Below are 57671 nucleotides of genomic sequence, written 5' to 3'. Positions count from 1 at the left end.
GCGCGAGGGGCTTGAAGCCACCGAAGAGCACTTCGGGCCCACCGGGCCGGGCGGGCGCGGGGCCGATCGGGCCGACACCGTCGCCGTACGGCTCGCCGGACCACAGCCGCCGCATCACCGCCATCTGCTCATCGAGGCGTCGGCCTCGCGTGCGCTTGTCCACGCCCGCGACCTGGTGGTCGTCGTCCCGGCCACCGATGCCGAGACCGAGGACCAAGCGACCACCGGTCATCCGGTCCAGGGTGGCGGCCTGCTTGGCGAGGAGGGCACTGTCGCGCAGCGGGGCCAGCAGCACCTCGGTCTGGACCCGGATGCGGGAGGTCGCGCCGGCGAGAACGGCAAGCGCGACCATGGGTTCAGGGTTGTCGTAGACGAGCCGGTCGAGCAGGCCGAGCGTACTGAAAGGCCCGGCGTCTGCGTGTCGGGCCCAGGTGAGCAAGGTGGCCGGGTCGCCGATGGGCAGACCGATACCGACGTTCATGAAGGAGACCTCCGAGAGGAAGGGTCGACAAAGACTGCTGCCGCCCCTCCGGCACCTCGGCGAGGTGGGACGCTCCCGTTCTGCGGCGTACTCCTGGGGAACGTCTCTTCGAAGTGATCTCACCCTAAAGCGAGCCGACATGGCGGGACAACTCGATTTCGGGGCCTGCCCTTTGTGATGGATTGCGCGCTCAGCGCGGGCTGGACGGCGCTCAGCGAGAGCTGGACGAGACGAGCGCGGTCAGCGCTCACCCGCCCGCCCCACCCACCAGGTGACGCACCGCATGCCGGCCGGGGCGACCTGGCTTCACCGCGGGCAGGGACACGTGCGAGGTCGGCGGCGCGCGGAGGAGTTACGGGAGGTCGGGTGGGAGCTGTCGTCGGGAGAGGGACAGCCTGCGTCGCTCTTGGTCGATTTCAGTCACGACGACCGTTACCGCGTCGCCGACCTGGACGGCATCCTCGGGAGCTTCGACGGGTGTCCGGGTGAGCTCCCGAAGGTGGACCAGGCCCTCGATTCCGTCGGCGACCTGGACGAAGGCACCGAACGGGACCAGCTTGGTGACCTGTCCGCGCAGTGTGCGGCCCACCGCGGTGCGGTCGGCGAACGCCTGGAATGGGTCCGGCTGCGTGGCTCGCAGGGACAGTCTGGCCTCTCCGTTCCATGTGTCGAACTGCAGGAACTCGCACGAAACGCGCTGACCGGTCCGGACGACGTCATCAGCCGCTTCGATGCGCCGCCAGGACAGTTCGGGGATGGTGATGAAGCCGACGCCGGGGAAGACGGGGTGCGCGGGGCCGTCGTCCAGCGCGACGAACACACCGAACCGTTCGATCGCCGTGACGGTCCCGGAAAGGAGCTCGCCGCGGCGCAGTGCGCTCAGGAACTCCCACAGTTCCGGGTACTCGGACGGCTCGACCATGATGGCCAGCCTTTCACCTCAGCGCCGCCGGTGCCGCCCGGGCCCGGGACACCGACGGCGCGGAAGACTTCCGTGTCAGTCGATGTGGTAACTGTCGCCGTAGACCTTCCAGTCGAGCGGCGGGTCGAGGTCGAGGTTCCCTTCGCGCAGGAAGACACGCTGCGCGGTGTCGACACGACTGGTGTCGCTGTGCGCCTCCTCCTGCTTCATCGCCCACACCCGCGCGTCGAGGAAGGCGTCCAGGTACCGCTCTTCGTCGCCGCCCGCAGCGGGCGGCTGCGCCTGGCGCAGGGCGCGCTTGCGGATGTTGCGGAAACTGGTGGCGTCGCTTCCGTCGCCGTGCATGACGAGGGCGTCGTAGTAGGCGAACTGCCCCAACACCCGCAGGCCGTCGGCCTTGCCCTGTTCGACCGCGGGGTCGAAGTACACGCGGTCACGCTCGTCGTTCTGCGCCCGCTGGAAGACCTGGTCGCGGGCTGCCGTACGCCAGTCGTCGGTGAAGTGCGGGTCGAGACCTTCGTGCGAGTCGGAGCCGTTCACCTTACGGAGTGCGGGCAGGTACGGGGCCAGAACATTGTCCGGCTTGCGGTCCGTGTACAGCTCGACGAGGTCGAGCATGTCCCCGGTGCCGGAGCAGAAGCCGATGATGCCCGCGGTGTACCCGCGCCCGTCACCTATGTCCTCGATGTACTTGTACTGCGCCTTCCAGTCGAGGGAGGAGTTCTCCGCGCTGGAGACCAGCTGCATGGCGATCTCTTTCTTCGCGGGGTCGTCCAGCCCCGTCCCGCTGCCGGCAGCTTCAGCGGCCGGAGACGGGGCGGCGCTCATCAGGGGGACCGTCGAGAGGGAGACTCCCAGCAGTGCCAGGGCGGCACGGCGTGAGACGTTTCCGGGGGAGGACGCGTCGCCGGACGATGACATATGAAGGCTCCAAGTGGGGGTGGGGGATGAGCGATCGGTGGTGCCGACGTAACGTTAGGAAGGTTTCCTACCAGAAGACCGCAGTGCGGGGTACCCGGAGAGCCCGAGAGGCGCAGCGGAGAACTGATTCGTGACCGGGCCCAGGGCCTCGGCCGAGCACGGTGCGACGGTCAGCGTGCCGTCGTCGCCCACCGTGATGTCCTTGTCCGGCGCGAAGCGGCCCGGCGTGATGTGCGCCGGCCCATCGAGCTGAGCACGGGGCGCAGCGCGTAGTCGATGGCCAGGCGCGGGCCGTGTGGCTCGTTTTCTCTCCCTTTGGTTCCCGAACGACTGCTAAGGTCCCAGCGCATATTCGGTAGGCGTTCGAGGATGCATACGAGAATGAGGGAGACCGGAACGGTGGAAAAGGAAAGTCGCGTCGCGCTGGTCACTGGATCCTCCTCCGGAATCGGCGCCGGAACCGCCCGCTTGCTGGCGGAACGCGGCATGCGCGTCGTCGTCAATTCGAGCCGTTCGGCCGAGGCGGGCGAGGCATTGGCGGCGGAGCTTCCCGACGCCGTTTACATCGGAGCGGACGTGGCCGACGAGAATGCCGCGCGCCGCCTGGTGACGGAGACGGAGCAGGCATTCGGCAGGCTGGATGTCCTGGTGAACTGTGCGGGGATCACCGCACATATTCCGATGGACAATCTGCAGGCCGCCGATCCGGAGGTGTGGCGGCGCCTGTTCGACGTCAACGTCCTCGGAGTGTGGAACATGGTGACCGCTGCCGAAAAGCATCTCCGTCAGGCGGGCGGCGGAGGATGCGTCATCAACATCTCCTCGATTTCCGGCATACTCCCGGGCGGGAGTTCCGTCCCGTACGCGGTGAGCAAAGCGGCGGTCAATCACATGACCCGTATTCTCGCCAAGGCGCTGGCCCCCGAGGTGCGTGTGAACGCCGTCGCTCCCGGTATGACGGACACGCCGTGGTTCGACGCCTTCGAGGACAAGCAGGAGCGGATCGACCGGGCCTCGGAGGTGATTCCGCTGCGGCGCGTCGGACAGCCGGAGGACGTGGCCAGGGCGTGCCTGGACCTTGTGAACTCCCCCTACATCACCGGTCAGATCCTCTCTGTCGACGGCGGCACGCAGCTGCTCTAGGCCGCCGCGGGTCTCAGGGGGAGCAGTTCCCCGCGCCCCTTCGGGGCGGTCCCCCTGAGGCGCCGGGCAAGCACTAGGTGACCACGCGGGGCTGCTCGTCCTCCCCGTCCGACGCGGCGGTGGGAGCGTCGTCCGTCTGTCGCGCCAGGCGGACGCCACGTACCGACGGCAGGCACAGGATGAAGGCGTTGGCCGCCACCTGCCAGCACACGCCGAAGGACAGCACCGCGGAGATGCTGGTCCGCTCGGCCAGCGGTCCGGCCAGCGCCAGCCCGATCGGTCCGATGGAGTAGGCACCGAACGAGACGTAGGACATGACGCGGGAGAGGGCCTCGTGCGGCACGTGCTGCTGAATGGTGGTCATCCACAGCGCGTTGAACACCGAGTTGGCCACGCCCGCGGCAAGTGCTCCGGCACAGACCACGAGCAGCGGTGCCTGGCCGGCCAGCGCGGCTGACGGCGCCGCCCACAGCACCGTGACCAGCGTGGTGACCAGCAGCGGGCGCGTGGGACGCCTGCCGAGCAGCAGCAGCGCGCCGACGATGGAGCCGAGGCCGTAGATCGACACGATCGTGCCCCATGAACTGGCCCCGTTGTAGGTCTCCTTGGCCGCTGCCGGTCCGAGCACCAGATACGGCGCCCACACCACGAAGTTGAACATGGTGAACTGGAGCGTGACCGTCCACAACCACCGGTACTTGGTGAACATGCCCCAGCCGTCGCGGAGTTCGCGCAGCACTCCCGGGGCGGCGGCGGCCCGCGTTTCCGGTACGCGCAGGCGCAGCAGGAAGATTCCGCACAGCGCGTAGGTGCCCGCGTCGACCAGCAGCAGCGCGGCCGGCGAGACGAAGGTCACCAGCAGGCCGGCGAGCGCCGGTCCGGCGACTCCGGCCACCGAGTTGCCGAGCCCGATCATGGTGTTGGCGTCCGGCAGTCGGGCGGGCGAGACGACGTGCGGCACCAGCCCGTCGAAGGAGGGCTTGAAGAACGCCTCGCCGATCCCGCCCAACGCGGCCAGTACGAGAAGTTGCCACAGCCGTGCCGAGTCGGTCATCAGCAGAACCGCCAGCGCACCCTGGGTCAGCGCCCGCAGCCAGTCCGAGCACAGCATGATCAGGCGGCGTGGCAGCCGGTCCCCCAGGACGCCGCCGCCCAGCAGGAAGACGACGAGCGGCACGATGCGCGCCGCCATGACGAAGCTGAGGTCGGAGAGGGAGCCGGTGGCCTCCAGCACGGCGAAGGAGAGCGCGACCGTCGCCATGGCGGTGCCGAGCATCGAGGTGGTGTAGCCGGCGAAGAAGGTACGGAAGTTGCGTTCCCGCAGTACAGCCAGATTTTGCAGGGCGCCGCGCAAGGCGTGGTTCGGGCGGCTCACCATGTGTGCGGTCGCTCCTTCGATGGGGGGTGCCGCGCGAGATGTGTCGAGAAGTGTGCAGACCGAATGTTCTTATATCACGCGACTCGTGGCCTTCGCGAGAGTGCCGCGGTGACACCTTCACAGGGGTCGACGAGGAAACCTCGACAGGGTCCGACGGTGAAACCTCGGCAGCGTCCGTGACGGGATGAGTACGGGCCCCGGGACGGTGCCCGGCGGGCCTCGAACCGGACGCGGATATTCCTGGTTTGGGGGCCGTAGCGGTTGGGCACGACTTCCGATCGGGCACCGGCTCGCATATGACAGCGGGAACGACCGCTTGACAGGGCCGCCGAGGTCGCGGTTTTCTGATGCAGTTCCGGTCTAGACCGCAACCGAGGATCCGAGCCGGGGGAGTTCGCATCTCGAACTCCCCGAATTCCACGCCATTTCAGCTGTGTATTCCACTTGCTCTACCGCGGGATAGCGGACAGGCATCTCACAAAGATGAAGTCCTCATTCCCACGGCGTCGTGGAGGTATGACATGAATCCCCCGGAAGGCGAGCGGCACGACGATGTCTGGCAGGCGGTCGTGGACACCGCCGCAAAGTATCCGGACCGCGTCGCGCTCTGCGACGGGGTCGAGGAGATCAGCTATGCGCGGCTCGTCGCCGAGGCCGAGTGCAGCGCCTCCGCAATGCGCGCACGCGGGCTGGCAGAAGGAGACGTCGTCGCCTTGTGCTCGGGCCGCTCGGTGCAGCAGGTACTCGCCGTTGCGGGGATCCTCGCAGCCGGGGCCGCGGTCGCGCCGTTCCCCGCCCAACAGGCCGTCGACACCACCCGGGAGGCGATAGCCAGGTTGGCGCCCCGGCTGGTGCTCGGGGACAAGGACGCCTGCTCCTTCCTTCCCGAAGCGTTACCCCTGGCCCCGCCCGGCACCCCGCCGCTCGACGAGTCGGGACCCGCAGGTCACGCTGCCCGGCAGCCCCGCAGCACCGGGACGCCGCCCGCCGACCGCCTCGCGTATGTGCTGCACACCTCCGGTTCCTCCGGCCGGCCGAAGGCCGTCCATGTGCCGCACTCGGCGGTGCGCAATCGTTTCTCCTGGGGCCAGTCCCTGTACCCCGTCGGCCCGGAGGACACGGTGCTCTACGCCGGGTCGCTCGTGTTCGACTGCCAGATGTGGGTCGTCCTCGCGCCGCTGTGTTACGGCGCGACCCTGCTGGTGGCCCCCGAGGGCGCGGAGTCCGAACCGCACAGCCTGGCCGAGCTGGCCCGGGCGCACCGGGTCACGGTGATGCACTTCGTCCCCTCCCTGTTGCGCGAGTTCCTCGCCGCCGGTGCCGGAGCGGGCTTGGCCGGTCTCACCTATCTGCTTGTCGCGGGCGAACGGCTGCCCGGGGAGCTGGCCGCCCAGATCTTCGCCGCGACCCGGGCCCGCGTCATCAACCAGTACGGACCCACCGAAACCTGCATCGACGTCCTCAACCACGAGCTGACACCCCAGGACGCGACGGCCGAAGCGGTACCCGTCGGACGGCCCATCGCCGGGGTCCGCGCCGTGGTGCACGACGAGCGGGGCCGCCCGGTACCGAGCGGCGGGACCGGGGAACTCCTCCTCGGCGGCCGGTGCCTGGCCTGGGGCTACGGCGACCCGGCCCACACCGCGGAGCGGTTCGTACCGGACGACGACCCGGCGCGGCCGGGTGAGCGCCTCTACCGCACCGGGGACCTGGTCCGCGATCGCGGTGACGGTGTCTATGAGTTCCTCGGCCGGGTGGACCACCAGGTGAAGATCCGCGGGGTGCGGGTGGAGCCCTCGGAGACCGAGCATGCCCTGCTGCGGCATCCGGCGGTCGCGCAGGCCGCGGTGGTGAGCGTGACCGGGGAGGGAGGCGAAGCGCGGCTGGTGGCCCATGTGGTGGCTGCCGACACCGCACAGGGCCTGCCCTCCGAGGCCGAGTTACGCGGCTTCCTGCTGGACCGGCTGCCGCCGGCGGCCCTGCCGAGCAGCTGGCACCAGCACCGCGTCCTGCCCCGGCTGCAGAGCGGCAAGGTCGACCGGCTCGCCCTCGCCGACCGCCGCTACGCACACGCGCCCCAGGCGCCGTCCGCACCCGGAGCACCGGTTACGGCCCCCCCTCGGACCGCCACCGAGCGGACCGTCGCCGAGCTGTGGCAGGACCTGCTGGGAACCGGGCCGCTCGGCCGGGCCGCCGACTACTTCGAGCTGGGCGGCCAGTCGCTGCTCACCATGCGGATGATCGCGCGCGTCCGGCGCCGGTTCGGGGTGCGTCTCCCGGCCAGAACGGTGTTCTCGGCACCCACGGTCGCGCTGTTCGCCGCGGCGATCGACGAGGCGGTCGACCGGGCCCCGCAGCGGGCCGGAACCACGCCGGAGCCGGTGGCCACGGACAGCGTTCCCCGTCCGGGAACCGCCGGGGGCGGTAGCGATGCCGGGCGGTGACCGGAGTGACACCTCGCGGCTGGTCGTGCCGAGCCGGTACAACGGGCCTGCCCACTCCGCGCAGGGCGGTCTGGTGTGCGGTCTGCTCGCGGGCCTGGCCGAGCCGCGGCTGGGGCCGGACGTGGTGGTGACGCTCCATGCGCCGCCGCCACTTGAGACCGCGTTGGAGCTGCGCCCGGCTGGTCGCCGATACGCGCTCTACGAGCGGGAGCGGCTGGTCGCCGTCGTGGCCGCGGCTCGGCGGCCACCGCCACCCCCGCCGGCCTGGGTGCCGTACGCCCGGGCCCAGGAAGCGGCGGAGCACTTCGAGGGGGTGCGGGGGCATCCGTTCCCGGACTGCTTCGTGTGCGGTCCCGACCGGCCCGACGGTCTCGGCCTGCGACCCGGGCGCGTTCCGGGAGAGACCGGCACGGTCGCCTCTCCCTGGCATCCCCGGCCCGAACCGGCCGCGGGGCCCGGGCAGTCCGTGCCTGCCGAACTCGTCTGGGCGGCGCTCGACTGCCCGGGCGGCTGGGCCGACGACCCGGTGGGCCGGCCGATGGTGCTGCACCGGATCGCCGCCCGTATCGAGGCACGGCCCAGGGCCGGGGACGTCTGCGTGCTGGTCGGACGCGTCACCCGGCGCCAAGAGCGTACGAGCGAGAACGTCACCGCCCTCTACGACGTCTCCGGCGCCCTCCTGGCCCGGGCCGCCGCCACCTGGGTCGCGGTCGGAACCGGGACAGGAACCGGGACGGAGCAGCGGACCGGGAGGGAGACGGAAGCCGGGAGGGAGACGGCGACGAGGACCGGGACGGGGAGTACATCCGGCGTCGGAGCCAGGACCGCAACCGCTCGCCATCAATTGGGGAAGCACCAGACCGCTGTGGAAGGGACGCCATCGTGACCGAGCACCAGCACGTGCACCAAGGCGCCGGTGAGGGCACGGAATCGGTGCACAGCCTCTTCGCGCGGCAGGCGGCGGCCACCCCCGCAGCCCCGGCGGTCGGTACCCGTGATGCCTCCGTCAGCTACCAGGAGCTGGACCGGGCCTCCGGCCGGCTCGCCCACCAGCTGCGTGACCGCGGCGTACGGCCCGGCGATGCGGTTGCCGTCACCATGGCCCGCGGCACCGCGCTGATCACCGCGCTGCTCGCCGTCCTCAAGTGCGGTGCCCAGTACGTCGCGATCGAACAGGGCGAGCCCGCCGGGCGGGCCGCGGCGATGCTCGGGGCGGCCGGTGCGCGGCTGGTGCTGGCCGGGCCCGCGGAGCAGCGGCACTTCCCCGGTGCTGAGGTCGCAGTGCTCGTCCCTGACGGGGAGAGCTACGCCGGGCTGCCGGTCGCCGAGCCGCGGCCCGTGCCACCCCAGGCGCCCGCCTACACCGCGTTCACCTCGGGTTCCACCGGGTCCCCCAAGGGCGTGACCGTGCCGCACGCCGCGGTGGTGCGGATCGCCCGCGCCAACGGCTTCCTCCCGCTGGGCGGTGAGGACACCGTCCTCCAGCTCGCACCCGTCGCCTTCGACGCCTCGACGCTGGAGATCTGGGCACCGCTGCTCAACGGGGCCCGCCTGGTGCCGTATCCGGATCCGCGTCCCGAGCCGGAGGGCGTCGTCGAGTTCGCCACGGCGCAGGGCGTGACGGCGATGTGGCTCACTGCCGGTCTCTTCCACCAGGTCGCCGAGCGCCGGCCGGATGACCTGCGCGGGCTGCGCCACCTCCTGGCGGGCGGGGACGTGCTCTCCCCCACGCATGTCAACGGGGTGCTGGCCGCGCTTCCCGGGCTGCGTCTGGTCAACGGCTACGGTCCGACCGAGAACACCACCTTCACCTGCTGCCATGTGATGACGGCACCCGTCGAGGGCACCCGCGTCCCCATCGGCAGCCCGGTGCGGGGCACTCAGGTGCACCTGCTGGACGCCGCGCTCGCGCCCGTGCCGGACGGCGAGCCGGGAGAGGTGTACGCCGGAGGGCTCGGGCTCGCACACGGTTACGCCCAGGACCCCGCGCTCACAGCGGAGCGGTTCGTACCCGACCCGTTCTCGGGCGTCCCCGGCGCGCGCCTGTACCGCACCGGAGACCTGGCCAGGAAACTGCCCGGCGGGGAGCTGGAGTTCCTCGGACGGTCCGACGCACAAGTCAAGATCCGCGGCTTCCGGGTGGAACCCGGCGAGGTGGAGACGGTGCTGCGCCGCAACGACGAGGTCGCCGACTGCGCCGTCGTGGTGCAGGGCGACAGCGGCGCCACCAGACGGCTGGCGGCCTTCATGGTCGGCGACGAACGCATCCGGGTGCCCCGGCTGCGCAGATGGCTCGCCGAGCGGCTGCCCGGCTATCTCGTACCGGCCGTGCTCCAGCAGGTGGAGGCCCTGCCGTTGACCGGAACCGGCAAGGTCGACCGGGGCACCCTCGCCAAGCGGCGCAGCCGCCGCAGGCCGGAGTGCGACGCCGACTTCCGTGCGCCGGGCACCGGGCTGGAGCGCTGGCTGACCCGGGTGTGGGCCGACACCCTCCAGTACGAGGAGATAGGCGTGGACGACGACTTCTTCGAGCTGGGCGGCCATTCCCTGATGGCCACCCAGATCACGGCGGAGATCGCCGACACCCACGATGTGCTGGTCACGGCGCGTGCCTTCTACGAGCACCCCACTGTCGCCGAACTGGCCGGCTATCTGGAGGACCGCCTCCCCGCCGAGCAGCTCGCTGCCGGAGAGCACGCCGCCGACGGGCGCGAGGGAGCCGGCCGATGAGGATCACCCGGCCCCAGGCCGTCCCCGACCTCGATCCGGCGGCCGTCGACCTCGCCGACCCCCAGCTGTATGCGACCGGTGATCCGCACGCGGTATGGCTCGCCCTCCGCGAACGGCACCCGGTATGGCGGCAGACGCTTCCGGACAGCCGCTCCTTCTGGTCGGTCACCCGCTACCACGACGTCAACGATGTGCTGCGGGACCACACCCGCTTCACCTCCGAACGCGGCACTCTGCTGTCCACCCTTGCCGTCGACGATCCGGCGGGCGGCAAGATGATGGCCGCCAGTGACCCGCCGACCCACACGGCGATGCGGGAGCCGCTGTCCAAAGTGCTGTCGGCGCGCGCCCTGCGCCGCTGGGAGCCGCGTATCCGGCAGATGGTGTGCCGGCTCATCGCCCCGCTGGCCGACGGCGATGCGTGGGACATCGCGGAGGCGGCTGCCGACTTCCCGATGGCGTTCACCGGCACGCTGATGGGCCTGCCCGAGCAGGACTGGCCCCGGCTCACCAGGCTGACGACGATGGCGATCGCACCCGAGGACGGCGAGTTCAGCGAGGGTCGCGGCACCCTCGTCGCCGCGCATCACGAACTGTTCGAGTACTTCGCCGACCATCTGCACGCGACCCGGGATGCGGCCGACGACTCCCTCGTCGGCTTTCTGCGCGGGATGACGCTCGACGGCGGACGGCGACTGCGTCAGGACGAGATCGTCTACAACTGCTACAGCCTGCTGCTGGGCGCCAATGTCACGACCCCGCATGCGGTGGCCGGCACCGTGCTGGCCTTCGTCGAGGAGCCCGCACAGTACGCGCGGCTCACCCTCGATCCCGGCGTGGTCTCCCGCGCCGTCGAGGAGGGGCTGCGCTGGTCCTCACCGGCCAACCACTTCATGCGGTACACCAGGCGGGAGACGGAGCTGAGCGGGGTGCGCCTCGGCGCCGGGGAGGCCGTGGTCGCCTGGCTGGGATCGGCCAACCGCGACCGGCGGGTCTTCGCCGACCCGTTCACCTTCGACGTCGCCCGCTCGCCGAACCGGCATGTGGCCTTCGGCTTCGGACCGCACTACTGCGTGGGCGCACCTCTCGCCCGTATCGCGCTGCGCATCCTCTTCGAGGAAATCGTCCGGCACGTGGACGAGTTCGAGCAGGCCGGACCCGTCGAGCATCTGGCCTCCAACTTCGTCGCCGGGATCAAGCACCTGCCGGTCACGGCACGACTGCGGCCGGGCGCTGCCGAACGGCTCGCCGCCGCAGGGGCCGCAGCGCCCCGCCGGGAGGCCGTGCCGTGACCGTTCTTCGTGGTTCTCCGCGCCATGTTCCTTCGTTCGGAGGTGTGCGATGGCTGAGGTGAAAGGCGTCGGCCGCTGGCTGCTGCGCCGGCCCGGCGGCGAGGCCGGGGCGCGGCTGTTCCTGCTGCCCTACTCCGGGGTCGGTGCCTCCATGTACAACCGCTGGCCCCAGCAGATCGGCCCGGCCGAGGTGTGCCGTATCCAGCTCCCCGGCCGGGAGAACCGGATACGGGAGCCGCACTACGGCACCTACCCGGAGCTGGCCGAGCGGCTGGCGGAGGCGCTGCTGCCGTATCTGGACCGGCCGTTCGGCTTCTTCGGGCACTGCGGCGGTGCCCTGCCCGGCTTCGCCACGGCGCTGTTCCTGGCCGAGCACGGGCTGCCCACGCCGGCGTGGCTGTTCGTCTCCTCCCAGGTCGCCCCGCATCTGGGACCGTACGGACGGTTTCTGGACCTGCCGCAGGACCAGCTACGCGAGGAGCTGCGGGAGATGGCGGTCGCGATGGGCGGCCGGCCGCAGCCCGACATGATCGACCTGGGCATGCGGGTGCTGGAAGCAGATCTGGCCGCCAACCGTGCCTACCGGCTGCCCCGCCCTGTGCGACTGCCCTGCACCGTGCACGCCCTCTCCTGGCAGGACGACCACGAGATCCGGCCCGGCCAGATGACCGGCTGGGACGCGTACGCGGAACCGGGCCGCTACCGCGAAAGCCTGTTGCCCGGCGGGCACTTCGCGTTCCTGGAAGCGCCGGAGCCGTTGTGCGCGGCGCTCTCCGGAACCATGTCGGCCGCCGACTCGCCGGTGCCCTCGCCGGTGACCGAGATCGAGGAGCACGCATGACCGAGGCCGGCACCAGCGCCTATGTATCGGGCGCGCTCAAGGAGGGCGGCGACCCCGATCCGTACGCCAACTATGCCTGGCTGCGCGAGAACGCCCCTGTCAGCGAGGTCTACACCCCGCACCGCAAGGGCCGTACCTGGCTGGTCACCTCGTACGCGCTGGTCAGGGCCGGGCTGGCGGATCCGCGGCTGAGCAACGACGACCGCAACTCCGCCGCGCCGCCCGCGCCGTTCGGCAGCGGCGAGTGGGACCCGGCCCGCGGCCTGCTCGACCTCGACCGGCCCGAGCACACCCGGCTGCGCAGGCTGGTGGCCGGCGCGTTCAGTGCCGGGGCGGTGGACGGTATGCGGCCGATGATGGCGCGGATCACCGAAGCGGCCATCGACGCGTTCGCCGACGCGGGCCGCTGCGACCTGGTGGAGTCGTTCTCGCTGCCGGTGCCCGTCGCGATCATCCACGAGGTGCTGGGCATACCCGAGGAACAGCGCGAACCCCCGGCGCGGTGCATGGAGATGTTCTACAAGGCGGGCCTGACCGACCCCCTGGACCTGGATGCCCTGCACGGGCTGCTGGAGTACACCCGGCGGCTGGCCGCCTACAAGCGCGCCCACCCGGGCGACGATGTCGCCGCCGCCCTGCTGAAGGGCTTCGAGACGGGCCAGCTGCGCGACGAGAACGAACTGGCCGCCATGATCCTCTCCGTGCTCGGTGCGGGCCATGTGACAACCGTGCAGTTCCTGGGCGCGGCAGTGCACCGGCTGCTGCAACACCCCGACCAGCTGCGGGCCGTGCTGTCGGGCGAGATCGGCTGGGCGAACGTCGTCAACGAGATCCTGCGCTACGACTCCCCCGTCCAGGCATCGGTCTACCGGTACGCCACCGAGGATCTGACCCTCGGCGACGTCCACATCAGCAAGGGCGACGCGGTGCTGCTGTGCGTGGCCGCCGCCAACCGGGACCCCGAGTACGTGTCCGACCCCGAGGAGTTCCGGGCGGACCGTTCGCTGCGCGGCAACCTGGCCTTCGGCCACGGCGCCCATCTGTGCCTGGGCGCCCATCTGGCCCGCCTGGAGGGGGAGATCGCACTGGACGCGCTGTTCACCCGGCTTCAGGACCTCGCCCTCGCCGTCCCCGCCGACCGCGTCGTATGGACCTACGGCCCGATGCTGCGCGGCCCCCGTGCGCTGCCCGTCACCTTCCGGCCGGCCCCGGCCCGGTGACCGGCGGCCTGTTCCGCCCCACCCACTCCCCTGCCCCTCCCCCAATTCGCCCCGTACGGCCTTCGCGGAGACCACTGATGACACCAGCGCATGACACAGCAGTCGCCCCGTCCCGCCCGGCGGCCACCTCGCTCGACGGCTTCGCCGAGTGGGTCGCGAGAACCCCCGAAGCCCCCGCGGTCGTCTGCGGGCCGCAGAGCCTCAGTTACCGACGGCTGGATCGCGCGGCCGAGCAGCTCGGCCGCCGGTTGCGGGCAGCCGGTGCAGGGCCGGAAACCCTGGTGGCCGTGGCCCTGCGCCGCTCTGCGGCCCAGTCGGTCGCGGTGCTCGGCGTGCTCAAGGCCGGCGCTGCCTGTCTGCCGGTCGACCCCGACCAGCCGCCGGACCGTACGCGGGCGCAGCTTGCCGACGCCGGGGTCCGGCTGGTGGTGACCGAGAAGTCCGTCGAGGACACCCGCGCCGAGGGCGGCTGGGGGCCGCAGGTTGTCTCGCTGCCCGTCGAGACCGACCTGACGGACGACGGCCCCGGCGACGGCGAGCAGCCGCTGTCCGGAAGCGGTCCTGAAAACCTGATGTACGTGCTGTACACCTCGGGTTCCACCGGCCGGCCCAAGGGCATCGCGATGCACGCGGCCCCGCAGATCACCCTGCTGGACTGGTGCCGTCGCCGGTACGCGGAACGGCCCGTGGCGCTCCAGTTCTTCCCCCTCACCTCCGATGTCGGCTTCCTGGAACTGCTGTCGACCTGGTGGCTGGGCGGCTGCGTCGTCGTGGCGACCGAGCACGAGCGCCACGACATCGCCGCTCTGGCCGACGTCATCGACCGGCACCGGGTCACCAAGGTGCTGCTGCCGGTGCTGGCCCTGGACCGGCTCGCGGCCCACGCGGCCGACGACCCGGACCGCTGCGGCTCCCTGCGCGAGCTGATCACCACCGGGGAGCAGCTGGTGATCTCCCCCACCGTCCGGCAGTTGTGCGACCGCCTGCCGAACGTCTTGCTGGACAACCACTACGGCTCGACGGAACTCAACGTCGTCACTGCGCCTCGGCTGACAGCGCCCGCCGACGCCTGGCCGGAGCGCCCCGCGGTGGGCCGGCCCATCGTGGACTCCCGCATCTATGTGCTCGACGCCGATCTGCGGCCGGTCCCGCCCGGTGTGCCCGGCGAGATCTACGTCGGCGGTGGTCCGCCAGCGCGCGGCTATCTCGGCAGCCCCGCGCAGACCGCTGTGGCCTTCCTGCCCGACCCCTACAGCAAGAGCCCGGGCAGCCGTATGTACCGCACCGGGGACCGGGGGCGCTGGCAGCCCGGCGGAGTGCTGGAGTATCTGGGACGCGCCGACTTCCAGATCAAACTGCACGGCTACCGCATCGAGCCGGGGGAGATCGAGACGCTGCTGCGGGACCATTCGGCCGTCTCTCAGGCCGTGGTGATCAAGACAGGTGAGGGCGAGGACGCTCTGCTCGCGGCGTACACCAGCAGCGAGGGCCCTCCCCCGCACGCCGATGAGCTGCGCGACCATCTGGCCCGTCTGCTGCCCTCGTACATGGTGCCCCAGGCGTACATCTCCCTGCCGGCGCTGCCGCTGACCGGCACGGGGAAGGTGGACCGCAACCGGCTGCCCGCGGTGGACACCGCCCGCCCGTCGTTCGTCGCGCCCCGGGACGAGGACGAGGCAGCCATCGCCCGGATCTTCTCCGACATTCTCGGCAAGGAGCAGGTCAGCGTCGAGGAGAGCTTCTTCCGCCTCGGCGGCCACTCCCTGCTGATCACTCAGCTCGTGCACCGGGTCGGCAAAGCCTGCGGTGTCGAACTGCCGCTGCGCGCCGTCTTCGAACGGGCCACCCCGGCCCAACTGGCCCGCGACGTACGGCGGCTGCGCTCCGGGGAGGGGGCGGCGGAGGAGGGGGCGGAGGCTTCGGAGACCGGCACCTCGGCCGCCCCGGTGGACTCCGGGCGGGCCAGGCCGTGACCGGGCGGCGACTCGGACAGCCGCTGTCGTTCGGCCAGGAGCGGCTGTGGTTCCTCGACCAGCTGCTGCCCGGCCAGGTCAGTTACCTCACTCCGCTCACCTACCGCGTAGCGGGCCGGCTGGACGGGGCGGCGCTGGAGGGCGCGCTGCGCGATGTGGCGACGCGGCACCCGGTTCTCCGGTGCCGGTTCACCGCCGACGGCGGAGAGTCCCGCGCGGTGGTGGAACCGGCCACCGTGCTGCACCTCGAACGGCGCGACCTGTCCGCCGACGCGGCGCCCGCGCAGGCGGCGGAGCAGCTCGTACGGCAGCGGCTGTCGCACCCGCTCGACCTGCGGTCGGGTCCCCCGCTGCGGGCCGTGCTGCTGCGCCTGGCGGACGACGACTGGCTCTTCCACGTCCATGTCCATCACATCGCTTTCGACGGTCTCTCCCGCCCCGTCTTCGAGCGCGACTTGTCCACGGCGTACGCGGCCCGGACAGACCCGGGGGCCGCGCCGCTGCCCGCCGAGCCGCCGTTCGACTACTTCGCCCACGCGCGCGCACAGCGCCGCACCCTCGACGGGGCGGAGCGTGAGCGGCTGTTGGGCTACTGGCGGGCGCAGCTGGCCGAGGCCCCCACGGTGCTGGACCTGCCCGCCGACCGGCCGCGTCCCACCCAGCCGACCGGCCGTGGTGCGCAGCTCGACTTCACCGTGCCCGCGGACAGCACCCAGGCGCTACGCCGTATGGCCCGGGAGCACCACGCCTCGCTGTTCGCCGTGTCACTCGCGGCGTATCAGGAGCTGCTAGGGCGGTACGCCGATGCCCGGCAGGTGCTGTGCGGCGTACCGTTCGCGGGACGCGGCGAGCCGGAAGCCGAGGAAGCCATCGGTTTCTTCACCCATACCGTGCCCCTCTGCGGCGATCTGCGCGGCACGCCCTCGCTCGGCACCCTCACCGAGCGGGTGCGGGACAGCGTCTGGGACGCGATGGACCACCAGGAGCTTCCCTTCGACATGCTCGTCGACGACCTGGGAGCGGCCCGCGGCCTGGAGCGCAACCCACTGGTTCAGCACTGGTTCGACGTCACCGACGAGATGCTCGTCCGGCACCTGCTGGAGCTGCCGGGCGCGCATACCAGGAGGGTGGAGTACCCGGAGACGGTCACCCGGTTCGACACCGAACTGCACCTGAGCCCTGCCGGCTCCGAACTGCGCGGGCGGCTGCTGTACTCCACCGATCTGTTCGACGCATCCCGGATGCGTGTCTTTGCCGACCACTACCGGGAGTTGCTCCGCGCCGCCGCCGTCCGCCCGGAACTCCCGCTGTCCTGCCTGCCGTTGCTCTCCGCTCGGGAGCAGGCCGCCATGGTGGCCCGTGGCACCGGCCCCGCACAGGAGGCGGGTCAGGGCGCGGCGGGGCAGACCGTCGCCGCGCAGTTCGCACGCCGGGCGGCGGAGCACCCGGCGGCCGTCGCCGTCGCGGACGGGACCCGCACCTGGGACTACGCCACGCTGCATGCAAGGGCCACCGCCCTGGCGGCTCGGGTGACCGCGCACGGCTGCGGTCCCGAGGACGTGGTGGCGGTGTGTCTGCCGCGCGGTGCTGAGCTGGTCTGCGCGGCGCTGGGCGCCATGCTGGCCGGGTGCGGATATCTGCTGGTCGACCCGGGCCAGCCGCCGGAGCGCATCGGCTACCTGCTCGGCGACTCGGGTGCCCGCCTGGTGCTGACGGACGCCGCCACCGGCGGACGGCTTCCGGCTGACGGCGACACCGCCTTGGGTGCGTGGGCGGCGGATGAGGGTGCGAGCCGCCCGGCCGGCGCACTGCGCGTGCTCGATGTGACCGGGATGCCCTCCCCGGCTCCCGGCGGTCGGCCTCGCCCGGAGCCGCCCGCCTCCGGGCCGGCACCGCACAATCTGGCCTATCTCGTCTACACCTCCGGCTCCACGGGCCGTCCCAAGCCGGTGGCCGTCACGCACGCGGGGCTGTCCCACTTGGTGGCCTGGCATCTGGAGCGGTATCCGGTGCGGCCCGGGGTCTCGGTCGTGGCGCAGGTCGCCGGTGTCTCCTTCGACGCCGCCGCCTGGGAGATGTGGCCGGCGCTGGCCGGCGGAGCCCGCCTGGAGATCTGTCCGGAGGAGGTGGTGCGCGACCCGGAAGCCCTCGTCCGGCAGCTGGCCGCCACCCGTACCGAGAGCGTCTTCGCGCCCACGCCGCTGGCCGAACAGCTGATCCGGCTTCCGCTCGGCGAGAAGACGGCACTCACCCGGCTGCTGACCGGCGGCGATCTGTTCCGCCCGCGCGAGTGCGACGACCCGGGCCTCCCCGTCCTCAACCACTACGGCCCCACCGAGAACACGGTGGTGGCGACCGCAACCGACGGGCTGCACGCGCCTTGGGCCGACAACTCCATCGGCCGCCCCATCGCGGGGGTCAGGGCCTATGTGGTCGACGAGAACCTGCAGTTGGCGCCGCCGGGCGCGCCGGGTGAGCTGTGCCTGGGCGGTGCGGGGCTCGCCCGCGGATATCCGGGCAGGGCCGCGCTCACCGCTGAACGCTTCGTGCCGGACCCGTTCGCCGGCGTCCCCGGCGCCCGCATGTACCGCACCGGTGACGTGGTGTGCTGGCGGCCCGACGGGACGCTCGACTTCCTCGGCCGGCGCGACGCTCAGCTGAAGGTGAGCGGCTACCGCATCGAGCCCGGGGAGATCGAGCAGGCCCTGCTGCGGTGTTCCGGGGTCCGGGAGGCCGTGGTCACGGCGGCTCCCGGGCCCGCCGGGAACACCCTGCTGGCCGCGTATGTGGTGCCCGAGGCGGAGCCGCCGGACAGCGCCGGACTGCGGGCGCAGCTGCGCGCCTGGTTGCCGCCGTATCTGGTGCCGGAGGTCTGGCTGACGCTCGACGCCCTGCCGCTCACCCCGAGCGGCAAGGTGGACCGGGCGCGTCTCCCGGCCCCGCAGGAGGGGACGGCTGAACTCACGGAGCCGCGAAGTCCGCTGGAGGAGGAGGTGCTGCGGCTGTGGCGGGAGGTCTTCCCGCACGCCCGGCTCGGCGTCACCTCGGACTTCTTCCTGGCGGGCGGCACCTCCATGGCGGCCTCCCGGCTCGCATCCCGGCTCCGGGAGTCCTTCGGGCCGGCGTTCCCGGTCCGCTCGGTTTTCGACCACCGGACGGTGGCCGAACAGTGCGCGGTCATCGAGCGGCGCGTCGCCGAGGAGATCTCTCAGATGACGGAGGAGGAAATCGAGCGAGAGCTGAACCGGTAGCCGCGCGGCACCTTTCCCGGAAGCCGAAAGCGGCCCGAAATCGGGGCAGTCGTGAAAACGCAGCAACCCGGCGAGTGCATTGCTGAGGGAACTCGCCGGGAATCCCGCCGGAGTTCTCCGGCGGGATTCCCGGCATGCTCAATTCCTGTTCCCGGAAAGATCGCGACGCACGCTCAGCGGTGTTATGTCGGTCCATACGCGCTCGATGTGCGCCAAGCAGGAAGCCTTGTCCCCTTCGACGCCGACACCGCTCCAACCTGCGGGAATGTCACGCTCCTTGGGCCAGATCGAGTACTGCTCCTCGTCGTTGACCACGACCTGGAAGGACGGTGTTCCCTGGTTTTCCTGCTCTTCCTGAAAAGTCATTCCGTTCACCTCCGAGGTGTGGAGCATAGTCACTCGCGGGTCGGTGGTCGAGCCCCCGATGATTCCCTCTTGCCCGGGCGTCTGGCAGCGTAGTAGCTTTTTCATCGAACGTGCCGCACCGAAACATTGACGCGCTCTTTCGGCGCGGTCCCAGGTCCTCTCCCGGAGGTTTTCTGCTGTGGTGGACGGAGCCGGGCAAAACCTGTCCGATGCCGGAAGGGAACTTCTCAGAAAGCGCCTCGCCGCCCGCCTGGCGGCGGCCCCGGACTCCTTACCGGAGCCTGCCGAAAAGCCCGAGCCTGCCGACGAGCCCGAGCCGGCCGACGAGGCGGTTCCGCTGGCTCCGGCCCAGCACCGGCTGTGGTTCATCGACCGGCTCACCAAGGGCAGCCTGGCGTACAACGTCTCGGCCGCCTACCGCCTCCGGGGCCCACTGGACGTGCCCGCACTGGAGCGGGCCCTGGCGTACGTCCTGCACCGGCACGAGGTGCTGCGTACCGAGGTGACCGTCACCGAGGAGGGCGAACCCCGACTGCGGACGGCGTTCCGCGCGGAGGACATCCGGCTGACGGTGCACGAGGTGACGGAGCCCCAGGACCCGGCGGCAGAGGCTCACCGACTCGCCGGGCAGTACTCCGACACATCGTTCGACCTGGAGCGTGGGCCGCTGCTGCGGCTGTGGCTGGCGAAGCTGGCGGAGGAGGACCACGTGCTGGGCCTCACCGTCCACCACATCCTCTTCGACCGCGACTCGCTCGACATCCTCAGCCGCGAGGTCTCGGCCGCCTACCGCGCCTTCACGACCGGAACCGACCCCGGCCTCGCGCCGCCGGCCGCGCAGTACGCGGACTTCGCGCGGGAGCAGGCGCGTACGGCCCGGTCGGCGGATCTGGACCGGCGGGCCGAGGTGTGGCGGGAGCGGCTGCGGGGCGTCCCGCCGGTGCTGGAACTGCCCGCCGACCACGAACGGCCGGGGCAGCCCAGCTACCGCGCCGGGCAGGCGCTGGTGCGGGTGCCCTCCGACGTGTGCGGAAAGCTTCGCGCGCTCAGCAGTGAGCGCGGCACCACGCCCTTCGTGGTGTTCCTCGCCGCATTCCACGGGCTGCTGGGCCGGCTGGCCGCACAGGAAGCAGTGGCTGTCGGCTGTCCGTTCAACGGCCGCAGCCAGGTCGCACAGGAGGGGCTGATCGGATTCTTCGTCAACTCCCTGCCCATCCCGGGCGATCTGCGCGACGACCCTCCGTTCACCGAGCTCGTCGACCGCGTACGGGAACAGGTCCTGGCCGCCTACGACGACCAGCACATCCCCTTCGACCGCATCGTCAAGGCCGTCGATCCGCCGCGTGACATGAGCCGTAATCCGCTCGTGCAGGTGTGGTTCGACCTGGCGGACGGTGGCCCCGGTGGCACCGCGCCCCCGCTGGCCCTGCCCGGGGTGACGGTCTCCTACTTCACCGAGGGCCGCGCCCGCACCCGCTTCGACGCCGAACTGCACCTGGGCTCGGCACCGGACGGCGCCGTCACCGGACGGCTGCTGTACGCACGGGACCTTTTCGAGCAGCAGACCGCCGAGTCGTTCTGCGGCTACTACACACACTTCCTGGAAGCCGTCGCGGCGCAGCCCGGCACGCGGGTGTCACAGGTCCCCATCCTGTCGCCGGACCAGTTGAGCGGTCTGCTCGACAGCTGGGCGGTGGCCGGCGAATGACCACGAACCGCGCAGCCGCCGCAGCGCCCCGCGGCACGGCTCAACCCCGCGCGTCAGCGGGCCGGCGCCGTGGCGCCGACCGGTACACAGAAGAGGAGCGAGCGTGAAACCGACGCACGGCACAGCCTCCGCGGTGCACGACCTGGTCGGGGTCGGCTTCGGGCCGGCCAATCTGGCGCTCGCCGTCGCGCTGGAGGAGTTCGAGGGGCCGAAGCCGACCGCGCTGTTCCTGGAGAAGCGCCCGGGACCGGCCTGGCATCCCGGGATGCTGCTCGAGGACGCCACCATGCAGGTCAGCTTTCTCAAGGACCTGGCGACCATCCGCAACCCCCGCAGCAGCTTCAGCTTCCTGTCGTATCTGCACGACAGGGGGCGGCTGGTCGACTTCGTCAACCACAAGGAGTTCTTCCCCTCCCGGGTCGAGTTCCACGACTACCTGGAGTGGGCAGCCGCCCGGGTGGCCCACCAGGTGCGCTACGGCACCGAGGTGGTGGGCGTCCATCCGGTCACCGAGCACCAGACCGTGACCGCCTTCGACCTCGTCGCCCGCCGCGCCGACGGCACCGAACACACCACACGGACCCGCAACATCGTCATCGGCACCGGCCTGGTGCCGCGCCTGCCGACGGGCGTGACCTCCTCACAACGGGTCTGGCACAGCGCGGAGTTGCTGCCACGGCTGGCGGAGCTCGGGCAGCGGACCGTCGGCACCTTCGCGGTCGTGGGCGCCGGACAGAGCGCCGCCGAGGTCACAGCCCATCTGCACAGCCGCTTCCCGGAAAGCCGCATCCACGCCCTGCTGCCCCGCTACGGGTACAGCCCCTCCGACGATTCGCCCTTCGCCAACCGCGTCTTCGACCCCGTCGCGGTCGACCACTTCTACGACGCCGTGCCCGCCGTCCGGGAACGCTTCTACGAACAGCACAGCAACACCAACTACGCCGTCGTCGATCTCGACCTGATCAACGAGCTGTACCGGCGCTCCTACCAGGAGTCGGTGCGCGGCGGGCGGCGGCTGCACTTCGAGCCGATGTGCCGTGTGGTGGCCGCCGACTCCGGCCCCGACCGGGTGCAGCTGCACGTCGACCGGCTGCTGGAGGACACCAGGGACCAACTGGAGGCCGATATCGCGGTGTTCGCCACCGGCTACCACCCCATGGACCCCGCAGCGCTGCTGGGCGCGGCCGCCGACCTGTGCAAACGCGACAGCGCCGGCCGGCTGCGGGTCAGCCGCGAGTACCGGGTGGAGACCTCGGCCGATGTCACGGCGGGCGTCTACCTCCAAGGCGGCGTCGAGCACACCCACGGCATCTCCGCCTCGCTGCTGTCGAACGTCGCCGTCCGTGCCGGCGAGATCCTCACCTCGATCGCCACCGGCCCCCGCGCCGCCCGCTGACCAGGAGCCAGTCACCATGTACGTACCCGCCGACTACCGCCCGGCAGACCCCTGTTGGGCCCGCGACGCCGTCCGCGCCCAGGGCCTGGCCCTGCTCCTCACCGACGGCCCGCAGCAGCAGGAGCCGCTGGCCACGCACTGTCCCGTCATCCCCTGGGGGGACACCCTGCGGACCGGCACCGGCGAGACCGGGCTGGTCGGCGCGGTCCTGGCCGGGCATCTCAACCGCCGCAATCCGCACTGGGCGGCGCTGCGCGAAGGACAGCGGGCACTGCTGGTCTTCTTCGGCCCCAACTCCTACATCAGCCCCACCCACTACGGCGTCAGCCCGGCGGCGCCCACCTGGAACTTCGTCTCCGTCCATGTGCACGGCACCATCCATCCGCTGGAGCGCGGGGAACCGACCCTGGAGGTGATCCGCGCCACGGTGCGGACGTACGAGGAACATCTGGGCACCGGCTGGGACATGACCGACTCCCTCCCGTACTTCGAGCAGATCGTGCCCGCCGTCGGCGCCTTCACCTTCCACGTCACCCAGGCGGAGGGCATGTTCAAGCTGAGCCAGGAGAAGCCGGACCCGATCCGGGAGCGGGTCGGCTCGGCACTCGCCGACAGCGCGGAGGCGGGCGCCCGCCAGGTGGCGGCCACGATGCGCAGGTACGGCTGAACCCGTGGCCGCGGCTCCCGGATTTCTGCCGTACTGGACCGGCAGGCAGCACAGCGCCGAGTCGACCGTCTTCTGCCTGCCGCATGCCGGTGGGGGCGCCTCCGCCTATCACCACTGGGTGGGCGCCGACCCCGCGCTGGACGTGCAGCCCGTTCAGCTCCCGGGCCGTGAGGACCTGATCGGGACGGCGCCCTTACCCGATGCCGCCCGCCTCGTGGCGCTGCTCGGGCCGCAGATCGCCGACGTCTCGTCCGGGCGCACCGTGCTGTTCGGCCACAGCATGGGTGCGATCCTCGCCGCGGAGCTGACCGCCTGGCTCCACCGCCAGGGCGCGCACGTGCCCGCGCTGCTGGTCGTCTCCTCGCGGCGCGGCGGCCCCGGTCGCCGGCCGACGGCGGACCAGCTCACCGCGCACAGCAGCGACGAGGAGATCGTCGCCGGGCTGCTGCGGATGGGCGGCACTCACCGGGAAGTCCTCGACGATCCGCAACTCCGCGCCCTGCTCCTCCCGACGGTACGCAACGACCTGCTGCTCCTCGACCGCTACCGGCGCGGATACGGCGACCGGGGGCTGCCCGTGCCACTGCTGGTCTGCGCCGGGCGGGAGGACACCGTCACGGCCGACGAACTCGGCGACTGGTCCACGCACACCGCGCTGGAGTGCCAGGTGCGCAGGTTCCCGGGCGGCCACTTCTACCTTCGCCACCAGCGGCATGCCCTCTTCCAGGCCGTCCGTGAGGCGCTTGCAGCAACCGGCCTGCCGTCCGCTGCCCCACCCCGAAAGGAGCACCATGCCGCAGACGCCGCAGACGCCGCCCTGTGACGGCGCTTCGCGCGACGCGGAGGAGACCTGCCGCATCCTCCTCGCGCTCATGCGGGAGGAGTTGGACGACGAGTCCGTCACGGAGGACGACGATTTCTACGCCGTCGGCGGCGACTCGCTCATCGCGGTACGGATCGTCGTGCGGGCCAACGAACGCGGCGTCGGCATCCGGCTGCTGGACCTGCTCATGCACCCCTCGGCGCGGGAACTGGCCGCCAACGCGGGCGAGTCGGCAGCTGAGGAGCCGGCCGGCACCGCCGAGCCGTCCCCCTCCGGGCTGCCCGGCACCGCCGAAGCCGCCAACTCCCCCGCAGCTCCGGGCGTTCCCGCACGACGCCCGGCCTCGGCCCTCCAGATCGGACTGGTCTACCAGTGCGAGATGAGCGAGGACCCCGGCCTGTACAACGACCTCATCGGCGTACGCGTACGCGGTCCCTTCGACGAGGCCCTCTTCCGTACGGCGCTGACCGCGCTGCTGGCCCGGCACCCGGCGCTGCGCAGCTCCTTCGATCTGGCGGCCGATCCCGAACCGGTGCAGCTGGTGCATCCGGATCCGGCGCTGCCGCTGGAGGTCGAGTATCCCGCTCCCCCACAGACCGGCACCGGCGCGGCGAACGCCGCCTGCGCCGCCGCGGCCGAATCCTGGCGGGCCCGGCAGCTCGGCACGGCCTTCGACTGGGAGACCCCTCCGCTGTTCCGCTGTCACGTCGCAGCCGCTGCCCCGGCGGCCGAGGGGTTCCGGCTCACCGTCGCCATGCACCACGCCCTGATGGACGGCTGGAGCTTCGCGACCGTCGTCACCGACCTGATCCGGCTCTACGACGCCGCCGTCACCGGCACCGACCCCGGACTGCCGATGCCGCCTCCCGGCGTGCACGAGCTGTTCGTCGCGGCGGAACGGGAAGCCGCCTCCTCCGCCGAAGCGGCGCGCTTCTGGCAGCAGCACGCCGAAGGCCCGCAGGTGTTGCCGGACCGGGCCCGGGACACGCCGCCGGGCGACGCCTCGGCCCGCCTGAGCCTGCCGTTCGACGACGCGCTGAGCGCCGGGCTGCGGAGCGCAGCCGCGCAGGCGGCCACGCCGCTCAAGAGCCTGCTGCTGGCCGTCCACTCCTGGGCACTGGCCCACTGGTCCGGGCACCCGGACGGCATGGTCACCGGAGTGGTGCTCAACGGCCGCCCCGAGCAGCAGGGGGCCGAGCTGTCGGTCGGGCTGTTCCTCAACACGGTGCCGCTCCGGCTGCCGACCGCCGCCGGGACCTGGACGGAACGCGCCCGCGCCGCACGGGAAGCGGAGATCGCGGCGACCCGCTACCGCCACTACCCGCTGGCCCGGATCGAGGAGCAGGTGCGCCGCCCGCCCTTCGATGTCGCGTTCAACTTCACCGACTTCCGCGTCTACCAGCAGTTGGAAGGGCTGGGTTCGCTGAAGGTGGACGAGTGGTACCACGCCGACAAGGCGAGCCACCCGGTCTCCCTGGACTACACGCTCGACTTCCCCGGCTTCGGCACCGGTCTGCTCGCCTCCTACGACCAGCAGGCGGTGCCCGAGTACCGGCTCCGCGAACTCGTCGGCCTGGTCGCCGAGGGCCTGCGCTCCGCCGCGGCCGAGCCGTCCGGCCGGCCCCCCGTCCCGGCGACGACCCCGGCCACCACGGGGAGCAGCTCCCGGTGAGTGGCTCTGCCGGTCCCCTGGCCGTCGTCTACGACCACGGCTCCGCCTCCGCCGGTGAACTGGCGGTAGGGCTCTCGCCGCTGGCCCCACTCGTCTTCCTGGTGCGCCCCTCCCCGCACAGCACCCGCACCGAAGGCGTCCTCGCCCAGTGCGGGCGGACGCTGCGGATGACGGGAGACCCGCAGACCGACGCCCGGGCGCTGGCGGCGGAACGCCCCCGGGCGATCCTCACCTTCGCGGAGAGCGAGCTGCGCACCACGGCTGACCTCGCCGCACGGCTCGGGCTGCCGTTCCACTCCCGTAGGACGGCGGCGGCACTCACCGACAAGGCGGAACAGCGCTCGCTGCTGCGCCGCGCCGGACTGGACGAGGCACGCAGCCACCAGGTGTTCGACGAGGACGCATGGTTCGCGGCGCTGGACGACCTGCGGCTGCCGGCGGTCGTCAAACCGCCCCGGGGACAGGGCAGTGCGGCGGTGCGCACGGTGACGGACCGCGCGGAGGCGGCGCAGTTGGCGGCGGCGCTGCTCCCCGCCGCTCCGCACGGCTGGGTCGTCGAGGAGTACCTGGCGGGCCGGCCCAGCCTGCCGCACGGCGACTACGTCTCGGTGGAGACCGCCACGACGGCTGCGGGGACGGTGCCGCTGGCCGTGACCGGCAAGCACCCGCTGGTCCACCCGTTCCGTGAGACGGGCCAGTTCTGGCCCGCCGCGTTGCCGGAGGGAGAGCGCCGCGCGGTGTGCGAGCTGGCTGTCGCCGCCGTCACAGCGCTCGGCGTCACGACGGGGATCTGCCACACCGAGATCAAGCTCACCCCGGCCGGGCCGCGGGTGATCGAGGTCAACGGCCGGCTCGGCGGCCACCTCAACGAACTGTCGCGCCGCGCCTGCGGCGTGGATCTCGTCGGCTGGGCGGGCCGGATCGCCCTCGGCCAGGAACTGCCGGGGCCCCTGCCGACGACGGCCGAGGTGCACTTCCAGTACAACTCTCTCGCCCCCGTCGAGCCGTGCACCCTCCACGCCGTGCACGGTGCCAAGGAGGCACGCGCCGTGCCCGGCGTCCACGGCCACCGCCCCTACGTACGACCCGGCGGCAGGCTGCCGGGCGGCATCGGTACCACCCACCTCGATCTGCTGTGGGGCGCCGCCGCCGACCACGACGTCATGGTGCGCACTGTCCACGCCGCGCTCTCCTGCCTCTCCCACGAGTTCGGCTTCGACAACGGCGGCGTCCACACCATCCACCCCCGTCTCACCCCTCCCCACCCGACCCCGCTGTGCGGCCCGGCCCGGCCCGGCTCTCATCCGTAACCCCCGCGGGCGCCGCCGGGACACCGAAGGCGCCCCGCACATCAGCCGGATCGACGCGGCGCGCCGGTAGGCCGCCCCGCACGGCCGGGGCTCCACCCGGTCAGGCTCCACACATCCAGGGCTCCCCCACGGCCGGGGCGCACGGTTCTCACACGGTGTTCACCTGAACACGAAGCGCAATACACGATCACGATCGGTTTGCGCCACAACGTGTCAGGCGCTTCTGGGCTGAAGGGGGCCTCGCTTGATGGGCGTTGATCGTTTCTGGTTATGCTGCTTCAGCCTCGGCATGACGGAGTCTCACTGAGTTCCCCCGGCAACGTCTTGTCCTGCTGCGGGGTCCCGGACCGGTTGGGGTGAGCCCGCACGGAGGGCCGGAGGAGGACTTGTTGCTCCCCACATCGCCTCTTTGCTCAGTCTGTCGAACGATTTGAGGACGCTGATGATGCGCACGGGATCATCTCCCGGAGGTCAACGGTCCGCCCCGCCGTGGGGGTGGTGGCTCCCCGCACTTGCCATGGCCGTCGCCACGACCGTCGCGGCCGTCCAGGTCCCCGCGGGCGCGCGGGCGGCGGTCATCGGGTGCGGAGTCGTCGCCACCCTCGCCGTAGCTCTCACCGTGGCCGAACTGCTGTGGCGCGGACGCGCGTTGGCGACGTTGCAGGCCGAGTACGCGGAGCACCAGGAGACACTCCAGCGTCACCTGCGCCAGCAGGAGGCCGCGACCGTACAGTTGGCCAAAGACCGGCTGCCCGAGGCCGTGGAGCGGCTGCGCCGGGGCGAGTTCGCCGAGGACGTGGTGCGCTCCCTGGCGTCCGACAGCCCGGAGTCCGGGCTCGGGACCGAGTTCGAGGCGGCCCACCACGAGCTGCTGCGCTCCGTGGTGGAGGCGGTGCAGGCCGAGGAGTCCCTCCGCGATTCCGCGCAGCGCGGTGTCGTCAACATCGCCCGCCGCGTCCAGGCCGTGGTGCACCGCCAGGCCACCGACCTGCGGGAGATGGAGGAACGGCACGGCGGAAGCGGGGAGTTCTTCGCCGATCTGCTGCGCCTGGACCACAGCAATGCGCTGATCAGCCGACTCGCCGACACCATCGCGGTGCTCGGCGGGGCCCGGCCCGGCCGGCAGTGGAGCCAGGCTGTCCCGATCTACAGCGTGCTCCGCGGCGCCATGTCACGGATCGCCGACTACCAGCGGGTCTCGCTGCACTCGGTCGCGGAGGTCGCCGTGGTCGGCCGTGCCGTGGAGCCGCTGATCCACGCGCTCGCGGAACTGCTGGACAACGCCACCTCCTACTCGCCGCCGCAGACCCGGGTCCACCTGACCGCGAGCGAAGTGCACGCGGGCATCGCCATCGAGATCGAGGACGGCGGCTTCGGGCTGAGCGAGGAGGCGCGGGCGCGGGCCGAGCACATGCTCAAGACCGCTCGTGAGGGCATCGACCTCAACGACCTCGGCGAAGCGCCGCGCCTCGGCCTGACCGTGGTGGGGCGCTTGTCCCAGGAGTACGACTTCCAGGTGTCGCTGGCGCCTTCCTCGTACGGCGGCGTACGGGCGGTCCTCGTGGTCCCCCACGAACTGATCAGCACCGCGCCCGCGAGCGGGCGCGCGCACGGAATCGGCGCCGCGTCCGGGCAGCGTCCATCGGACCGGCCCACCCCGTCCGGGCCGTCGGCCACGAAGCTCGCACCGTCGACCTCCAGCCTCGGGGAGCAGGAGCGGATGGATGAGGAGACGCCGGAGGTCGCCGAGCGTACGGCCAGCGGCCTGCCGCAACGCCGTAGCCGCCGCGTCCGGTCCGGCACCCGCCCGGTGAGCAGCGCTCCCGCGCAGGAGCAGGCCGAGCAGGAGCCGGAGAGCCCCGCGCCCGGGATGTGGATGGGCGCATTTCAGGAAGGTCTGTCCGGCAAGCGCTCGGCAACGGCTGCCGCCCAGGAACACAGCGACAAGTCGTCGAATGAAGGTGAGTAAGCGATGGTTCGGCAGCCCGACATGGACTGGATGCTTAAGGACTTGGCGGAGAGCGTCCCGCAGACTCGCCATGTCGTCCTTCTGTCGTCGGACGGTCTGTGCATGGCCGAGTGTCCGCCGGACAGGGACACGTCCGACCGGCTGGCGGCGATCGGAGCAGGTCTCCAGAGCCTGGCGGGAGCAGCGGCCAAGGACTTCCCCCACAGCAGCGGACGTATGCGGATGGTCGTCATCGAACTCGACGGCGGCTTCCTGCACCTGATGGCCGCGGGGGAGGGAGCTCACCTGATCGTGCTGGTCGACGAGGGGGTCGACATGGGCCTTGTGGGGCAGCAGATGCGGGATCTCGTCGTCCGGATCGGCGCCCACCTCACCAGCCCGCCACGTGGCGATGACCGGCTGGCGCGATGACGCCGGACGAGGAGTGGGACGAGGGCAGCCCGGAACGGCTGTACGTCCTTACGGGTGGGCGCAGCGGGACCGAGGAAGACGGTCTCGACCTGGTCACATTGATCGTGGCCCGTACCGCACCTCGGATCGGCATGCAGCCGGAGCACGAGTCCATCCTGCGGGTGTGCGAGTCCCCGCTGTCCGTTGTGGAGATCTCGGCACATCTGAAGCTCCCGGTGAGCATCGTGACCGTACTGCTCGCGGATCTCCTGGCCGAAGAACGTGTGGAAGCCAGAGCACCGGCGACCCCGTCTCTTCCCGACATCGACATCATTAAGGCAGTGATCCATGGTCTCCAGAACCTTTGAGACGGTGCCGGGACCTCGGAGCGAGGACGCGCTGCCGTCGTCGGCCATGTCCGCCGTCAAGATCGTCATCGTGGGCGGATTCGGCGTCGGCAAGACAACCCTCGTCCGCTCGGTGAGCGAGATCCGGCCACTGACGACCGAGGAGACGATGACGCAGGCCAGTGTCAGCGTCGACGATCTCGCGGGTGTCGAGCGCAAGACGATGACCACCGTGGCCATGGACTTCGGCCGCATCAGCCTCAACGACGAGCTGGTCCTCTACGTCTTCGGCACGCCGGGTCAGCAGCGCTTCTGGTTCCTGTGGAACGGCCTGTTCGAGGGCGCGCTGGGCGCGGTGGTGCTCGTCGACACCCGGCGGTTGGAGGCGAGCTTCGATGTGCTGGGCCGGCTGGAGGATTCGCAGACCCCTTTCGTGGTGGCCGTCAACACGTTCGACGACGCGCCGTCCTACTCCGACGAGGAGCTGCGGGAGGCGCTGGATCTGGCGGACGACGTGCCGCTCCTGGTGTGCGACGCCCGGAGCCGGGAGTCCAGCAAGGACGTCCTGCTGTCGCTGATGCGGTACCTGTATTCCCTCGCCATGAATCCGGAGGCGACGTGACCTCGCAAGACCCCATCCCCTCCCACGAGCCATGGGAGCCGCGCACGCCGTCCTCGCGTCCGGAGCCCGGCGGAGTACCGGCTGCCGCCCCGCCGCCCGGCTGTCCCGCGCACGTCGGTGGCGCGGGCAGCGCCGCGGGGCTGCGTCCTCTCTTCGGCCCCGAGGCCGACGCGGACCCCATGGCACTGTACGAGAAGCTGCGTGCCGAGCACGGCCCGGTGGCCCCGGTGCTGCTGCCGGGCGACGTACGGGCCTGGCTGGTGCTGGGCCACCGGGAGAACCTCGAAGTGCTGCGCACGCCATCGCTGTTCTCCCGGGACTCGCGTCACTGGCACGCCATGCGGGAGGGCCGGATCGGGCCGGACCACCCGCTGGCACCGGTGACGATGTGGCAGCCGCTGTGCGTGTTCGCGGAGGGTTTGGAGCACCGACGGCTGCGCCAGGCGCTCACCGACAGCCTGTCCCGCTTCGAGTCGCGCGGCATCCGCCGCATCGTCATTCGCATTACGCACCAGCTCATCGACGACTTCCAGGACGCCGGGCAGGCCGATCTGGTCGAGCAGTTCGCCGACCAGCTTCCGATGCGCGTCATCACGAAGCTGTTCGGCATGGAGGAGGAGTACGGGCCCAAGTTGGTCGAGGCCGCCAAGGACTTGCTCCAGGGCACCGAGACCGCGGTGGAGAGCAACAACTTCATCACCGAGACTCTTCAGCGGCTGGTGGACCGCAAGCGGGCGGTCCCGGGTCACGACGTGGGCTCCAAACTGATCGAGCATCCGGCCCGGCTGACCGACGACGAGGTGCGGGAACATCTGCGACTGACGATGGTCGCGGCCAACGAGACGACGGTCAGTCTGATCTCCAACACGCTGCGGATGCTGCTCACTGACCGCCGATTCCGGGCCACCCTGGCCGGTGGACACACGACTCTGCCCGACGCGCTGGAACAGGTGCTGTGGGATGAGCCGCCGCAGACAGCGTCCATCGGCCGCTGGGCCACGGGGAACACCCAACTCGCCGGACGGCGGATCAAGGCCGGCGACCTGCTGGTCCTCGGGCTCGCTGCAGGGAACGTCGATCCGGCCGTCCGACCCAACCTGTCGGTGCCCTTGCACGGCAACCGCTCTCATCTGGCCTTCGCCGCCGGCCCGCACGAGTGTCCGGGCAGGGATCTGGGCCGGGCCATCGCGGACACCGGCATCGACACGCTGCTCTCCCGGCTGCCGGACCTCCGACTGGCCGTACCGGCAGGGGAAGTGCGCCGGGACAACGGTTTGATGTTCCGTCGGCTGGTGTCGCTGCCCACGTCGTTCACCCCGGCCCGCCGGGCAGGGCGGCGGGGTACGGGTGAAACCGGCTCGCCGGTCAGACAGCCCCTGCCGCCGCCGGTTCCCGAGCCGCCCCGGGTGGTCCCGCTCCAGGGCCGTCCGTCGGTGCCGTACGGGGGGACCGGGTCGGTTCCGGAGCCCTCCCCGGCGCAGAAGCCGGCCCGCAGGTCCAGGTGGGCAGCCGCAAAACGTTGGCTTCAGGGCCGCAGGTAGGGATATCCGGATCTTTCTGATTTCTCGGAGTGGTGCCAGCTTTGTGCGCCGGGAGGCCGTGGAGCGGCGATGCGCGACTCGTCCCGGTATCGTACGGGATCACCACGGCTTTCGTGGGGATATGCCAAGCGGGCGCCACTGGGAATCTTCTGGCGCGAATAGCCACTTGTTGCGATGGATACATATGAGCCGTAGAGGGCCACCGCACGTCATCCACTCCTTGCCGGTTACCGACCCGCCCTACAGGGCGGGTCGTGGCATGAGCGCTTGTCGTGTGGCCGACGGCGCGGTCGGAATCCGGCGCACCACCGGCAGACCTTCTCAAGTGTTCGGGCACGAAAGCGGCGTGGCCGCAGGACGACTGAGGTGATCGACAGTGGAGCAAGGCGTGCTGGTCCCGCCCGTCTATTCTCCGATTCCCCCCGCGATACATTGCCGGCACGAACTGATCAACCAACAGACTGCCGACTGGGCACGGAACTTCGACATCGGCTCGCGTGAGCTCCGCGAGAAATTGATCGGTCACGAAATCGGCATCTTCGCTGCCCGCGTTCTCCCGGACGGTGAGGAGGAAGTCGTCTCACTCCTCGCCGACTTCATCCTGTGGCTCTTCGTGGTCGACGACGGCCACTGCGAGGAGGGAAAGCTCGGCACCGACCCCAAGGAACTCGTCCCCGAACTCTCCCGGTTGCTACGGATAGCGCAGAACCCGGAAGTGGCCATGCTCAACGAAGACTTCCTGGCTGCCGGACTGAGGGACCTGCGTCACCGGATGAACCGGCATGCGACACCGTCGCAAGTGGCCCGCTGGGTGGACGCGCTGCGGGAGTACTTCCTGTCCGTGGTGTGGGAGGCGTCGCATCGCAGCAAGGGCGCAGTTCCAGACCTCAACGACTACACCCTGATGCGGCTGTACAACGGCGCCACGTCCGTCTTCCTGCCGCTGCTGGAAATGGGCCACGGCTACGAACTCCAGCCGAACGAGAGGGACAGCACCTCCGTACGTGCTGCTGCCGAGATGGCCTACTTCATCATCACCTGGGACAACGACCTCTTCTCCCACCACAAGGAATCCCGCGGGCAGCAGTACTACCTCAACGTGCTGCGCGTCTTGGAACACCACCACGGGCTCGCCCCGGCCGATGCACTCGAGACCGCCGTCGCCCAACGCGACCGTGTCATGTGCCTGTTCCTCCGGCTCCGTGCTCACCTCACCGCCTCCGGCAGCCCTCAGTTGCGGCAGTACCTGGCAAGCCTCGCCTGCTTCATCCGGGGCGCGCAGGACTGGGGCACCTCCTCGCACCGGTACACGACCCCGGAGGACCCCGCCGACCTGCCAACTACGTTTCGGGACACCCCCACCGACGACAGCACCGAGCCGCTCGACATCCCTGCCATCGCCTGGTGGTGGGATGTCGTACCCGAGAATCCGGCCCCCGTCGTCCCACAGCGTGGACTGCCGCGGGACCGTGACACGGAGTTCGGGCTTCCTCGCCTCCCCACCTCGAACCGCGTGGCTGCCGGGCACCAACGCCGTACCTGTGCCTGAGCAACGGTGCAGTCATAAGAGTTATGAAGAGGAGCTTCCTGTGAGCACAACGTTGCACGCGATACCCCGGGCCCCCGGAAGGCTGCCACTGGTCGGCCACGTCATTCCCCTAGTGCGCCAACCGCTCGACTTCATGCAGTCCCTGCGGTCGACCGGTGATCTGGTCCGGGTGGATTTCGGCACCCTCCCGGTCTACTTCGTCAACAGCGCCGACCTCACGCACGAGCTTCTCGTCACCAAAGCCCGGCACATGGAGAAGGGCAGGTTCTTCACCCGGGCACGCATCCTGTTCGGAGACTCTCTGCCGACCGCCCCCTCGCACATCCACCGGCCGCACCGCCGGCTGATGCAGCCGGCCTTCCACCGCGAACGGATCGCCAAGTACGCCCGGGTGATGGCCGACCGGGCCCGGGCCATGGCCGATGCCTGGACCCCGGGGCAGACCGTCGCCCTGGACGAGGAACTGGCCGAGCACTCCGTCAGCACACTGGCCGCAACCATGTTCTCGGCGGACATCAGCCGTCCCGCGGTCGAGGTCATGCTCAGGGATGTGCCGGTTCTGCTGAAGACCGCGATGTTCCGTACCGTGACACCGAAGCTGCTTGACCGACTGCCGATCCCGGCCAACCGGAAGTTCGACCAGGCGGCCGCCCGAGTGCGCAAGGTTATCGACGAGGTCATCGCCGCATACCGGGAGCACGACGACCGCGAGGTCGACGACCTGCTGTCCACCCTGCTCGCCGCCCGCGACAGCGACACGGGAGAGGCCCTCAGCGACCTTGAGGTGCGCGACGAACTGGTCGGCATCCTGTTCTCCGGCACCGAGACCACCGGCTCGGCCCTCGCCTGGGCCTTCCACGAACTGGCCGCCCACCCCGAGGTCGAGGACCGGCTTCTCGACGAACTCCGGTCCGTCGTCGGTGACCGTCCCGTCACCTCCGAGGACGTGCCCAGGCTGGAGTACACCGACCGCGTGGTGCGCGAAGTCTCCCGTTTGCACGCGATCCCGCTACTGATGCGCCGGGTCGCTACTCCGGTGGAACTCGGCGGCGCCGAGCTGCCGGTCGGTACGGAGATCGCCTTCAGCCTCTACGCCCTGCACCGCGATCCCAGGCTCTTCGAAAGCCCGGAGCGGTTCGACCCGGACCGCTGGCTGCCGGAGCGCAGCAAGGACCGGCCGCGGGAAAGCTTCATTCCGTTCGGTTCGGGCAACCGCAAGTGCATCGCGGACGGCTTCGCGTCGATGCAGATCGTCATCGTGCTGGCCACCGTCCTGTCCCGGTGGCGGCTGGAGCCTGTGCAGGGCCACTCCGTACGGGAGGTGGCATCGGCGGTGGCGCACCCGGACCGGCTCCCGATGCGGGCAGTGCCCCGGACGACGTCGGCCTGACGCTGCCTCCGGCGCCCGCGCCCGGCAAGCGTCCGGCCACCGGCGTGCTCGCCGCATCTGAACGGCGAGCACGCCCCGTGCGGTCGCGGGCCTCGGCGTCAAGCCTCCCGCACGGTCGATCCGGACCAGCCGTTCGTCCAGCAGCGTCCTCGGGCCGCGCCCGATGGCTGGCGGGCCTGCGCCTCACTCCTCGTACAGGTACGCGGCGTATCAGCCTTGCCACTGTCCGTGCGGAAGGTTGGTCACTCCGCGTATCCGGTTCGCGTTCCACCGTTGTCCGGTCGGCGCTCCGGCCGTGAAGATTCTCTCTCCTGGTGACGATTCCGCCCGCACCCATCCCGGAAGGGCAGTGCTCCGCGTAGGCTCGCGCGTCGGCCAGGGGTTCAGTCGATGGCGTATCCGTGCGGTCCGGTCACGGTCCGTAGTGCTGGAAGTCGCGCCCCTGAAGCCGAGGATTCGCGCAGCGGAGCCCGCACCCGGCCTCGGACCGTCGACGCACCACGCACCCGGGCAGGACGGCGGCCTTGCCGGTCGCAGATGCCGCACCGCAGCGGCCCGCCGACCGGACAGCGCCCGACGCACACGTCACCCACACATCCGGTCGCGACCGTGACCAAGCACCGAACGGGGAGACCCGCATGAGGAAGAGCAGGAGACTGACGGACGCCCGCCCGAGCCAGGGCTCCGGCGACCCCGAGCCCGGCATACCGCACGCCGCGTCCCGGCCGAGCGGTCGTTTCCGGCAGCGTCGTAAGCGGCGTGCCCTCGGTCTGGTGGCCGCTGTTCTGGTCGGTGGCACGGCCGCCGGGACGCTGGTGGCAGCGAACGGTGCCGCTGCCACCACCACCGCCCACGCCCGCGTCGGCGCCTCGAAGGTGGTGTGCAAGTCCGACAACAGCGGCCTGGCGGATCGGCTGTCCCGCAAGGTGGCCCGCGCGCTGCGCCAGCATGACAGCACGGCGGCGGTCGCCCTCTACGACCGTTCGTCCGACACCTCGTGCACATACCGTGCGGGTACCGCGTACGACTCGGCGAGCGTGGTGAAGGCCACTCTTCTCGGTGCGCTGCTGCGGCAGGCACAGGAAGACCACCGCAAGCTCACACCGCGGGAGAAGAAGCTCGCCACCGCCATGATCACCAAGTCGGACAACGCCGCCACCAGCACCCTCTGGCGCGAGGTCGGACGCAGTGATGTGCAGCATTTCCTCGATCTGGCGGGCATGAAGCACACCGAGCCGGGCCCGCAGGGCTACTGGGGCCTCACCCAGGTCACAGCCGGTGACCAGGCAAAGTTGCTCAAGCTGCTCACCTCCCCCAACCGGGTGCTGAACACCAAGTCCCGCGAATACGAGCTCCGACTGATGAACAAGGTCGTCCCCGACCAGCGCTGGGGAACCCCGGCCGGTGCCCCGAAGGATGCCGCCGTGCACGTGAAGAACGGCTGGCTCTCGCGCGCTGCGCACGGCTGGCGCATCAACAGCATCGGCGCCTTCACCGGACACGGCCACGACTACGGAATCGCGGTGCTCTCGCAGGACAACAAGACGATGCGCGACGGCGTCGCCACGGTCGAGGCCGTCTCCCGCGCGATCCACCACCAGCTGACCCGCTGAGCCTTCGCGGACGACGAGTATCCGGAACGCTGCCGTACGTGGGGAGGGGGGCGCGACTGGGCGCATCCGGTGGTCGCGTTATTCGGCCAAAGACCGCGCTCCCCGGCTAGCCTGCCCTTCTCCCCGTCGGTAGCGTCCTGGGACACCAGGCGTCAAGTGCCGTGCAACGCAGTGGAGTTCCCTACGAGTGGGAATTCGCGCAGGGCGGTCGCGGCCATGCCCTGGGGCTGTCACGTGGCTGGGGCTCGGGGGATTCCAGCGCCGTGCGGCGAGGCCCCGAGTCGACACATCGGCTCGGGGCCCTGCTTGTACCTGTCCCCCGCCCCCGTGCCCGTACCGCACGGCACAGCCCCGCGACCGCAAGGAGGATCAGTGCCCTACGCGACTGTCAACCGGATCGAGTTGTTCTACGAGGAGCACGGCGCCGGACAGCCACTGATCCTGCTGCACGGCTGGGGTACGTGCGGTGAGGTATGGAGTGCGCAGCGGGAGGAGTTCGCCCGTGACCATCGGGTCGTCGTCCCTGACTGGCGCGGGTGCGGCCGCTCCGGGCGGCCGACGGGCAGCAACACGATCGCGGACAACGCCGAGGACGTCCTGGCGCTGGCAGCCGCGCTCGAACTGGAGGACCCGGTGCTCGTCGGGTGCTCGGCCGGGGCAGCGATCGTACTCGAAGCGGCCGGCCGGGCGCCCTCTTCCGTACGTGCGGTGGTCGCTGTGGACGGCCCCGGTTACTGGCCGGCGGAGCAGAAGGCGGAACGGCTCGTCGAGCTGCGGCAGGCACTGCGTACCGACCGGCCGGAGACGGTCAGGCAGTGGGTCGTGGACTGGTACGGCCCGCTGGCCGACCCGTCGCTGCTGGAGTGGACGATGCAGCAGATCCTGAAGTCCTCCGAGTCCATCGATGAAATCCTCACCGATGCGGTGCGCCGCAATCCGCGGGACACCGTCGGAAAGCTTGCCATGCCCGCGGTGTTCATCCACGGCAAGCTCGACGCGGAGATACCCGTCGAGGTGTCCGAGGCCCTCGCGGAGCTCGCCCCGCACGGTGAGGCGCACATCATGGAGGAGTCGGGCCACATGCCGCACGTGGAGCAGCCCGTGGAGTTCAACGCGCTGCTGCGGTCCGTCCTCGGACGCGTCGCGGCGCCAGGGGCGGTCTCCCCCGCCGAGCGGGACTGACCGCCTGGACGCGATACGCACACACACCAGCAGGGCCCCGAACCGGAGATCCCGGCTCGGGGCCCTGCCGTACAGCGCTGGGGTCCCCCGACCCCCAGGCGCGGTACGTCTCCAGAAGCTGGCCGATACTGACCCGTGTGAACTCCGCGGTGTCGTATGGCATTTGACTCCTGGGATTCAGAACGTTACTCACTGCTGAATGAGCAGGCTAGCCGCGGAACGCGGTCCCTGGCCGAATAACGCGACGGTGAGTGAGGAAGCTCTGATGAACGCGTCCGCTGCCGACGACAGCCGGATGCGGACGCTGGTCCGCAGCGACGATCTGGACGAGACGCGCGAGTTGATCAGTACCGCCTACAGCCCGTACGAGCTGCGCGTCCTGAACCGACCGGGGGACTTCTCCGCGTGGTACGCGGAGGGCGGCTTCCCCGGAGTCACCCTGTCCGCGCTGAGCTACGGCACGGAGACGCTGGTGGCGCCCGAACCGCTGTCCACGTATCTGCTGGTGTGCCAGGTCCACAGGGGAAGGGTCCGGGTGGAGTCGCCGGGGCGTGAGGAACAGTTCGTCGACACAGGGGACACCTATGTGCTCGATCCGCACCGGAGGTTCAAGGTCTTCTGGGGCGCCGGCGCCCGCATGACGACGGTCCGGCTGTCCCGGGAGGTGGTGGACCGCGCGGCGGGTGAGGCGTTAGGCCGCGAGGAGCCGGTGCGGGCACGGTTCGCCTTGGGCGGTGCGGTGTCCCCGGCGGCGGCCGAGAGCTGGTCGGGGATCTCCGCGGCAGTACACCGCGAAGTGATGGCCGGAGGAGTCGCCCACACCAGTCCGCTGGTCGCGGCCCAGCTCACCCAGGCGGCAGCCGCGGCTTTGATGGCGACCCATCGTCTGCTGCCGGCATCGGAGCCGGTGCGGCGCACCGGGAACGTGGCACATCCGGCCGTCCGAAGGGCCATCCAGCTCATCGAGGAGCGCAGCGACCAACCGCTCACCCTGTCCGACCTCGCTGTGGCTGCCAAGCTCAGCCCACGGGCTCTTCAGGAGGCGTTCCAACGGTACGTCGGCCGTACGCCGTTGGCCTATCTCCGCGAGGTCCGGCTGGACCGCGCCCACCGCGATCTGGTCGCGGCAGATGCGGACGGGCCGGTCACCGTGGCAGAGATCGCCTTCCGCTGGGGCTTCTCCAACCTGGGCCGGTTCGCGAACTGGTACCGCCGCCGCTATGGGCACGCCCCGTCCGTCACCCTGCGCACATGACCGGCACGCGAGTGGCAGGGGGCAAGTGGCCCCACCGACACGGGGGAATCGATGGGGCCTCCGTCCAGTGTGACAGCGGAACCTATAGCGCAGGTTGAGCAACAGCAAGGGCCTTGCAAATACTGCTCGTTGACCAGCGAGCCGCGCCGGTCCGGCCCGCCGCCGCTGGGACGGCGAGGGCCTCCTCGGCCGGTCCGGTCGGCCGCGCGGGCATGAGCTGCCGGATCCTTGCCGCTCCAATTCGGTCGGCTATAGCCTGTGGCAGACAATCCGCCCCGGTTTCTGGATGGAATGGGCCGGGCTGTCGGATGCTTCCGAAGCACACCAAGACCGAAAGGATCCGGTTGTGGGCAGTGATTCGTACTCTGATCTCCCGCCCGGCACAATCGTCGCCGAGGAATTTGCTCGGTGGAGCCCCGAGCTGCGGAAGGAGTTCGACAGCAACGCCCACAACGGTCGCATCGGCCAGTCACTGTTGAAAGAGACCGACGCACTGCGCGTCTGGGAGACCGCTCTTCAACCGGGAGAACGAATTCCCGTTCATCGGCACGTACTTGACTACTTCTGGATATCCCTCACGAGCGGACGTGCCCGCCAGCACACGAGTGACGGCACCACTCGAGAGATCTCTTACGCCCGCGGGCAGAGCCACCATTTTCGTTTCAGCGAGGGCCGATACCACCTCTATGACGTGAAGAATATCGGCGATGACGTGCTGTCGTTCTTGATCATCGAAATGAAGGACGGGGAGAACGCGCCCATCGAGCTCGGACAGAATCTCGGAGGAATTCTCTGAGGACGGCGGGCGGGGAGGCACCGAAGAGAGCTCGGCGCCTCCCCGGTGGCTTTACAGGGCAGTGGAGAGTACGTCGAGCAGGGTGGTGTTCGCACGGCGGTCGCCGATGGAGATGCGGCAGGTGGCGGGGACGAGATGTCCGGTGTCGGCGACGAGAATCCCCGCACCGCGGAGCTGATCCATGACGCGCTCGTGCTTGTGAAGCCGGACCAGCAGGAAGTTGGCCTCTGAGGGGAACACCCGATCCACTGCGGGGTGATCGGCCAACGCCGCGGCCATGCGGTCGCGCTCGGTACGGATGTGCCGGATGCCGGCGCGCACGCGCCGGGAGTTCGTCAACCGGTCGCGTACGGCATGCTGGGACGCATTGGTGAACCCGAAGGGCACCTGCACCCGCCGCAGTGCGTCGATGAGGCCGGGCTGTGCCAGGCCGATCCCACAGCGTGCGCTTGCCAGGCCCCATGCCTTCGAAAGGGTCCTGAGCACGATGAGGTTGTCGTGCTGTGCGATCAGCTCGGCGTACGAGGGGTTCTCGCTGAACTCGACGTAGGCTTCGTCGATCACCACCAGCCCACGGCTGCGGGCCACCAGGTCCTTCACCTGCGTCCGATCGAGCCTGGTCCCGACGGGGTTGTTCGGATCGCACAGCAGGGTCACCCGCGGATCGGCGGCCAGGATCCGCTCGGTGTCGAGCCCGCACAGGTCGTCGCCGCTCAGCGGTACCTCGACGACGGGCAGGCGCAGGACACGGGCGAAGTGGGCGTAAAGCTCGAAGGTGGGCGGCGTGACGCAGACGCTTTCGCCGGGCGAGGTCAGCGCTGCCAGGAGCAGCATCACTCCGTCGACCGCCCCGCTGGTGAACAGCAGGTGATCCGCACTCAGCGCACCGAGGCCCTCGTTACCGGGCCACTTCGAGAGCGTGGCCAGATACGTCCTGGCGAGCTCTGCCGTGTCGAGCTCGGGATAGCGGCTTTCGGCGCCCAGGAACGGATTGGTGTTGCTCGACAGATCGATCAGGTCGAACCGTGGCCGATGACGAAACCGGGCCGGACCCGGGACCGGCACCGTCGTGACGGGGGGAGCCGCGAAATCCGACAGCGCGAGCTCTTCTTCCTGCTCCTCCGAGGGTGCGAGGCCGGGGGCGCGCAGCCAGTGGTCGAGCGGGACGAACAGATCGGCTCCGAGGCGGCGCTTGCGGTCGGCATCCCCCCGGCCGAGATGGACCCAGTCCAGGCCGGAGCGCCGGGCGTGGAGATACAGCCGGTACAGGGACGCCACGTAGAGGTTGCGCCGCGCGACGGGATCGTCGTGATCGATGGCCTGGGTGAGGTAGTAGAGCCCCCGTCCGCTGTGGGACTTCGTGATGAGTCCGGCCTGGACAACGGAGTTCTGCCTGCGGCGCACGAGCATTTCGGTGCGATCCGCCAGCACGCCGTGCGCCAGTGCGTCGAGCGCTTCGGCGTTGTACGGGTTGTGGTGGCCGCCGTGCCGCTCCACTTGGCGCTGGTGGAGTTCCACGAAGGCGTCTCGTGCCCAGGGCCTCTCGTCGAGCTCGCTCAGCCGGATCCGCTCCCATGAGACTTCGCGGGAGACCGCGTGGTGGCGGCGACGGAGGTCGCGGAGCTGGTCTGCACCGACGCGGGCCCGCAGGAGTTCGTCCACCTCCCCGGTGAGCCGGAGGACGCACTCGGTGTCGGCTGCGACGGGTACGAAGCCGGCTGCCCGCAGCGCGCGGGTGTCGTCACTGCGGCGTACGTTCGGCACGAGGATCTGGGGCACGTCCAGCGCCTCCGCCCTGCGGACCAGCGCATCGAGGGCCTGAGGGCCGGGAGCAGGGGTGGTGGGGAGGTACGGGGCCCCGCCGCCGAGCAGCGTGGGGCTTTCGCGTGCTGTCGGGTCCAGGGCGCCGAACGCCTCTGCGTCCTGGCCCAGTTCGGCTATGGAGCACACAGGCACGCGGGACCCGAGGGCAGCACACAGCACGTGCTGAAGCGCGTCGACATCTGCGGATCTGCGCATGCTCGTTCTCCACTCCTCTGTATCACTTGGTTGTTCCGGCTCCGTGCGCAGCGACGTACGCGTCGATGCTGTCGCGGTGTTCCTCGAACAGATCGGCCAGGGTGCGGGCTATCCCGGCCTTCCAGCCGACGGAGCAGTCGCCGATGAGGCTGCGTCGGGTGTCGTGGTCGAAGATCGCTGTTTCCCGGCTGTAATCGCCGCGGTCCAGCTGGACGGGGACGCCGGTGAGCGCGGACATGTATTCCAGCAGATCGGTCATGCCGACCTCTTCGTCACCGCCCCAGTTCACCACCCGCGCGGGCGCCTGCGCTGCCGCCCACAACAGTGGTACTTGGCGGACGACATCGTCGGTGTGGAGCAGGTTGCAGTAGTTCTGCCCTTCGCGGGGGACCGCGCACGACTGTCCCCTGCGCATCTGGTTGAACAAGATCATCGGCACGCCGCCATGACCGTACGGGCCGTAGGCGATGTTGAGCCGGGCGATCAGCGCCGGCAACGACAGGGCTTCGGCCAGGCCCCGCACCACTCCTTCGGCGGAGAGCTTGGCGACGGGGTACGTCGGCAGCCAGGGCGCCGCCCCGCCCAGCGGGTCGTCCTCCCGGTACCGGTGCGTGCGGTCGGCTCGGTTGTAGACCACCCCGGACGAGACGTACAAGAACGCCTCGGCCGCGGAGCAGTGCGTCATCAGCCGCGCGGTGCCGACGGCATTGACCCGTGCCGTTTCCTCGAAGTCCTTGCCGTCTCCCCGGTGCACCGCCGAGTGCAACACATGGGTGAAGTCGCGTGGCAGGCCCTCCAGTTCATCGGTGGCCATGTCCCAGGTGACGGTGCGGGCACCGAGTTCCTCCAGCGCCTTGCGGGCGGTCAGGTCACCGAACCGGCCCAGGCACCACACCTCGTTGTCCGTGGCGAGCGATTCGGCGACGGGTCTGGCGACCTGCCCGGTTCCACCGGTGACGAGAATCTTCTTGCCTTGCATGATCAGCGGCTCCTGGTCGTCTCAGCGGTTGCCTCTGCCGTTCTCAGCCGAGCGCGCGGGCCAGTTCCTGCCGCAATGTCGCCTGAAACGTCTGCACATGCTGGGGGCTCATCAGGGTGTAGTGCTCACCGTCGACTTCGATGTACGCGTTGCGCTCGCGAGTGAAGTCGTCCCAGTGCCGCAGCTGGTTGTCCAGCCATTCCTGTTTGGTGCCACGCAGCGGAGTGCAGTAGAAGACCCGTACCTGACCGACCGACCCCGATGGTTCGTACGTGCGGCCCAGGTGCACCATGTTCTGCGCCAGGTGCACCCAATTGGCGAACCGCTCGGTGGTGAGGTCCAGCTCGGTCAGGCGGCGCTCCGGCGCATGATCGACAAGATAGGAGAGCTGGTCGGCCTCGGACAGCTCGCGCAGCGTGGCGGTCAGTTCTTCGATGTCGGCGGCGTTGATCAGTTCGAGGAAGAGCGCCAGGTTGATTGCCCCGTCGGTGAAGGTGATCTCGTTCATACGGTCGGCGATGCGCGGCGGCAGATTGAAGACCCCCACGAAATCGACCTTGTCGCCGTCGGCCTCCAGCCGTTTGGCGATCTCGAACGCGACTGCTCCGCCGTAGGAGTATCCCGCGACTGCGTACGGCCCGCTCGGCTGCGCCCGCCGGATCGCCGCCACATAGGTGCTGACCATTTCGGCGAACGAGCCGAAATGGGTCTCGCCCTCCCCGAACCCTCGCGCCCGCAAGGCGTAGAAGGGCCGCTCGCCGGTGAAGTACTTGGCGAGATTGACGAATACCAGTACCTCACCCAGGCCGGGATGAACGCAGAACAACGGCGTTCCGTCCCCGGTGACCTGCAACGGCACCAGCGGGTCGTACGCGGGGTCGCCGCCTGCGCTCCGCCCGGCGGCCAGGCGGCCGGCCAGTGCTCGCACGGTCGGGGCTTGCAGGAGTGTGGACATCGGCACGTCGTCGATGCCGAACTCGGCCTGGATCTCCGACTTGAGCCGAAGTACATCCAGCGAGGTTCCGCCCAGATCGAAGAAGCTGGCGGTCGCCGAGACCGTCCCGCTGTTCAGTACGCGGGCGTAAATGTCGGCCAGCGCGGTTTCGGCGTCGCCCTCCGGCGCCGTATAGGCGCCGAGGAACCTGGTGCTCACCTCCTTCGCGCGGCGGGCCGCATCGTCCAGGCCCCCGGCCTCGACGGCTGCGCGCAGCCGGGACCGCTGGATCTTGCCGAGGTTGCCACGGGGGAGCTCGGCCGGGGCGACCGGGAGGATCAGCTGGGGCCGGAATCCCCAGTGCATCACCGTGGAGCTGCGGATGGCCACGATTGCCCGGTAGAGGGCCGCGTCGTCGACGGGATCTCCTGCCGGAGCGAACGCGATGGCGAGCTGTTCGGAATCGGCCCCCTCGGGCCTGACCGGGAAAGCCGCGACCTGTCCTCGCTGCACCTCCTCCAGCCCGTTGAGGGCTGCTTCCAGGTCGTGGCTGTAGTAGTTGACGCCGTTGACGATGATCGAGTCCTTGGTCCGGCCGACCAGCGTCAACCGCCCCTTGGCATCGAGGCGCCCCAGGTCGCCGGTGCGGAACCAGCCGTCCGGGGTGAACGACTGGGCGGTGGCATCGTCATTGCCGTAGTACCCCTCGGTGACCATCGTGCCGCGCAACTGCACCTCGCCGGGCTCGGCCGTCGTGGGGCGGTCGGTGGAAGAGAGCACCTTGCCGTTGCCGTCAGCGATACGTATGTGCAGCCCTCGCACCGGGCGGCCCAGCGGAGGGAACTCCGTGTCCAGATCACGGGCGGCGAATTCGCGGTTGAACACGCTGCCGGCGCAGGTCTCCGTCATTCCAAAAGCGGGCACGACCACGTCGGGGCGCAGCCCGCAGGGGTAAAGCGCGTCCAGAAATGCCCGCACGGTGGCGGTCACGGTGGCCTCGCCGCCGGAGATGATGTAGCGCAGCTGCGACAGGTCCACCTCCTGCCGGGAGGCAGGCCGCTGTACGAGTGCCTGATTGATCTGCCCGAAGAGGAAGTTGGGCGTGAACGTCACTCTCACCTGATGGGCCGTGAGCAGCCTGAGGAATTCCACGGGGTCCGCCAATACCGTCGCCGGTGTTGCCATGACCTGGTCGGCACCGTTCAGCATCGGCAGCAGATGTGCCTCGACGGCGGCGATGTGATCGGCTGAGATCCAGTTCATCGTTGTGTCGCCGGGGCCCAGTTCCAGCGCCCCCGCCTTTCCGGCCTGCGCCGCCAGCAGGTTGGCGTGGGTGAGCCTGACCGCTTTGCTCGAACCGGTGGACCCGGAAGTGAGCATCAATAGCGCGAGGTCGTCAGGATCGGACGCGTACTGCTCGTGCTGGTCGCCCGCGGACGAAGCCTGACTCAATTCCTCCACTGTCACAGTCTGCAATCCGACCTCGGGCAGCTCGCCGTAGGCCGCTTTGGGCACGACCACTAACGGATCGCCCAACAGCATCCCCAGAGAGTCAAGTTGAGCCCGCGAGCGGGAGGGGTCGGCCGGTGGCACGATCGGGCACGGCACGGCACCGCCGAACACGCACCCCCAGAAGGCGCGGACGAAACTCTCCGGATCATTGGCGACGATCAGCACCCGGTCGCCAGGAGCAGTTCCGTTGTCACGCAGTCCTTGCGAAAACCGGCGGGCGGACTCCGCGAGATCCGCGTACGACAAGAACGAGCCGCCGATGAATGTGATGCCTCGGGATCTGTCACGCGCCGCATCTTCCAGCAGCTGAGGGAGCGTCGAGGCAGAACTTTGATCCAGCACAGGAACGAAGACCTCCGATCGGAAGCGACGGAAAGCATGGGCGAACAAGACGCCTGGGTGGGCGCGTGGGGGGCCGTCACGAGCACCGGCTGGTCCGGGGAGGGCTTACCGCGGGCAGGACTCCGTTGGGGAAAGCAGGCGCACCCGATTGCGCGGCCTGACGTCCTTCACGGTCCTTGACAGCAACTCATGGGCTCAGGGCGGGCGTTGTCCGTGGGGCCAACTCCGGGGGAGCCGCGTTCCGTTGCTGCTCCCCCCGCCGCGTCTCCCGGCACCGGGGCATGCGGAGATCTCTCACGGAAGCCGTTCCGGTTCCACGCAGGCTCATGCTTTCTGTTCATCGCCGAACCTCAGCCGACCTCATTGAACCGGACGATTTCCTCGACCTTTTTCTGAAGTTGCAGCTCGTCCTGATCGGACACGATTGCATGGCCGACGCTGCCGTACGGTCCAGGCGGCACATCAGGCGATGAAGAATATTTGATGTCATCCAGCAGGAAGCTGCGTTCGAAGTCCTGCTGAGTCAGCGTCCCGCTGTCGGAGGGCCGCAGAAGTACGTATCCGTACAAGCGGTCCGGCGGACTGTCGCCCGGGGTACGGGGCGGCGCTTCTCCCAGGGCGAGGCTGATTTCAGCATCGAAGAGGTCCACCCCGAAGGTCAGTTTGTTGGCCTGCGGGGACAGTCCTCCTGGGAGGCGGATGGCGCACTCCCCGAAGGTCAGCCCGGTCTCTTCCGTGAACGCTTCCAGGTGGAAGACACAATCAGGTGCGCCCAGCCCTCCGAGCACCTGCCGGAGGAGCGTCCTTGCTTGCTGGAACAGTGCTGGATGCCGTCTCCTGTCCAACAGATGGCAAGCAAGAATCCCACCCTGTGCGGCGCTGACCGGTGAGGAGTGATAGCGGGACACGGAATACCATTGAAGGTCACCGTTGCTCCAGATGCCGTCGGCGAAAATTTCCGGGGCATCGATGAAGGATTCGGCAACGACCTCCACATCCGACCGGTCCGGGAGCACCTTCAAGGCTGCTGAATACTCTTGGGGGGAACGGACGATGTTCGTCCGAAGGGAGCCGGCTCCGGTTGCCGGCTTGATCACGAAGGCATCCCCCAACTCGTCGGCGATCTCGGCGAAGGAGGTGCCCCTCGACACATACCGGCAGCATGCCCGCTTGACCTCGGGTGGCAGGTTGCTCTTCTGAAGATACTTGTCCCGAAAATAGAGGACCGTCTTCGAGTCCGTGTTGCCGGGAAGGTTCAGCTGTTGCCGCAGATAAGCTGCTCCGAATACGCCCATTTCATGGACGGTGAGCACTCCCGACACATCGCCGATGCCTGCGGAGAGCACGGCCCGGTATATCTCCTGGGCGTTCTCCATGTCGGTGACGCACGTGAACTTCCGGCCCTTCAGCGAGCTCACCGGCGTCTGCACGATGTAGTGCGGATCCAACCCTCGACGCCGTACTGCCTGGTCGAGGTCGTCCCGGTATCCGATAACAATCATTGTCGGCATTCTTGTCTCCCCGAATTACGGCTGGCCGAAACTTTCAAGAAGTCATCTCGCCGTGCTGTGACCCGAATTGCATACGGATGACCTGCGGGCCGGGCAAGTGATTCCCTGAGAGATTGAGTCTCCGCATGACAGGACCCCCGTTGAATGTCTCGCGATCAGTTATCCCGATCGAGGCCGACACGGTGGCATCTTGGCACACCAGATACCGCGATGTGGATATGCCCGAACATGATCCTTTACCGCAGAGAATGTGATATAGATCACAAGCTGAATTGCGGTAAGCAGGCATGGAATCGCGCACCACGTTTCTATCCAGCGGTTTTCGCGCGGCTGGTCAGAGCCCATAACTCCTCGTACACTGAGCGGTACGAATAGTCACGGCCGCAAGCACTGCGGATTAGCGTGTACATGGAAACAACCCCATATGGCGCTACATATGGAAACGAACCCTGGGCGGGAGGGCGCCGCACACACAGCGCCGGGCAGGGCGTCCCGCGCCAACGGCAGCATCAGATGGCGTAACTCCCCCGCTTATGAACAGTCTTGAGCAGGCTTCAGCGACTCGTGCTGGACGTCAGCGACGCGTGTGGGGGGCCGTCAGCGAGACCTGAGGGTCCTCCGCGAGGCTTGAGTGAGCGTCAGTCAGCGGCGCTCAAGTGCGCATCAGCAAGGCTTGGGCGGGGCGGGCGTCCGCAAGGAGGGCCCGCACGGCCGGGTGTCTCTTCAGGCGACCGGCTCGCCGATGCCCAGCATGTTCCCCTCGCTGTCACGGAACCAGGCGCCGCGTTCGCCCTGTCCGCCCTTGCTCGGGTAGTTCCCTTCGATCTCGGCGATCCCGTCCCTCGTTCGAAGCCCAGGTACGTCGATCTCTTCGAACACCACGCCGCGCCGTTTGAGCTCCGACACCGCTGACTCGATGTCGTCGACCTCCCACCCCATCTGGGTGAAGGTGCCGGGAGAGGCTCCCGTCGAGCGGAACAGCGCGAACTCCACGCCTCCGCACCGGTAGAGCAGCCCCCCGGGCCGCTCCTCGACGGGCTCCAGGCCGAGCTGCTCGGAGTAGAAGCGCCGCGCCCGTTCCAGGTCCTGCGCGGGAAGCCTGGTCGCCACGCGGCTCCCGGCCAGACCTGTCGTGTCATCCGCGTTCATGCGCCTGAGTATGCCGTGCGCAGCGGCCGGAGAGGCGGGAGGCACAGCGCAGACCACGGCCATTCGGCGCCGACCGGCGTACAACCCGGGGTTGCGCATGTTCGACGCGCTCAAGACACGCGCCGAACAGTCGGAAGAGTCGTCCGGGTGACCACGAACGTCACGGCGCCGCCGAGGCGGCCGACAGCGTTCTTGTCGGCACTGGCCGACCCGACACGGCGTCGTGACCTGGGGCTTGTTCTCGGGGCTCTTGTTCAGCTTCGGCATGGCGGGAACTTCCCCCCAGGGAGCGGTCGTTCGGGGAAGGAGGACCACATTCTGCTCGTGCATCACGCCTACCCCACATGTATGCCTGCCGAGTAGCCTGTGCGTTCGCCGCTGCTGTCGTGCTCGGGAGGCTGAGGGCCAGTGATCGTGCTCGGTTACAACGGATTCACCAGGGGTGCGGAGCTTTTCGGGCGTCTCTTCGGGGCGACCGGTGTCGGCCGAAATCTTCTGGTGGGGCACGACGCCGCAGCAGCTCTGGCGATCGACGGCGAGGTGGTCGCGGCGGTCGAGGAGGAGCGGCTGAGCCGGGTCAAGAAGACCTCCGATTTCCCGGCGCAGGCGATCGAGTGGTGTCTGAACTTCGCCGGTGTCGACCTCGACCAGGTGGACGTTTTCGCTTTCCCCTGGCGGTTTTCGCCGGCTGTCGGCGAGGAGATGATTTCGGAGATATGCAGGTCCGACCTGCCGGTCACCGCAAAGTTCGACGTTCTGCGGCGCACCGGTGAGCTCTACACCGACATGCTCAGCCGCGAAGCGGTGTACAGCGACTTCGTCCAACGCACCGGCTACGAACTCGATCCCAACAAGCTCGCTCTGGTGCCCCATCACCTGGCCCATCTCATGTGCGGCGCCTACCTGGCCGACCGGAAGGACGCCGCATTCCTGGTGAGCGACGGCCGGGCCGAAACCCTGTCCTCCGTCATGGGCGAGCTGCGGAACGGCGTGGTCCGCGTTTTCGACGAGGGAACCGTCGACATGGCCAGTTCGCTCGGCGTGGCCTACGGGAGGATCACCCGCTATCTGGGGTTCGTGCCCAACAACGACGAGTACAAGGTGATGGGCCTTGCCGCGTACGGTCCGCCGCCGCAGCACAACCCCCTGCTCGACCGCGCCGTACAGCTGCACGAGGACGGCTCGTACACCATCTCCATCCCCCCGGACACCGAAAGTTACTACGCCCTGTTCGACAGCCTGTTCGGCGGTGACAGCAAGAAGCGCGAGGAGTTCGACTTCCGGGTCAAGGTCGCCGGGCTTGCGCAGCACATGGTGGAGGCCGTCACCGCTCATCAGCTGCGGACACTGACCGCGGCCTCCAGCCTCGACACTCTGCTCTTCGAGGGCGGTCTGGCGCTCAACTGCGTGGCCAACACGAAGATGTTGGAGAGGTCGTCGTTCACCGGTATGGAGGTCAGCTTCGGGGCCAGCGACCCGGGCGTCGCCATCGGCGCTGCCGTGTACACCGCCGGTCTCAGGAACCGGCCCGCTGACGCGGTCACCACCCCCTATCTGGGGCCCTCGTACGACGAGAGCCACATCAGGGATGCGCTGGACGCATACGCGGACCGCGTCGAATGGCAGGAGGAGCCCGATGCCGCTTCCGTCGCCAACAGGACGGCGGAGTTGCTGGCCGGAAAGAACGTCGTGGGCTGGTTCCAGGGCCGGGCGGAGTTCGGACCGCGCGCCCTGGGGAACCGCAGCATCCTCGCCAACCCGGCTTTCCCCGATATCAAGGACGTCATCAACCTCCGGGTGAAACACCGGGAGCCCTTCCGCCCGTTCGCGCCTGTCGTTCTCGCTTCCGAGGCTCCACACATCTTCGAGATGGGCAAGAAGACCGCGTCCCCCTATATGACGTTCGTCTTCCCCGTACGGAAGGAATTCCGGGCACGGATCCCCGGTGCCTGTCACGTGGACGGCACGGCGCGCATCCAGACGGTCGACGAGCGGCAGAACCCCGCCCTCGCCGAGCTGTTGCGCGCCTTCACGGCACGGACAGATGTGCCCTGCCTCCTCAACACCTCTTTCAACGTGGCCGGTGAGCCCATCGTCTGCTCGCCGCAGGACGCACTGGAGTGCTTCCTCGCCACCGAGATCGACCACCTGGTCATCGACCGGTTCGTGGTCACCAAGAGGAGCCGCTGAGCTGCCGACCGCACCGCTCGCGCCCGACGGACGGCAAGGGAAGTCGCCGACGACGATCGTCCCCGGACGGTGATCGTGCCCGCCGCGGCGAGCACGCCGGGGCTCATGTCGTACGGGGCGGGCGGCTGGTGTCCCGTACGACCAGCTTGGGGTCGATCACCGCTTCCTGCGGCTCCAGTTCCTTGTTCTCCAGCCGCTGCACCGCGAAGCGGACGGCGTGCTCGGCCATGAGTACGGCGTCCTGGCGGACCGTCGTCAGACCGACGGGCATGAGGTGGGACAGATGGCTGTCGTCGTAGCCGATGACGGACACTTCCCCCGGAACGTCGACGCCGGCCCGGCCGAAGGCCATCAACAGGCCCATCGCGCAACGGTCGTTGGCCGCAAGGACCGCCGTCGGCAGCGGTTGCCCACCGTCGCGTTCCGACACCAGGAGGCGGCCCGCGTCGATACCCGACTCTTCCGTGTGGTTGCCCGGGATCACCCGGATCTCGGAGTCGAGTCCGTGGCGGCGCATGGCGGCGCGGTACGCACGTCGGCGCTCGGCCGAGCCGGGGCCGCGACCGCCGTCGATGTGGACGATCCGGCGGTGCCCCATCTCGACGAGGTGTTCCATGGCCTGTCGTACGCCTTTGCCCTCGGCGCTGTGCACGAAGTCGATCTGTGAGCCGGGCATCCGGCGACCCACCGAGACGGCCACGATGCGCTGCCCGAGTGCGCCGAGATCCGCGGGCGTCGGCTCCGAGCCGAGCAGGATCATGGCTTCGCAACGGTGGCTGAGCAGCGCCTCTACGGCCTTCAGCTCGCCCCGGCCCTCGGTTGCCGCGGAGAGCAGGACGTCGTAGTCGTGCCGCTCGGCCTCGGCGTAGATGCCCTCGATGAGGTCGGCGTGGAAGATCTGGCGCACAGTGAACATCACGCCGAGCGCCCGGCTGCGGCCCCGCGCGAGGAGCCGGGCGGCGTTGTCGGGCCGGTAACCGATCTCGTCGGCGACGCGCAGCACCCGGTCACGGGTCTCCTGACCGGCCCCCGGCTGATTGCGGAAGACGATCGAGACCAACGCCCGGGAGACGCCCGCCTTCGCGGCGACGTCCGCCATCGTGGGGCGCTGCTTGCCCGTCTCATCCACCTGTCGTCTCACTCTCCCGCAGTTCTCCCGGCTTCCACGCTCCCGCGCTTCCGCCCCTTCCGTACTCCTCCGCGCCGGGTCGCATCCGCCGACGCCCGGTGATCGCCGGTGGCCGCCTGGCGACCGCGTGATCTCCGGTGACCTCTTGGCGTCCGGTGATCTCCGATCGGCCCCATGGCCTCCGTTCGCGTCCGATGACCTCCGTTCGTGTCCGATGGCATCCGCTCGCGTCCGATGGCATCCGTTCGCGTCCGATGCCTCCAACCACGTCCAGGCGCGTCGGTCGCGGGGTGGCTTGTCCGGTTCCGCCCTGCGCCTTCGCTTCCGTCCGGCACGTTATCGCGGGCGCCTGTCGTGCGGGCGACCGCCTGCCCCGAGCCTTGAACGCCTGGCGAATCTCGCGGCAACAACCTATTGACATGACATTTGCGCAGGGGTCATCGTACTCGAACTAGAGCGCGCTAGTAGCGCGCGACAGTCCAGCCGCCGCCCCACGATCTCGGGGTCCTCCGGTGTGAAGGGAATCCAGCGTGAAGTCGTTCGAAGTGCTGACCATGGGCCGTGTGGGAGTGGATGTGTATCCGCTCCAGACCGGCGTCGGGCTGCCGGAGGTCGCCTCGTTCGGCAAATATCTGGGTGGCAGTCCGACGAATGTGGCGGTGGCTGCTGCCCGGTACGGGCGCGGGGCGGCTGTGATCACGAAGACGGGCCGGGATCCGTTCGGTGAGTTCGTGCGGGCGGCCCTGGCCGATTACGGGGTCAGTGACCGGTTCGTGGGTACGTCGGACATCGCGCCGACGCCGGTCACGTTCTGTGAGATCTTCCCGCCGGACGACTTCCCGCTGTACTTCTACCGGCTGCCGAAGGCTCCTGACCTGGATATCCGTGCGGAGGAGCTGGATCTGGACGCGGTCCGGAACGCGGCGATCTTCTGGATCACCGGTACCGGTCTGGCCGAGGAACCGAGCCGGTCCGCCACGCTGGCGGCGCTGGAGCACCGGGCGAAGGCAGGTAGGACTGTCTTCGATCTCGACTGGCGTCCGATGTTCTGGCCCCAGGCCGATGCGGCGGCGGCACGTAGGTATTACGCGCAGGCTCTGCGCCACACCACGGTCGCCGTCGGGAACCTGGACGAGTGCGCCGTGGCCACGGGAGAGCGTGAGCCGTACGCCGCGGCGAAGGCGCTGCTCGCGGCCGGGGTCGAGCTGGCGGTCGTGAAACGGGGCCCTGCGGGTGTGCTGGCCATGGACGCCGGAGGGCGGGCTGTGGAGGTCCCGCCCGTGCCGGTGGAGGTCGTCAACGGGCTGGGTGCGGGTGATGCCTTCGGCGGGGCGCTGTGTCACGGGCTGCTGTCGGGCTGGGACACCACGCGCACGGTGTCCTTTGCCAACGCAGCCGGCGCCATCGTCGCGGGCCGGCTGGCCTGCTCCGACGCCATGCCCACCGAAGCCGAGGTCGAGACCAAGCTGCGCGCGGTGAACGGCGGAACGAGCACGAACAGCAACGCGAGCGACGAGGTGAACAGTGCTGTCTGAGAACGTGAGCCGCATTGTGGAGGCCCGGGTCAACGACCCCGGCGCCATCGCCGCGGCAGCTGCCCGGCGCGTCAGGGCCACCTCTCTCTTCGGTGAGCACGGCAAGGCAATGATCATTGCCGCCGACCATCCGGCGCGCGGTGCCAATGCGGTGGGCTCGGACCCGTTCGCCATGGCCGACCGGTTCGAGCTGCTGGAGCGGATGTGCCTGGCGCTGGAGCGGCCCGGGGTGACCGGAGTGCTGGCCACCGCCGACGTTCTGGAGGACCTGCTGCTGCTCGGTGTTCTCGACGGCAAGAGTGTCTTCGGGTCGATGAACCGGGCCGGGCTGGCCGGTTCGGTCTTCGAGATCGATGACCGGTTCACCGGCTACGACGCCGAGACGATCGCCGCGATGCGGTTCGACGGCGGCAAGATGCTCACCCGTATCGCCCTCGACGACCCGGCGACCCCGGTGGCTTTGGAGAACACCGCCCGCGCTGTCGACGAACTGAACGACCGGCATCTGATGGCGATGGTCGAGCCCTTCATGTCGGTATGGCAGGACGGCAGGATCCGGAACGACCTGTCTGCTGACGCCGTCATCAAGTCGATCACCATCGCCTCGGGCCTGGGCCGCCGCAGCGCCTACACCTGGCTGAAGCTGCCGGTCGTGCCCGACGCGGGCGAGATGGAACGGGTCCTGGCCTCCTCGACGCTGCCCGCGCTGCTGCTGGGCGGCGAGGTCAAGGACCCCGATGCGGCCTTCGCCTCCTGGGGCAAGGCCCTGAAGCTGCCCACCGCCCAGGGCTTGGTCGTCGGCCGCTCCCTCCTCTACCCCTCGAACGGCGACGTCGCCGGTGCCGTGGACCGGGCGGTGAGCCTGCTGTGAGCGACGCGAGCAAGTACTACCTGCCCGGCGGGACGTCCGCGGACGGCCCCTATGAGCTGGCCGTCACGCCGGAGTCGGCGGGCTGGGGACACTCCGGGCTCAGGATTCTGACCCTGGAGCCGGGTGCGGCGCACTCACTCGCCACCGGTGACAGCGAGTTCCTGGTCCTGCCGCTGAGCGGCGGGTGCACGGTCACTGTCGACGGGCAAGTTTTCGAACTGGACGGCAGGGACGGGGTGTTCGGTGAGGTCACCGACTTCGCCTATCTGCCGCCTGCCTCCCGATCCCTGATCAGTACGGCTTCCGGTGGCACCTTCGCGCTGCCCTCGGCCCGTACCGAGCGGGGTGGGCTGCCTGCCCGGTACGGGAGTAAGGAGGAGGTGCCGGTCGAGCTGCGCGGTGCCGGGAACTGTTCGCGGCAGGTCCACAATTACTGCCTGCCGGGCACCTTCGAGGCCGAGCAGTTGCTGGTGTGTGAGGTGCTCACGCCGGGCGGCAACTGGTCGTCGTATCCGCCGCACAAGCACGACGAGGCGCGTACGGACGAGCACGGCAGGCCGGTGGAGTCCGAGCTGGAGGAGATCTACTACTTCCAGGTCGCGGGTGAGGGCGGTTTCGCCTACCAGCGCGTGTACGGCAGGCCGGAGCGGCCCATCGATGTGCTGGCCGAGGTGCGGTCCGGGGACGCGGTGCTGATCCCGCACGGCTGGCACGGTCCGTCGGTCGCCGCGCCGGGCTACGACCTCTACTACCTCAATGTCATGGCCGGTCCGGGGCAGGACCGGGCCTGGCTGATCTGTGACGACCCGGCACACGGCTGGGTGCGCTCGATGTGGGAGTCCCAGGACGTCGATGCGCGGCTGCCCTTCGGAGGGGGTGAGAAGCGATGAACACCGTACGACTGACCACCGCCCAGGCCCTGGTCCGCTTCCTGGCCAGCCAGTACAGCGAGCGCGACGGGGTGGAGCAGCGGCTGATCCCTGGTGTGTGGGGGATCTTCGGGCACGGAAATGTGGCGGGTGTCGGGCAGGCACTGTTGCAGGCTGCGGTCGCCGAAGAGGCCGAGCTGCCGTACTACCTGGCGCGGAATGAGCAGGGCATGGTGCATGCGGCGGTGGCGTACGCGAAGATGCGCGACCGGCTCGCAGCCTTCGCCTGTACGGCGTCGACCGGGCCCGGCTCGACCAACATGCTCACCGGCGCCGCGCTGGCGACGACCAACCGGATCCCGGTCCTGCTGCTGCCCAGCGACATGTTCGCCACCCGCACGCCCGACCCCGTACTCCAGCAGCTGGAGGACACCCGCGGCGGAGATGTGACGGTCAACGATGCCTTCCGGGCCGTGTCGAAGTATTTCGACCGTATCTCGCGTCCCGAGCAGCTGATCCCGGCTGCGCTGGCGGCGATGCGGGTGCTGAGCGACCCGGTGGAGACGGGGGCTGTGACCCTCGCGCTGCCGCAGGATGTGCAGGCCGAAGCGTTCGACTGGCCGGTCTCCTTCTTCCGCCGCCGGGTGTGGCATGTGGGCCGCCCGGTGCCGGAGACGGCGGCGGTGGGGCGGGCCGCGCGGCTGCTGCGGGGCGCGAAGAAGCCGCTGATCGTGGCCGGTGGCGGGGTGGTCTACTCCGGCGCGCATACGCAGCTACGCGCCTTCGCTGAGGCCACCGGCATCCCCGTCGCCGACACGCACGCGGGCAAGGGCGCGGTCGCCTGGGACCACCCGTGTGCGGTGGGCGGCATCGGCTCGACCGGCTCGTATGCGGCCAACGAACTGGCCCGCGAGGCTGATGTGGTGCTGGGTATCGGGACCCGGTACTCGGACTTCACCACCGCCTCCCACACCGTCTTCGGCAACCCGCACGTCACCTTCGTCAACCTCAACGTGGCCCGCCTGGACGCCGTCAAGCACTCCGCCGAACCACTGGTGGCCGACGCGCGGCTCGGTATTGAGGCGCTGGCCGGGGCACTGACCGACTGGCAGGTCCCGCAGAAACACCGTGCCCGCACCCGCGAGTTGATCATCCGGACCAGGCAGATCGAGGACGAGTGCTTCGCACCCGGGCGCAACACGGGCGAACTCCCCGCTCAAACGCAGATCCTGGGCGCGCTCAACGACACCCTCGGCGATCGTGACGTGGTCATCAACGCGGCCGGCTCCATGCCCGGCGACCTGCAACAGCTGTGGCGGGCCCGGGACCCGAAGGCGTACCACGTCGAGTACGCGTACTCCTGCATGGGATACGAGGTCGCCGCCGGCGTCGGCGCCAAGATGGCCGACCCGACGCGCGAGGTTGTCGTCCTGGTCGGGGACGGCTCGTATCTGATGATGGCTCAGGAGATCGTCACCATGGTCTCCGAGGGGCTGAAGGTCATCATCGTCCTGGTCCAGAACCACGGCTTCGCCTCCATCGGGTCGCTGTCCGAAGCGCTCGGCTCACAGCGGTTCGGCACCAAGTACCGCTTCCGCGACAGCGACTCCGGGCTGCTGGACGGCGATGTCCTCCCCGTCGACCTGGCCGCCAACGCCGCATCGCTGGGCGCCGATGTTCTCCACGCGCGCAGCGTCGAGGACTTCCGCACCGCGATGGAGAAGGCCAAGGGCGCGACCCGCACCACCGTCGTGCACGTCGAAACGGATCTGTACGGCCCCAACCCGCCCGCGCACGGGTGGTGGGACGTACCCGTCAGCCAGACCTCGCAGCTGGAGACCACCCACGCCGCGTACGAAATCTACGCCGCGCACAAGGCCACCCAGCGGCACTACTTGTAAGGAACCCCGCACCGTGAAGACCATCCAGCACTGGATCAACGGCAACCCCACCGAGGGCTCCAGCACGGAGACCCAACCGGTGTTCAATCCGGCCACCGGCCGGCAGCAATCCCACGTAGCCCTCGGCGGGCCCGCCGATGTGGATACCGCCGTCCAAGCCGCCTCAGCCGCCTTCGAGTCCTGGTCGGAGTCCTCCCTCACCCAGCGCACCCAGGTGATGTTCGCCTTCCGCCAGCTCCTGCTGGACCACGAGGTGGAGCTGGGCCGGATCATCTCGGCCGAGCACGGCAAGACCATCGAGGACGCACGCGGCGAAATCGCGCGCGGCCGGGAAGTGGTCGAGTTCGCCTGCGGGCTCGGTGACGTGCTCAAGGGCAGCTTCTCCGACCAGGTCTCCCGCGGCATCGACGTGCACAATTTCCGCCAGCCCCTCGGCGTCGTCGCGGGCATCACGCCGTTCAACTTCCCGGCGATGGTGCCGCTGTGGATGCACCCCATCGCCATCGCGACGGGCAACACCTTCCTCCTCAAGCCGAGTGAGCGCGACCCGTCCGCCGCCAACTTCGTCGCCGAGCTGTACCAGAAGGCCGGGCTGCCCGACGGCGTCTTCAACGTCGTCCACGGCGGCAAGGACGCCGTGGATGCGATCCTGTCCCACCCCGGCATCGAGGCCGTCTCCTTCGTCGGCTCCACCCCCATCGCCAAATACGTCCACGAGACCGCCACCACCCACGGCAAGCGCGTCCAGGCCCTCGGCGGCGCCAAGAACCACGCCGTCGTACTGCCCGACGCCGACCTGGAGTTCGCCGCCGGCCACCTCACCGCCGGCGCCTACGGATCGGCAGGCGAGCGCTGCATGGCCGTCTCCGTCGCCGTCGCGGTCGGCACCGCGGCCGACGGCCTGGTCGAGGTTTTGGAGCGCAAGGCCGGCGAAGTGAAGGTAGGCCCCGGCGACACCCCCGGCACCGACATGGGCCCGCTGGTCACCAAAGCCGCACAAGAACGCATCGAGAACGCCGTCGCCACCGCAGCCGCACAAGGCGCCACCGTCGTCGTGGACGGCCGCGGACTGAAGATCGACGGCCACGAAGACGGCTTCTTCACCGGCCCCTCCCTCCTCGACCACGTCACACCCGACATGGACGCCTACCAGCAGGAGCTGTTCGGCCCGGTCCTCGCGATCATCCGCGTCGAGACCCTCGACGAGGCGATCGCCCTGATCAACGCCAACCCCTACGGCAACGGCACTGCCCTGTTCACCGCCTCCGGCGAGGCCGCGCGCCGCTTCCAGCGCAAGGTCAAGGTCGGCATGATCGGCGTCAACGTGCCGGTGCCCGTGCCGATGTCGTACTACTCCTTCGGCGGCTGGAAGGACTCCCTCATCGGCGACTCCCCCATCCACGGCCCCGAAGGCATCCGCTTCTACACCCGGCCCAAGGTCGTCACCACCCGCTGGCCGCAGCCCGCACAGGAGCACGCTGCCGCAGGGTTCGCCTTCCCCACCTCCAGCTGACCGCAGCCCTGGGACTCCCCCGTCC

43 protein-coding genes and 1 pseudogene (1 of these 44 running past the window's edge) are annotated in these 57671 nt (G+C 69.7%); 32 read left to right on the top strand and 12 right to left on the bottom strand.

Translation table 11 applies throughout. From position 1 onward, the window contains the following. The 4 genes and pseudogenes from ACTWP9_RS34390 to ACTWP9_RS34375 form a co-directional block, all read right to left on the bottom strand. A protein-coding gene (locus ACTWP9_RS34390) for an LLM class flavin-dependent oxidoreductase (protein WP_443250262.1) crosses the window boundary here: on the bottom strand, nt 1–481 show its 5' portion. The gene continues 365 nt to the left of window position 1, outside the view; only the first 481 of its 846 coding nucleotides appear in the window; it begins with the start codon at nt 479–481; its stop codon lies beyond the left edge, outside the window. Between the two features lie 352 nt (nt 482–833). Beyond that, a complete protein-coding gene (locus tag ACTWP9_RS34385; protein WP_443250261.1) occupies nt 834–1403 on the bottom strand; it encodes a S1 RNA-binding domain-containing protein in 570 nt (189 codons plus the stop codon). A gap of 75 nt (nt 1404–1478) precedes the next feature. Beyond that, nucleotides 1479–2324 (bottom strand): chitosanase, encoded by an 846-nt coding sequence (locus ACTWP9_RS34380; protein WP_443250260.1) that lies wholly within the window; start codon nt 2322–2324, stop codon nt 1479–1481. Nucleotides 2325–2378: 54 nt separating this feature from the next. Then, nucleotides 2379–2608: pseudogene (locus tag ACTWP9_RS34375) on the bottom strand (NADPH-dependent FMN reductase); the annotation flags it as partial. 115 nt (nt 2609–2723) lie between these two features. Between ACTWP9_RS34375 and ACTWP9_RS34370 the strand changes: the two are divergent. Next, a complete protein-coding gene (locus ACTWP9_RS34370) occupies nt 2724–3467 on the top strand; it encodes an SDR family NAD(P)-dependent oxidoreductase (RefSeq protein ID WP_443250259.1) in 744 nt (247 codons plus the stop codon). Nucleotides 3468–3540: 73 nt separating this feature from the next. Here ACTWP9_RS34370 and ACTWP9_RS34365 read toward each other — a convergent pair whose 3' ends face one another. Further along, a complete protein-coding gene (locus ACTWP9_RS34365; protein WP_443250258.1) occupies nt 3541–4845 on the bottom strand; it encodes an MFS transporter in 1305 nt (434 codons plus the stop codon). A 521-nt stretch (nt 4846–5366) separates the two neighbouring features. Between ACTWP9_RS34365 and ACTWP9_RS34360 the strand changes: the two genes are divergently transcribed. The 8 genes from ACTWP9_RS34360 (at nt 5367) to ACTWP9_RS34325 (ending at nt 18596) form a co-directional block, all read left to right on the top strand. After that, on the top strand, nt 5367–7289 hold the full coding sequence (locus tag ACTWP9_RS34360) for a non-ribosomal peptide synthetase (RefSeq protein WP_443250257.1): 1923 nt from the start codon (nt 5367–5369) through the stop codon (nt 7287–7289). Beyond that, nucleotides 7276–8175 carry a hypothetical protein gene (locus ACTWP9_RS34355; RefSeq protein WP_443250256.1) on the top strand — a complete coding sequence of 300 codons (900 nt, stop codon included), beginning with the start codon at nt 7276–7278 and terminating at the stop codon, nt 8173–8175. Before ACTWP9_RS34360 ends, ACTWP9_RS34355 begins: the two co-directional genes overlap by 14 nt. Continuing rightward, nucleotides 8172–10019 (top strand): amino acid adenylation domain-containing protein, encoded by a 1848-nt coding sequence (locus ACTWP9_RS34350; protein ID WP_443250255.1) that lies wholly within the window; start codon nt 8172–8174, stop codon nt 10017–10019. Before ACTWP9_RS34355 ends, ACTWP9_RS34350 begins: the two co-directional genes overlap by 4 nt. Further along, a complete protein-coding gene (locus tag ACTWP9_RS34345) occupies nt 10016–11311 on the top strand; it encodes a cytochrome P450 (protein WP_443250254.1) in 1296 nt (431 codons plus the stop codon). Before ACTWP9_RS34350 ends, ACTWP9_RS34345 begins: the two co-directional genes overlap by 4 nt. 49 nt (nt 11312–11360) lie before the next feature. Continuing rightward, on the top strand, nt 11361–12152 hold the full coding sequence (locus tag ACTWP9_RS34340; RefSeq protein ID WP_443250253.1) for a thioesterase II family protein: 792 nt from the start codon (nt 11361–11363) through the stop codon (nt 12150–12152). Further along, a complete protein-coding gene (locus ACTWP9_RS34335) occupies nt 12149–13372 on the top strand; it encodes a cytochrome P450 family protein (RefSeq protein ID WP_443250252.1) in 1224 nt (407 codons plus the stop codon). The genes ACTWP9_RS34340 and ACTWP9_RS34335 overlap by 4 nt, the downstream gene beginning before the upstream one ends. Nucleotides 13373–13449: 77 nt before the next feature. Further along, a complete protein-coding gene (locus ACTWP9_RS34330) occupies nt 13450–15345 on the top strand; it encodes a non-ribosomal peptide synthetase (RefSeq protein ID WP_443250251.1) in 1896 nt (631 codons plus the stop codon). Then, a complete protein-coding gene (locus tag ACTWP9_RS34325; protein WP_443250250.1) occupies nt 15342–18596 on the top strand; it encodes a non-ribosomal peptide synthetase in 3255 nt (1084 codons plus the stop codon). Before ACTWP9_RS34330 ends, ACTWP9_RS34325 begins: the two co-directional genes overlap by 4 nt. Nucleotides 18597–18734: 138 nt before the next feature. On the opposite strand, the gene ACTWP9_RS34320 is transcribed toward ACTWP9_RS34325, so the two are convergent. Next, nucleotides 18735–18962 carry an MbtH family protein gene (locus tag ACTWP9_RS34320; protein WP_443250249.1) on the bottom strand — a complete coding sequence of 76 codons (228 nt, stop codon included), beginning with the start codon at nt 18960–18962 and terminating at the stop codon, nt 18735–18737. A gap of 178 nt (nt 18963–19140) precedes the next feature. On the opposite strand from ACTWP9_RS34320, the gene ACTWP9_RS34315 reads away from it, so the two are divergent. From ACTWP9_RS34315 to ACTWP9_RS34235, 17 genes are all read left to right on the top strand, one after another. Then, on the top strand, nt 19141–20670 hold the full coding sequence (locus ACTWP9_RS34315; protein WP_443250248.1) for a condensation domain-containing protein: 1530 nt from the start codon (nt 19141–19143) through the stop codon (nt 20668–20670). Between the two features lie 103 nt (nt 20671–20773). Further along, the gene (locus ACTWP9_RS34310; RefSeq protein ID WP_443250247.1) at nt 20774–22066 is read left to right on the top strand and encodes a lysine N(6)-hydroxylase/L-ornithine N(5)-oxygenase family protein; all 1293 of its coding nucleotides are present in this window, start codon (nt 20774–20776) and stop codon (nt 22064–22066) included. A 16-nt stretch (nt 22067–22082) separates the two neighbouring features. After that, complete coding sequence (locus ACTWP9_RS34305; RefSeq protein WP_443250246.1) at nt 22083–22733, top strand: FMN-binding negative transcriptional regulator; 651 nt, start codon at nt 22083–22085, stop codon at nt 22731–22733. Nucleotides 22734–22737: 4 nt separating this feature from the next. Further along, nucleotides 22738–23556 carry a thioesterase II family protein gene (locus ACTWP9_RS34300; RefSeq protein WP_443250245.1) on the top strand — a complete coding sequence of 273 codons (819 nt, stop codon included), beginning with the start codon at nt 22738–22740 and terminating at the stop codon, nt 23554–23556. Then, complete coding sequence (locus ACTWP9_RS34295; protein ID WP_443250244.1) at nt 23525–25228, top strand: condensation domain-containing protein; 1704 nt, start codon at nt 23525–23527, stop codon at nt 25226–25228. Before ACTWP9_RS34300 ends, ACTWP9_RS34295 begins: the two co-directional genes overlap by 32 nt. Beyond that, on the top strand, nt 25225–26538 hold the full coding sequence (locus ACTWP9_RS34290) for an ATP-grasp domain-containing protein (protein WP_443250243.1): 1314 nt from the start codon (nt 25225–25227) through the stop codon (nt 26536–26538). Before ACTWP9_RS34295 ends, ACTWP9_RS34290 begins: the two co-directional genes overlap by 4 nt. Before the next feature lie 442 nt (nt 26539–26980). Beyond that, on the top strand, nt 26981–28507 hold the full coding sequence (locus tag ACTWP9_RS34285) for an ATP-binding protein (protein WP_443250242.1): 1527 nt from the start codon (nt 26981–26983) through the stop codon (nt 28505–28507). Between the two features lie 3 nt (nt 28508–28510). Continuing rightward, nucleotides 28511–28918 carry a roadblock/LC7 domain-containing protein gene (locus ACTWP9_RS34280; protein WP_443250241.1) on the top strand — a complete coding sequence of 136 codons (408 nt, stop codon included), beginning with the start codon at nt 28511–28513 and terminating at the stop codon, nt 28916–28918. Next, on the top strand, nt 28915–29265 hold the full coding sequence (locus ACTWP9_RS34275) for a DUF742 domain-containing protein (RefSeq protein WP_443250240.1): 351 nt from the start codon (nt 28915–28917) through the stop codon (nt 29263–29265). Before ACTWP9_RS34280 ends, ACTWP9_RS34275 begins: the two co-directional genes overlap by 4 nt. Next, entirely contained in the window at nt 29246–29866 is a 621-nt protein-coding gene (locus ACTWP9_RS34270) for a GTP-binding protein (RefSeq protein WP_443250239.1), read from the top strand. The genes ACTWP9_RS34275 and ACTWP9_RS34270 overlap by 20 nt, the downstream gene beginning before the upstream one ends. Continuing rightward, complete coding sequence (locus tag ACTWP9_RS34265; RefSeq protein WP_443250238.1) at nt 29863–31407, top strand: cytochrome P450; 1545 nt, start codon at nt 29863–29865, stop codon at nt 31405–31407. Before ACTWP9_RS34270 ends, ACTWP9_RS34265 begins: the two co-directional genes overlap by 4 nt. Nucleotides 31408–31783: 376 nt before the next feature. Next, nucleotides 31784–32956 (top strand): selina-4(15),7(11)-diene synthase, encoded by a 1173-nt coding sequence (locus ACTWP9_RS34260; RefSeq protein ID WP_443250237.1) that lies wholly within the window; start codon nt 31784–31786, stop codon nt 32954–32956. Between the two features lie 40 nt (nt 32957–32996). Beyond that, nucleotides 32997–34346, top strand: a complete 1350-nt coding sequence (locus ACTWP9_RS34255; RefSeq protein ID WP_443250236.1) for a cytochrome P450 — start codon at nt 32997–32999, stop codon at nt 34344–34346. 638 nt (nt 34347–34984) lie between these two features. After that, the gene (locus tag ACTWP9_RS34250; protein ID WP_443250235.1) at nt 34985–35959 is read left to right on the top strand and encodes a serine hydrolase; all 975 of its coding nucleotides are present in this window, start codon (nt 34985–34987) and stop codon (nt 35957–35959) included. A 372-nt stretch (nt 35960–36331) separates the two neighbouring features. Continuing rightward, the gene (locus ACTWP9_RS34245; RefSeq protein ID WP_443250234.1) at nt 36332–37141 is read left to right on the top strand and encodes an alpha/beta fold hydrolase; all 810 of its coding nucleotides are present in this window, start codon (nt 36332–36334) and stop codon (nt 37139–37141) included. A gap of 265 nt (nt 37142–37406) precedes the next feature. Further along, nucleotides 37407–38396, top strand: coding sequence for an AraC family transcriptional regulator (locus ACTWP9_RS34240; protein ID WP_443250233.1), 990 nt, complete (start codon nt 37407–37409; stop codon nt 38394–38396). Between the two features lie 346 nt (nt 38397–38742). Beyond that, nucleotides 38743–39192: a hypothetical protein gene (locus ACTWP9_RS34235; RefSeq protein WP_443250232.1), complete on the top strand. Its 450-nt coding sequence runs from the start codon at nt 38743–38745 to the stop codon at nt 39190–39192. A 51-nt stretch (nt 39193–39243) separates the two neighbouring features. On the opposite strand, the gene ACTWP9_RS34230 is transcribed toward ACTWP9_RS34235, so the two are convergent. The 5 genes from ACTWP9_RS34230 to ACTWP9_RS34210 all read right to left on the bottom strand — a co-directional run bounded on the left by ACTWP9_RS34230 (nt 39244) and on the right by ACTWP9_RS34210 (nt 47638). After that, complete coding sequence (locus tag ACTWP9_RS34230) at nt 39244–41211, bottom strand: aminotransferase class I/II-fold pyridoxal phosphate-dependent enzyme (RefSeq protein WP_443250231.1); 1968 nt, start codon at nt 41209–41211, stop codon at nt 39244–39246. Between the two features lie 22 nt (nt 41212–41233). After that, nucleotides 41234–42190 (bottom strand): NAD-dependent epimerase/dehydratase family protein, encoded by a 957-nt coding sequence (locus ACTWP9_RS34225; RefSeq protein WP_443250230.1) that lies wholly within the window; start codon nt 42188–42190, stop codon nt 41234–41236. 43 nt (nt 42191–42233) lie between these two features. Next, nucleotides 42234–44978 (bottom strand): alpha/beta fold hydrolase, encoded by a 2745-nt coding sequence (locus ACTWP9_RS34220; RefSeq protein ID WP_443250229.1) that lies wholly within the window; start codon nt 44976–44978, stop codon nt 42234–42236. Nucleotides 44979–45328: 350 nt separating this feature from the next. Then, nucleotides 45329–46489, bottom strand: a complete 1161-nt coding sequence (locus ACTWP9_RS34215) for an ATP-grasp domain-containing protein (RefSeq protein WP_443250228.1) — start codon at nt 46487–46489, stop codon at nt 45329–45331. Nucleotides 46490–47212: 723 nt separating this feature from the next. Then, a complete protein-coding gene (locus tag ACTWP9_RS34210) occupies nt 47213–47638 on the bottom strand; it encodes a VOC family protein (RefSeq protein WP_443250227.1) in 426 nt (141 codons plus the stop codon). 408 nt (nt 47639–48046) lie between these two features. Between ACTWP9_RS34210 and ACTWP9_RS34205 the strand changes: the two genes are divergently transcribed. After that, complete coding sequence (locus ACTWP9_RS34205; protein ID WP_443250226.1) at nt 48047–49828, top strand: carbamoyltransferase family protein; 1782 nt, start codon at nt 48047–48049, stop codon at nt 49826–49828. A gap of 103 nt (nt 49829–49931) precedes the next feature. On the opposite strand, the gene ACTWP9_RS34200 is transcribed toward ACTWP9_RS34205, so the two are convergent. Then, nucleotides 49932–50927: a LacI family DNA-binding transcriptional regulator gene (locus tag ACTWP9_RS34200; RefSeq protein WP_443250264.1), complete on the bottom strand. Its 996-nt coding sequence runs from the start codon at nt 50925–50927 to the stop codon at nt 49932–49934. A gap of 560 nt (nt 50928–51487) precedes the next feature. On the opposite strand from ACTWP9_RS34200, the gene iolC reads away from it, so the two are divergent. Genes iolC through ACTWP9_RS34175 form a run of 5 tightly spaced genes read left to right on the top strand, consistent with a single transcriptional unit; the run spans nt 51488 to nt 57646 of the window. Continuing rightward, on the top strand, nt 51488–52492 hold the full coding sequence (iolC, locus tag ACTWP9_RS34195; protein WP_443250225.1) for a 5-dehydro-2-deoxygluconokinase: 1005 nt from the start codon (nt 51488–51490) through the stop codon (nt 52490–52492). Beyond that, a complete protein-coding gene (locus ACTWP9_RS34190) occupies nt 52485–53363 on the top strand; it encodes a Cgl0159 family (beta/alpha)8-fold protein (RefSeq protein WP_443250263.1) in 879 nt (292 codons plus the stop codon). Before iolC ends, ACTWP9_RS34190 begins: the two co-directional genes overlap by 8 nt. Continuing rightward, nucleotides 53360–54253 (top strand): 5-deoxy-glucuronate isomerase, encoded by an 894-nt coding sequence (gene iolB / locus ACTWP9_RS34185; RefSeq protein ID WP_443250224.1) that lies wholly within the window; start codon nt 53360–53362, stop codon nt 54251–54253. Before ACTWP9_RS34190 ends, iolB begins: the two co-directional genes overlap by 4 nt. Then, a complete protein-coding gene (iolD, locus tag ACTWP9_RS34180; RefSeq protein ID WP_443250223.1) occupies nt 54250–56133 on the top strand; it encodes a 3D-(3,5/4)-trihydroxycyclohexane-1,2-dione acylhydrolase (decyclizing) in 1884 nt (627 codons plus the stop codon). The genes iolB and iolD overlap by 4 nt, the downstream gene beginning before the upstream one ends. Before the next feature lie 13 nt (nt 56134–56146). Further along, complete coding sequence (locus ACTWP9_RS34175; RefSeq protein ID WP_443250222.1) at nt 56147–57646, top strand: CoA-acylating methylmalonate-semialdehyde dehydrogenase; 1500 nt, start codon at nt 56147–56149, stop codon at nt 57644–57646. Nucleotides 57647–57671 lie beyond the last annotated feature (25 nt).

The organism is Streptomyces sp. 3N207 (assembly GCF_052246355.1).
Lineage (GTDB): Bacteria > Actinomycetota > Actinomycetes > Streptomycetales > Streptomycetaceae > Streptomyces.
Note: the sequence above shows the minus strand (reverse complement) of the source record. Positions and strands in the feature narration are given on the sequence as shown.

Bases quoted from the DNA above. Each gene is read 5' to 3' on its own strand.
- ACTWP9_RS34385 (WP_443250261.1), bottom strand. From the start codon at position 1,403: ATGGTCGAGCCGTCCGAGTACCCGGAACTGTGGGAGTTCCTGAGCGCA.
- ACTWP9_RS34380 (WP_443250260.1), bottom strand. From the start codon at position 2,324: ATGTCATCGTCCGGCGACGCGTCCTCCCCCGGAAACGTCTCACGCCGT.
- ACTWP9_RS34365 (WP_443250258.1), bottom strand. From the start codon at position 4,845: ATGGTGAGCCGCCCGAACCACGCCTTGCGCGGCGCCCTGCAAAATCTG.
- ACTWP9_RS34360 (WP_443250257.1), top strand. From the start codon at position 5,367: ATGAATCCCCCGGAAGGCGAGCGGCACGACGATGTCTGGCAGGCGGTC.
- ACTWP9_RS34355 (WP_443250256.1), top strand. From the start codon at position 7,276: ATGCCGGGCGGTGACCGGAGTGACACCTCGCGGCTGGTCGTGCCGAGC.
- ACTWP9_RS34345 (WP_443250254.1), top strand. From the start codon at position 10,016: ATGAGGATCACCCGGCCCCAGGCCGTCCCCGACCTCGATCCGGCGGCC.
- ACTWP9_RS34340 (WP_443250253.1), top strand. From the start codon at position 11,361: ATGGCTGAGGTGAAAGGCGTCGGCCGCTGGCTGCTGCGCCGGCCCGGC.
- ACTWP9_RS34335 (WP_443250252.1), top strand. From the start codon at position 12,149: ATGACCGAGGCCGGCACCAGCGCCTATGTATCGGGCGCGCTCAAGGAG.
- ACTWP9_RS34330 (WP_443250251.1), top strand. From the start codon at position 13,450: ATGACACCAGCGCATGACACAGCAGTCGCCCCGTCCCGCCCGGCGGCC.
- ACTWP9_RS34320 (WP_443250249.1), bottom strand. From the start codon at position 18,962: ATGACTTTTCAGGAAGAGCAGGAAAACCAGGGAACACCGTCCTTCCAG.
- ACTWP9_RS34305 (WP_443250246.1), top strand. From the start codon at position 22,083: ATGTACGTACCCGCCGACTACCGCCCGGCAGACCCCTGTTGGGCCCGC.
- ACTWP9_RS34295 (WP_443250244.1), top strand. From the start codon at position 23,525: ATGCCGCAGACGCCGCAGACGCCGCCCTGTGACGGCGCTTCGCGCGAC.
- ACTWP9_RS34285 (WP_443250242.1), top strand. From the start codon at position 26,981: ATGATGCGCACGGGATCATCTCCCGGAGGTCAACGGTCCGCCCCGCCG.
- ACTWP9_RS34280 (WP_443250241.1), top strand. From the start codon at position 28,511: ATGGTTCGGCAGCCCGACATGGACTGGATGCTTAAGGACTTGGCGGAG.
- ACTWP9_RS34275 (WP_443250240.1), top strand. From the start codon at position 28,915: ATGACGCCGGACGAGGAGTGGGACGAGGGCAGCCCGGAACGGCTGTAC.
- ACTWP9_RS34270 (WP_443250239.1), top strand. From the start codon at position 29,246: ATGGTCTCCAGAACCTTTGAGACGGTGCCGGGACCTCGGAGCGAGGAC.
- ACTWP9_RS34250 (WP_443250235.1), top strand. From the start codon at position 34,985: ATGAGGAAGAGCAGGAGACTGACGGACGCCCGCCCGAGCCAGGGCTCC.
- ACTWP9_RS34240 (WP_443250233.1), top strand. From the start codon at position 37,407: ATGAACGCGTCCGCTGCCGACGACAGCCGGATGCGGACGCTGGTCCGC.
- ACTWP9_RS34230 (WP_443250231.1), bottom strand. From the start codon at position 41,211: ATGCGCAGATCCGCAGATGTCGACGCGCTTCAGCACGTGCTGTGTGCT.
- ACTWP9_RS34225 (WP_443250230.1), bottom strand. From the start codon at position 42,190: ATGCAAGGCAAGAAGATTCTCGTCACCGGTGGAACCGGGCAGGTCGCC.
- ACTWP9_RS34215 (WP_443250228.1), bottom strand. From the start codon at position 46,489: ATGCCGACAATGATTGTTATCGGATACCGGGACGACCTCGACCAGGCA.
- ACTWP9_RS34210 (WP_443250227.1), bottom strand. From the start codon at position 47,638: ATGAACGCGGATGACACGACAGGTCTGGCCGGGAGCCGCGTGGCGACC.
- ACTWP9_RS34200 (WP_443250264.1), bottom strand. From the start codon at position 50,927: ATGGCGGACGTCGCCGCGAAGGCGGGCGTCTCCCGGGCGTTGGTCTCG.
- iolD (WP_443250223.1), top strand. From the start codon at position 54,250: ATGAACACCGTACGACTGACCACCGCCCAGGCCCTGGTCCGCTTCCTG.